Here is a 57,671-nt window from a genome sequence, read left to right as displayed (position 1 = left end):
TCAAAATGAAAACGAAGGCGAAGATGGTACTCAGGACGGTGAAGTAACTAATCCTGAGGATACTACTGATACACCGCCTGCTACCGATGCTAGTACACCTCCCCAAGATAATAATGGGAGAATAAATGAAGAAGATGGAGAAGAAGAATAGTATGATTTCTCTTCTCTAAGCATGAAAAAGAGATTACTCGTAAGCAGTAATCTCTTTTTTTTGTTTCAAGCGCTGGATCGCCAATGTTTTATAGAAATTTTTTTCAAGTTCAGCAAACAATTGTTGTAGCTGGATAAAAGAATGGTATCCAGTGGGCTTATTGAGTATAAACAATAACCGTTCTTCACAATTTACCGGTTTTAGTTTTAATTCTGAAACCATCATCTCTTTTACATTTAAACTTTTTATCGGGGTATTATTTGCCCAAAAAAGAGCTAGTAAAAATAATGAGATAGATTGAATTGATACGGATTCAACCTCCAGATTAGGCTTTCTCTTTGCATAACTTATTTGTAAATCCGGTTCTAGCATCTTCCATTGCTGGATAACAGCCTTAACTGTGATTTCTGAGTTCTCCCAAGGAGGATCTTTGCTTAATTGATTGCTTACTAAATGCAGCATATCAAAATAGAAGAGTTCTTTACTTAAGATATCATCAAAATCCACCATATCTAGCTTTTTAAACGTTGTTCTCTTGGTAGAAAAAGGAGCAACTAGAAATGATTCTGGAATTTTATATTCAGTATCATGATTATCTAGCATTTGTAACTTTATCCTTTTTCATCCGCTTTTGCCCTTCACGACATAAATGTAAAAGTGGACAAACATCACATTTAGGTGATTGGGCTTTACAATGGTAACGACCAAAAAAGATCAATCTATGATGAGTATCTGACCATTCTTCTTTGGGAATTTTTCGCATTAATGTTTTTTCAACCTCTAAAACAGAATCCTTCCACCGACAAATTCCTAATCGCTTACTAACCCTTTCAACATGTGTATCTACAGCGATAGCTGGAACACCGAATGCAACAGACACGACAACATTTGCCGTTTTACGCCCTACTCCTGCAAGCTTTATTAATTCTTCATGCTCACGAGGAACCTCTCCATTGTATTGTTCAAGAAGTGTTTCACACAAGCTTCTGATATTTTTAGCCTTATTACGGTATAAGCCAATAGATTTAATATCGGATTGTAATTCCTCTAATGGAACTGCAAGATAGTCCTCTGGTGTTTTATATTTTTGAAACAAGTTTTTTGTAACTTTATTTACGAGTGCATCTGTACATTGTGCTGATAATGCCACAGCAATAACAAGTTCAAATGGATTATCATGAATTAATTCACAATGTGCTTCTGGAAACATGTTATGAAATGTATCTAAACATTCCCGAATTTGAACCTTTGTTAGCATGAATTCACCTTCTTTATTTTTATATGAAGGAAATATGGACGGAAATTTTCTTCATTATTATTACAGTATTGATTTTGTTTCAAAGAAAAAGAGAGCTAGATGCTAGCTCTCAAGCCAATTATAAAAAGGAACTTTACGTTGATACTCCTCTTGATTCACTTGCTGCTTACTAGAAGAGTTTCCTTGATGTTGACGAAATTTTTTAGCATGATTTCGTGCTTGATCAATTGTTCGAATCCCATTCTTTTTCCATTCAAATAAAATTCGATCAATATAGCGAAAGTTCAACTTACCTGACATGACAGCTTCTCTTAGAGCAGCTTTTATGATAACTGGATCATAATCATCTTGATCAATCCATATTGCTAATGATTCACACTCGAACGGAGATAGTGGGCGGCCAAATTCATTTTCAAAAATGGTATACAAGCTTAGATCCTCTTGCTTGCTTTGCTCCTGCTCTAATTTGTTGTTTTCCTGCATTAAATAGGAATATAACTTATCCCATAAAGGTTTTAAAGAATAGTTTTCAAAAAGTATCGTATTTTCTTCACATTCCTCTATTGTTAAAAAACCTCTTTGAATTAAACTTCTTAAAATTGAAGTACATGTTGATGTAGAAAATGACATGTGTTCGGATAACTCCGTTGGGGTTGGAAACTGATTCCCATTTTGTTTAAATTTTTTAACTTGGAGAATCATCATAAATTCCTCTTCGTTGAGACCTAATTTTGAATAATTATTAAATAAAATAACGGGTATTGATACATTTCCCGTCTCCTGTAAATATATGAATTGTTCTTTATTCATCCAACACACCTCACTTTCAAGTATAACATGACTACATTAAACATTGTATAAAATCACCCTCGGTTGTTTTTGCCAATATCCATCTTGACGCTAAATGTGATTATCCTGCTGATTCACATTTAATTCTCATATTTATCATAAAAAAACGACTCTTAAAAGCAGACGAATACAAGCTTTTAAGAGTCAGTATCTTTATTTTATGGATAAAGTCTATTTAATAAACGTGGGAATGGAATTGTCTCACGTACATGCTCTACACCGCTAATCCAGGCAACTGTTCGTTCAAGTCCTAGTCCAAAGCCTGAGTGTGGAACAGAACCATATTCTCTAAGCTCTAAGTACCATTTATATGCATCACTATCTAGCTCATGTTGATCTAAGCGTTGTTTAAGTAATTCCATATCATGTATACGTTCAGAACCACCAATAATCTCACCATAGCCCTCAGGTGCAATTAAGTCTGCACATAGTACTACCTCCTCACGATCTGCGTCAGGCTGCATATAAAATGGCTTTAAGCTTGTTGGATAATGAGTAATAAATACTGGTTTATCATAGCTTTCGGCTATTGCAGTTTCATGTGGAGCACCAAAATCATCACCCCATTTGATTTCTGTAAAGCCTTTTTCATGAAGGAACGTAATCGCATCATCATAAGTAATTCTTGGGAATGGCGCTTTAATTTGCTCTAATTTAGAAATATCTCTTCCTAAAGTATTTAATTCCAATGCACAGTTCTTAAGCACACTCTGTACAATATAAGATACATATGCTTCTTGAACATTCAAATTGTCCTCAAATTCATAAAAGGCCATCTCTGGTTCAATCATCCAAAATTCAATTAAATGACGGCGTGTTTTTGATTTCTCTGCTCTAAAGGTTGGCCCAAAGGAAAATACTTTCCCTAATGCCATTGCTGCGGCTTCCATATATAACTGACCGCTTTGTGAAAGATAAGCATCTTCATCGAAATATTTCGTATGAAAAAGTTCTGATGTACCTTCAGGAGCACTTCCAGTTAAAATTGGAGGGTCTACCTTTACAAAGCCTTCTTTATTAAAAAATTCATATGTTGCACGAATAATCTCATTTCTAATCTTCATTACGGCGTGTTGACGTTTAGAACGAAGCCATAAGTGACGATGATCCATTAAAAACTCAGTACCATGTTCTTTTGGTGTTATCGGATAATCAACTGATTCAGCAATTACTTTGATTCCAGTTACTCCAAGTTCAAATCCAAACGGTGATCGTTCATCCTCACGTACGATCCCAGAGACATAAATGGAAGTTTCTTGTGTGATTGATTTGGCTTTTTGAAAAATTGCCTCATCAACCTCTGCTTTTACAACAACACCTTGAATAAATCCTGTTCCATCTCTTAATTGTAAAAAAGCAATTTTTCCACTTGAACGTTTATTTGCAACCCAAGCTCCAATTGTCACTTCTTGTCCGACAAATTTTCCTACTTCTACTATCGTTGTTTTCACTTAATAATTCCCTCCAAAAAGCTCCGATGTCAAATCAATTATGTACTAACCACAGAATATTATACTTTATTTTAAGTATGTGTAGCAATCATCTCTATTTTAAGATTGCTTTTCTTCTTTAATAGCCATATGTTTAATGATCTCACCATTATAAAAATTGACAAAATCAAAAGTGTAACGCTCTGATTTATCACGATATTTTACTTCCCAGATTGGGATTCCTTCATCCATTCCTAACTTTACATCTACAATATTCTCTGGATTATATGCTTGATTTACCTTTGCTATTGCCTGTTCCTCAGTAATCCCAGAAGACTGTTTTTTTACGATTACTGTCTCTTTCTTCTTAGTTTGAGGAACCCAAACATAAACCTTTTCATTACTACTATTTTCCCCAGACATGACATGATACTTTATCTGCCCGTTATATGTTTCAATCGTATCGATTATAGATAACTTTCCTTTTTCTAATGCAAGCTTTTTCGATTCTTCATGGCCATCCATGTATTGTTCCCTTGCAGCACTATATGTACTTGCAAATACCCAAGCAGCAATAATCAGGATGGCGATTGTTATAATTAGTGTAATTAATGTTTTTTTACCCATTCTATAACGACATCCTTATGTTCGATAAATTGTAAATACACACTTCTTTTGGTCTTCTTGATCTAATGCTAGACCAAACATTAAATCATCTCTTTTTAATGTTCGATTTAGTAAATCAACAATTTTATATAGATCTTCTGAATGGTCGACAGTAACTGTTGATACGATTTCAATTTTGCTTTCCATGACATAATCCTCCTACACGAAACAAATTTTGTAACTTATATGTCTGTTTAGTCTGGACACAATAACATTACAACAAACTCTTACTTGTTGTATCAGGATCCATTATAACAGTGTAAATACTTTAGTATGATAATAATTTTCTCCTAACTCACACCATACTTGGCTGATTTAGTTGCTTTGCAGCAATTGACTCGGCCTCTTTTTTACTCAATCCAGTCTTCAATGGAATGTGTAAGTAAATGCATCGGTTTTTTTTCAATTTCGAGATCTGGAATAGATTCAAGAAAATCTTTACCATATCTTGTAGAAACAATTCGGTTATCTAAAACAAATAATATCCCTCGATCTGCTTCATTTCGAATAAGTCTACCAAAGCCTTGTTTAAAACGTAAAATCGCTTCTGGAAGTGAATAATGATAAAATGCGTTCTTACCACTTCTCTCCAACATTTGACATCTAGCTGCTACGATAGGCTCATCAGGAGATGCAAAAGGTAAGCGGACAATCATCAATGCAGTTAACTCATCCCCTGGAAAGTCAACACCTTCCCAAAAACTACTTGTCCCTAACAAAATCGCTTTGCCAAATTGTCTAAAGTTCTTTGTTAATCTTGATCGACTTCCACTACCTGTTCCCTGCCCCATAATGATAAAATCATCAAGTGTTTCATCTTCTTTTAACAATTGATATGTTTTTCTTAGCATCTCGTACGATGTAAACAATACAAGGATCTTTCCATCAGTTATTTGGGCAACACTACCTACATTAGCAGCTATCGCTTCAGAATACTCATCAAGTGTGACTTCATTCACTAAAGGCATATCACTTGGAACAAATAGCTTTACCTGCTCCTTATATCGAAAAGGAGATTTAAGCTGTAGCTGTTTTGGATAAAAATCTGATAATCCGACTGCCTCAATAATATAAGAAAAAGATTTCTTTACTGTTAATGTTGCAGAAGTTAAAATAACACTCTGTTTCTTTGCAAAGAATTGATCAGCTAAAAAGTCAGCTATTTCAAGTGGCTGGGCATAGATGGAAACAGCGTTTTTTGCGCCTTTCGTTTCAATTTCAATCCATGTAACAATTGATTCATCATTTTTGAAAAATAAATAATCAATTTTATCTTTATATTCCTTAACAACGGAGAGAACTTGTTTATATTCTTGATAAATAATTTTATTTTTTATAGATAGTTCAGCATCATCCACTTTGCCCAATACCTGTAATGATTTTTCCATCAAGATGATCAGATCGTACATGATAAACTTTATTCTATTAGCAAGTTCTAAAATAGAATCCCATGTTCGATTATTTTCTTTTTCAGTATTATATTTATAAGAAGTTCGATTTAAGTGGGAATCCTTCCTACGTTTTAAGACATAAGAATGAATTCCTGAAAATAATTGATGGCATTCCTCTTGCAGCTGTAGTAGATGAGCATCCATTTCTTGCAAGAAATGATGGTTTTTTTGACCAATTTCTTCACTTACACGGGCAAACTTATTAATAAGTCCATTTGTATGAAATGTTCCTAAACGATTTAGCATACTATGTACATCAAGATAAGAAAATCTACTTCCTAGCTGTTCACTAGCTACTCTATGAAAATGATGTGCCTCATCAATAATTACCTCTTGATGCAGAGGTAAAATTTGATGGTCACGTTCTAGATCAGACAATAACATCGCATGATTTGTAATAATAATATTTGCCCTCATTGCCAACTCTTTTGCACGCTGATAAAAGCAATATCCCGAAAAGGGATTTCTCTTTAAAGAAGATCCATCAACATGAAGTTGATTCCATAAAACCTTTCCACCAGAGGGAATATTTAGTTCATCTATATCCCCAGTCTCGGTCTCTGTTAACCAGAGAAGGAGCTGTGCCTTTGTTAGGATGAAATCATAGTTATCTTCAGGTTCTCTAAGTGACTGCTCAAACTTCTGTAAACACAAATAATGACGTTGGCCTTTTAAAATTGTAGTTGTGAAAAGAAAGGGTAGTATTTTTTCAAGAAAAGGAATATCTCGCTCAATCATTTGTGATTGTAAGTTCGTTGTATATGTACTAACAATAATTGGCCTTTGTTCTTTTTTTGAATAGAATATCGCTGGCACCAAATAAGCGATCGTTTTACCACTACCTGTTGAAGCTTCAAATAACCCGTGTTGATGCGTATAAAATGCATCAAAGATTTCTTTCATCATGTACATTTGGTCTGTCCGCACGTTATAAGTAGGAAGGATATCAGTTAACTTGCCATTTTTATTTTGAAAAAGCTCGATAAAATCTTCAATAGAAAGAATTTCTTCTGCCGAGTCATTTGCATTTTCAGGTAAGTTTAATTGAACCTTTTTAATAGCCAATGACCTAATCAAATCCAAATCTGCTCTGTCTTGCTGTTGCTCAATTTTTACTAATTTATCTGAGATTACACCCTCTATTATTTCTTCAATATCACTTATAAAGGACCTTGAAAGCTTTGATAACTGCTGCAGTGTAATAACAGGTAAAGCCTTTAATTTATCAAATATCCGTAATAATAACAGGGCCGTTACTTCTGCATCACTATCAGCACGATGTGGGTGTTCATGAATTATATTAAATCCATCACTTAAATCAGATAATTTAAAGCTTTTTTCGGTAGGAAAAGCAATTCTTGCTAATTCAACTGTATCTAGTATTGGTCCTGAAAATTGAAAGCCACAGTTCTTTAGTTCTTCCTGTAAAAAGGATAAATCAAAATAGACATTATGAGCTACAAAGTAAGAATCAGACAGCAACGAAATTAAATCCTCTGCTATTTCTTCAAACGTTGGTGCTTCCTCTACCATGTCATTAGTAATCCCTGTTAATTGTTCAATAAATAAAGGAATTTTTTGCATAGGTTTAACAAAGCTCATATATCTATCGACAATTTGCCCCTGTTCTATGACTACAGCAGCAATTTGAATAATCCTATCTCCTTTTTTTGGGGCATTTCCTGTTGTTTCTAAATCAATAACAACATATCGTTGCTCATTCATCTGTTGACACCTCTATTATTAAGAAACGCAGGGCGCGTTTTTCTTGGGAAGTAGGAAATTTTATTGGTCAGGCACACTCATTAGACTACGCTAAAGAGAAAATTTAAGTTGTTAATCCAATGGGTCCCATAAAGCTAACTAATAGTTGTTAACATGTATACTCATAAGGAAATCTGACCTACTACATATGATTCGAAAATCTTAACTTAACTATATCATATTTTTAATCAAAAAAAGGACTGACTCATTTTAAAAGACTAAAAATCCCTGTTATTTAGTAACAGTAATCCTAGAGTCTTTTGAGAGCCAGACCTCGAAATTGACAGGTTAACTATTCAATTTACAAAATTGTTGCTGCTGGTTCATGTCCTAAAATATCAACAATCCTATTATTTTCATCCATAATTGCAACTTTTGGTTTGTGTGATGGAACATGTTGTTCCGCAACAAGCGTGTAGGTTAGAATAATCACAACATCGCCTTCTTGTACTAATCGTGCAGCTGCACCATTTAAACATACAACTCCACTACCTCTTTCACCTGCAATAATATAAGTCTCAAATCTGGCACCATTATTATTATTAACTATTTGAACTTTTTCGTTCGCAATCATACCTACTGCATCAATAATATCTTCATCTATTGTAATACTGCCTATATAATTCAAGTTTGCTTCCGTTACACGAGCACGATGAATTTTAGCATTTAACATTGTACGGAACATGATGACTTCTCCCCCGATTCTTCTTTTAATCTATATTTGAAATCTTGCATTTTCTACTATAAAGATCTGTTTTATTTAACTTCAATCGTTATATTATCAATTAGCCTTGCGTTTGTAAACTTGACAGCGATGGCAATAATCACTTTTCCCCTAATTACCTCTATTTCCTCCAAATTTGGATAGGAAAGGATCTCTATATAATCAATTTCCCCATCTGTTTCCTGTGAAATGGTGGTAGTAATTAGAGCTTTCAGTTTTTCTTTATCACGTTCACCTTTTGCAATTTCATTTTTTGCATTAGACAAGCTCTTATAAATAACTGGTGCTTCATTGCGGTCTTTTTCGTTTAATTTTACATTTCTCGAACTTTTAGCGAGTCCATCAGCTTCTCTAATTGTTTGGACTGATACTAACTCAATTGGAAAATAAAATTCTGTTATTAACCCATCTATGACTGCTACTTGTTGTGCGTCCTTCATTCCAAAATATGCTCGGTCAGGTTTGATGAGGTTAAATAGTTTAGTTAATATTGTTGCTACTCCATCAAAGTGTCCTTTTCTTGATCTCCCACATAAAACATTCACACGAGATTGGACTTTAACTGTATATGAAGGCTCAGTTGGATATATTTCTGGTACAGAAGGGCTAAATAATAGATCAACCCCTGATAATTTCGCAAGTTCTTCATCTCTTTGTTGATTTCTCGGATATGAATCATAATCCTCATTAACACCAAACTGTAGTGGATTTACGAAAATACTTAAGACGACAATATCATTATCCTTTCTTGCCTCTTCAAGCAATTTCATATGACCCTCATGTAAATATCCCATTGTCGGCACAAAGCCTATTGTTTGATTCCTTTCTTTATATCTATTGATTTTCGTTATTAATTCCAGCTTAGTCGTTACAACATTCATTTCTTAACCCCTCCATATAAGCCATTAAGCTCCTCTTCCTTCATATTAAAAGAATGCTTTTCTTCGGGGAAAGATCTTTTCTTTACCTCAGAAATATAATGACTAATTGCTGTCTCAATTGTTACAGCTACCTGAGCGTATTGTTTTACGAATTTTGGTACATTGCCTGAGCCGTAACCTATTAAATCGTGATAAACCAAAACTTGACCATCAGTTTGGCAACCAGCACCAATTCCTATTGTCGGAATCGTTAACTGCTTCGTTATCTCTTCTCCTATTTGACGGGGAACACACTCTAACACAAGAGCAATAGCACCAGCAGCTTGACATTTCTTAGCATCTTCAATTAGTTTTCTCGCAGCCTCAGCATTTTTCCCTTGGACTTTATAACCCCCTAGTACATTTACTGCTTGTGGAGTAAGTCCGAGGTGAGCAACAACTGGAATACCACCATACGTAAGTGCTGCAATTATATCTGTAACACCATCAGCACCTTCAACCTTTACAGCATCAGCTCCACCCTCTTGCATAAGTCTTGCTGCGTTTTTCAATGATTCATCTTTTGAAAGATGATAAGACATAAATGGCATATCTGTTACAACAAATGTATTTTTCGCTCCACGTTTAACAGCTTTTGTGTGATGAATCATATCATATATTGTGACGGGTATTGTAGAGTCATATCCAAGTACAACCATTCCTAATGAATCTCCTACAAGAATCATATCTACTCCAGCATACTCAGCTTGTTTTGCACTTGGATAATCGTAGGCAGTTAGCATTGTAATTGGTTCTCTATTTTGTTTCATATTCATAAAATCAATTCTAGTTTTCATGTATACCCCTCCTATTTAGTAGAAAAAATGGGCTTTATCCCCAAGGTCTAGTGGCATTTTTCTTATCCAAAAGTTATGAATTTTTTGGTCGTTTTTATAAAATTCCTTAATTGAATCAAATTTACATAACGACTTCCATACTTTCTTGTACCACGGTCAATTCATTTTTAGGAACGGGGGAGAAAATATCAATTTAAACGTTTTTTCAACGAAAAAATCCTTCTTTCGACAAAGAAAGAAGGATTTGTAGGCATACTAAAATCGGTTTTCATCCCTCTGTCCTAGTCCTTTTTGGATCAAGGCAGAATTTCATTTCAATAAGTTGTGTTTAAACACTCTACTATTACTATTAACTAAAGTAGAATACTTCATGAATTAATTATTCCCACTTCAATGAGGTGTAGTTCTAATAGATACTACCCAAGTGAAAGTATAGCAGAAAGTAATCCATATTACCATCAGGAACAAAAGCGCAAGCGCCTTGATCCGCCCCGACAACAACAAGCATAAGATGATTTAGAAGGCGTTCTTTGCCTTCAATTCTAATTAGCTAGACCCTAGTGGGGCTAGGCGCTGGAGCTGGATGTCGTGCGCTAATACACAGTTTAAGAATTTTAAAATTTCCTAAGCGGTGAAAAATGAATTTCTGTTATTTCAATTCGATATCTGCAGAGTAAATCTTTTCAATCTTTTTTTCACACGTTTCAATTAACAAAGCACCATCATCATCGATACCAATAGCTATTCCTTCAACAGTGCCTTTGAGAGTTCTGGCAATCAATACTTTATTTAAACTTATTGCATAGCTTTCCCAAAGGAGTTTAATTGGTTTAAATCCTTTTGATAAAAATAAGGAATATAGACTTTCAAACCTTAATAAAATCGTTTGAATAAGTTGTGCTCTTTCCCAAGATGTTCCTGTTTCAATAAGAATGGATGTAGCAATATTTTGTAAGTCTTCGGGAAAATCCTCAATTTTCTGATTAACATTAATACCTGTGCCAATTATGACCGAATGGACTTGATCTGCCTCTGCCTGTAATTCTGTTAATATCCCTACAACTTTTTTTCCGTTAATCATAATATCATTTGGCCATTTTATATCAGGCTTGAGTGGTGTAAGCTCCTCTATAGCTTGTACAATAGCAACTGCAGTGAGAAGTGTGAGCTGTGGTGTTGTGTTAACAGGAATATTAGGTCGAATAATCATACTCATCCAAATTCCTGTACCACTTGGTGAATACCAAGCTCTAGACATTCTCCCTCTTCCATTAGTTTGTTGGTCTGCCACGACAATTGTTCCTTCTTGTACACCATCATTTGCTAAACTTTGTGCTATTTTCTGTGTAGAGGTAACCGTCTCTTCAAAATGAATGGTACGACCCATCATCTGTGTTTTTAGTCCTAAGTGAATCTCATTGCTGCTAATTTTATCGGGTTTTTTCTTTATGCGATACCCTAATCTTCTAACAGCTTCTAGTTCATAGCCTTCCTTTCTTAGCTCTTCTATATGTTTCCATACGGCTGTTCTTGAGCAACCAATCGTTTCACTAATTTTTTGACCTGATAAAAATTCCCCATCTGCTGTAGAGAAGGCTTTTAATAGTTTTGTTCGAAGTCCAGTTTGCATCTTATTAGCCACTCCTTTATAGCAGACTTATTATTTTCTATTTTTTTCGAAATAATTGCTTTCTCAACCTCTTTAATTGCTTTTGAAACCCAAGGACCTGGTTGTTTATTTATATATTGAATAACATCATGTCCTGTAATTACGAGCTGTTCTCTGTGTTGAATAGGTAATTCAAGGATTAAATTCTTTATCCTCTTTACGTTTGCATCAAAGTTCAATGGGTCTGTCATTATCGAACGAATTCGTTCTACTGTAACAGCTCTTTCAATCCCAGCTTCATATAATAAAAAGTCAGACCAAGATTGCTCGTTTACGACTGTTAAATATTCTATATTTTTTTCCACTACCTTAATGAGCTTTACTGGTAATTTCCACTTTCTTAAGAATGTTTGGACAGACCGCGGGGCTATACAATATGTAAATATCGTCCAAAGTTCTTCACTTGTTTTCAGATTTTCTAAGTTATATGTTCTAAGCTTCTTCAATTCATCTTGTTTCATTTCTAGACCAGGTAAATAATCATTCATTCCTGTTTCTAATATGATTTCAAGTGCGCTTTTATGGTTTATCCCCTTAAGAAGCTTCTCAATCTCAATGGTTTTTCGTTCTACTGAAATGACTTCTAAAAGATGTACATGATCTTTAATAGATAATCTAGTCTCAGGACATAGCGTAAAATCCAATTGACTAACAAATCGAACAGCACGGAGCATTCTTAAAGCATCTTCGGTGAATCTTTCAGATGAAGAACCAACAGTTTGAATAAGCTTTTCACTTAAATGAGCTTTTCCATTAAAATAGTCTAGAATAATACAATCTATATCCATTGCCATTGCATTTATTGTAAAGTCCCTTCTCCTTAAGTCCTCTTTTAAGGATGTAATATATGAAACCTCTTTAGGGCGACGGAAATCTACATATTCTGATTCAGTACGATAGGTTGTCACTTCATATGGCGTTTTATTGTGCAGCACAATGATTGTTCCATGCTCTGCTCCAACATCAATAGTATGTTCAAACAAATTTTGTACATCTTTTGGCTTTGCTGAAGTAGCAATATCGACATCTCCTATTCTTCGATTCAAGAGGTGATCACGAACTGCTCCACCAACATAATAGGCTTCAAAGCCAGCAATATGTAATTTTTCTAAAATAGGTTTTGCATTATCAAATGGGGTTTCCATTTTTCTACTCCTTGTCATACTCAAGTCGAAATTGACGAATTAAGCTTGATAAACTAATATCAAGCTTAATTTGTTTTTACCACCATATTATTTCCTTCATTTTGAAGGGTATGTAATTACATCATTCAAGTTTTAATCAGGTCATAGTAGATTGATTCATATTGGGAGACGATTTTGTCAGAATGAAAAGAATTTCTTGCGTTAAATATAGCATGATCTGACATTTTTTTATGTAATTCATCATCTGATAATATATGGGCAGCACGGAATGCGACTGTTTCAATATCGCCAATATCACATATATATCCTGTTTCACCTTCAGTAATAACTTCAGGAATTCCCCCTGTATCAGTTCCTATACACGGGACTCCACACGCCATTGCCTCTAATAAAACTAAACCAAAGCTCTCTTTCTCTGAGAGTAATAACATAAGATCACTTAATGAATATAATTCCTCTAAATTATCCTGTTTACCTAGAAAAAGAACTTTGTCGGTAAGACCTAATTCACGAACAAGTTTGCTTACAAATGTCATTTCTGGTCCATCACCAACTAGTAATAGTTTAGCATTAATCTTGCGTTGGATTAAATGAAAAGAATAAATGACATCCTGCACACGTTTTACTTTTCGGAAATTAGATACATGTATAATGACTTTTTCATCATCACCAATTCCGTATTCTCTTTTAAGATGTGATGCATTTTTTTTCTGATACACTCGATCATCAATAAAATTATAAATGGTCTCGATTGTTTTTTTAGGTTGGATTAACTCATTGGTTTGACTAACTAAAGCATTTGATACAGCGGTTACTTTATCTGATGCTTCAATTCCAAAGCGGATTAAATCTGAAAGTGATTGATCATAACCTAGAACTGTAATATCCGTACCATGTAGTGTAGTAACAATTTTAAGATCATCATCAACCATTTGCTTAGCTAAATAAGCACAGATTGCATGTGGGATTGCGTAGTGAACGTGTAATAAGTCCAATTTCTCCCTTTTAGCAACTTCAGCCATTTTACTTGCTAATGCTAAATCATATGGTGGATATTTAAAGACTGAATATTGATTCACTTCAACTTCATGAAATGTTATATTACAATATACTTTATTTAAGCGAAAAGGTAGACTTGAGGTAATAAAGTGGATTTCATGTCCACGTTCTGCAAGTAGCTTTCCAAGCTCAGTTGCAACAACTCCAGATCCTCCTACAGAAGGATAGCAGGTTATGCCAATTTTTAATTTTTTTCTCATTGTCTTTCACCTAAAAGATCTTCTGAAAGTAGAATTGGATTTTTCGTTTTAAATCCTTCAGCGTACATGACACCAACCTCTTTCCCATACAGCCTTTCTCTGCTCTCAACAGATTCAATGTACCCGTTTGTTAGTGGGGTTTCCATTGAACCCAATGACTTTTCAAACTGACTTTCATATGCTCTTAAGCTTGTTAATTTTTTATCGATCGTATTTGAAATATCGATAACAAAATCAGGCTTATGGAACCCATTAATCATATAATAATAAATGGATTGTACACGATGTGAAGGTAGGTCCAATGTATCCTTATATTTACGAATTCCTGCGGAGAATACAGCTTCCTCTACTAGTCTCGCACAATGTCCATGATCTGGATGGCGATCTTCAAAATAGGGTACAAAAATAATTTTCGGCTGATTTTCTCTAATAATTGTTACAATCGATTGAATTGCTGAATCTGTTAGATACAGTCCACGATCTGGCAATGTTAATTGAATTCTCTTAGTCACACCTAAAATTTCCCCTGCCCGCTTTGCTTCTTCTTGACGGACAGAAACCGTACCATTTGAGGAAAGTTCTGCTTTTGTTAAATCACAAATTCCAATTTTAAAGCCTTTATTTGCATATTTTACAATCGATCCACCCATCCCAATTTCTACATCATCAGGATGAGCACCAATTGCAAGCATATCTAGTAATTTACTCATTTTCCTCTCCTTAGCTAAAGAAGGATACTCTAAAAAGCTACGCTAACCATTTAATTAACCATTCTGTAACTTTGGTTTTAATAAATGGTTAGCATACTCCTTCCTCTCCATTATCTTTGTATGGGAATTGTACAATATTCTATTTTCACCAAAATGTAGTTGCTCAAAAAACATCAATTGTTTTTAGAATGAATAACCTCTCTCCACTCTAAATCACCACGTTCTAGTCCACGGATCAAGATCTCGGCTGTCCCCATATTTGTTGCTAGTGGAATTGAATAAACATCACATAAACGAATAAGTGCTGTAATGTCAGGCTCATGTGGTTGTGCGGTTAATGGATCTCTAAAGAAAATAACAATATCCATTTGATTTTTTGCAATAAGTGCACCAATTTCTTGATCTCCTCCAAGTGGTCCTGATTGAAAACGGTGGATCGATAAACCACTAGCTTCTTGAATTCTTAACCCTGTTGTCCCTGTAGCGAATAGTTCATGATCTTTGAAGATCGGTTTGTATGCCAATACAAACTGAACAAGATCCGTTTTCTTTTTATCATGAGCAATTAATGCTATTTTCATTTTAATTTTCCCCTTTATTCAATAATGTTTTCTAATCCATACACTAATAAATCTACTTTCATCACATTTTCCACAGCAAGTTTAACTCCTGACATAAACGATGCGCGATTATATGAATCATGACGAATTTTTAATGTTTGTCCATCCCCACCAAACATAACTTCTTGATGTGCAATTAAACCAGGTAAGCGTACACTATGTAGACGAATCCCCTTATAATTTGCACCTCGTGCTCCAGTAAGAATTTCTTTTTCATCTGGGTGACCTTGTTGCTTCTCTTCTCTAACTGCTGCGATCATTTCTGCCGTTTTTAACCCTGTACCAGAAGGAGCATCTAATTTTTGATCATGATGTTGTTCAATTATTTCAACATCTTGAAGATACTTTGCTGCCATCTGAGAGAATTTCATCATTAAGATCGCTCCTATTGCAAAGTTCGGTGCAATAATAGCTCCAATACCTTTCTCAGTTGTTAGTTCTTGAAGCTCTGCTAAATCATCCTCAGAAAACCCTGTTGTACCCACTACAGGTCTAACCCCATTTAACAAGGCTTTTTTTGTATGTATTTTGCCAATCTCTGGTGTAGTCAAATCTATTAATACATCCGGACTCGTTTCAAAAAAGCATTTATCTATATCTGTATAGATAGGCACATCGACATCAAATCCATCAAGATCCTTTAGGCTTTTTCCTTCATGTTTATGATCCACAACTGCAACTAATGAAAAGTGTGTGGTTTCCTCAACAAGCTTAACTGCTTCACTTCCCATTCTACCACGAGCCCCTGCGATGACAATTTTAATCTCTTTCATTTTCCAAACTCCTTTATTATAGTTTCTAGCTTCTGCGAATTATTTGTCCTATACTAAACAATGTGTATCCGCATTGCTATTCTTTTTTCGTCCAGCGATCTTTGTCCCTTGTTTTAAATTTATTCATAACAAGATCGTGTGCTTTTTCCAAATCTATATTCAATGAATTAGCAAGACATATTAGAACAAATAGAACATCCCCCAGTTCTTCTTCTATTTCCTTTTCCTTTTCAGAAGCCTTTTTGGGCTTTTCACCATAATAGTGATTGATTTCTCTAGCTAACTCGCCAACTTCTTCGGAAATTCGAGCCATCATTGCTAACGGTGAGAAATATCCTTCCTTAAACCCGCTTATGTATTGGTCAACATCATTTTGAAGGTCTTTCATCGTTTTATGCTCCATTTGTTTCACCTCATTTACTTATCAATATAATGTTAGCTAATACAATTAAGTTTTACAATTATTTCGTCATCATTTTTTCAAAATTTGCACCTTGACTTTCTATCAACTATAATATTTTTGCCATGGTTGCATTTTGGGAGGTGTCTAATGTTTGGTGATATTCGTATAAAAAACATACTTTTTATTTTAATTGGGTCAGCCATATTTGGTTTTGGGCTTGTACATTTTAATATGCAAAATAATTTGGCAGAGGGTGGGTTCACTGGTATTACCCTCATGTTGTACTTCCTGTTCAAGTTTGATCCATCAATATCCAATTTATTATTAAATATACCATTGTTTTTTATCGGTTGGCGGGTTCTAGGAAGAACTTCATTTTTATACACAATGATTGGTACGATTAGTTTATCGGTGTACTTATGGATCTTTCAACGTTATCAAATTAATATGCCATTAAATGATGATTTAACGCTTGCAGCTCTTTTCGCTGGAGTTTCACTTGGTATCGGGTTAGGTATTATTTTTCGTTATGGTGGAACAACTGGAGGAGTAGATATTATCGCTAGATTATCTCATCGTTATTTAGGCTGGAGTATGGGAAAAACAATGTTTCTATTTGACCTATGTGTCATTACATTGTCGTTAATTACTTACCTCTCCTACAAAGAAGCAATGTATACACTTGTAGCTGTTTTTGTGGGAGCTCGCGTAATCGACTTTATGCAAGAGGGAGCCTATGCAGCAAAAGGTGCTACTATTATTTCAAGTCAATCTGAGGAAATTTCAAAAAGAATTATGAAAGAAATGGATCGAGGAGTAACTGTATTAAAAGGACAAGGGTCATTTACAAAGCAGAATCGAGATGTTTTGTATTGTGTAGTAGGAAAAAATGAAATTGTTAGATTGAAAAGTGTTATTACTTCTGTTGATCCACATGCATTTGTAGCTGTTAGTGATGTCCACGATGTTTTAGGTGAGGGATTTACGTTAGATGAAAATAAAAAACCTATTCAAAGGTAGATCGTGGATAATTACTAGTAATACAGCAGCTAAGAGAGGTTAGAATTTCAACCTCTCTTTTCTATTGATTATTATTTTCCCTTTTTGCTTGCTTTTCCTTTTCTCCTCGGTACTTTCTCCAACCTGAGTATGATAGTGATAATAAAATCACACCCCCCGTTGAAATTATTACCCATAGTAATGATGGATCTGCCTCATCCTCTTTCACTCTCTCAAAAAGTGCTTTTAATTCCTCTTCCATGATAGCTAATTGCTTTACACGACTTGTTTCAGGAATCTCTTGGAATAAGCGATCCTCTACAACAGAAATATGGGCATCCATCTTTTTAACACGTTGACTATCAAAATCCACTTGTATACTGGGATAAATCACCTCATATAGAGCTAAGAATTGATTCCAATCATGTTGGAAAGATTGATTGTCCCCTTCTTCAACATCACTTTTCATTTGAGAGAATGTTTCCATAATTGAAGATTCCATCGAACCCCACAATGGTTGATGTTCAGATACCATCGCATCTACAACTAAGCGGAATTTTGTTAAGGAACGAACTTTTTCATCTGTACTTATCTTTTCATCCTGTATGATATCTTTTGCATTTTTGTGAGTACTAGTAATGGTTCGAAAATGGTCTAGTGATATATACTCTCTATCAATTGGTATTTCTTCAAATTTAACAGCAAAATATTCAAGTAATTGGGCAGACTCGCTAAAGCGTTCTTGCTTCGCTAGTTGTAATGCTGAATCAGAAATCTGATTTAACGATTCCCAGTCATAAGTTTCTTCTGCAAGTGCTGGTTTTATGTGAATCAGCACCATTCCAATTATGAGTGCGACTATCCATTTCTTCATCCTTGTCCCCCCTAGAACTTCTACTAAGAATCGTATGTAGAAATGGACAAGGTTAGACCAAATTATTCAAGCTAAAAAAGTTTTTATTTTGGAAGAGATAATTTGTAAGACCGTTTATTCAGTACTAAACCATAACCAATTAAAAGTGAAATAATACTTAGCCAAAATGTAAAGTAACCAATATGATTACTATAATCCATTAACATGCTATAATGCGGCATCATCCCAAAAACATAGTCAATTACATCATTATGTAAAGTCCAAACAGCAGCAACTAATAAATGCCAAGCTTTAAAGCGATAATAGGGTGCATAAAGTAAGCCTTGAATAGCCATTCCAAAATGGGATGCAATTAACATGTACCCCTCCCAAGGTAAACTTCCATCAATCAACAATACTAAGATGTTCATTATGACTGCCCAAATCCCATACTTGAATAGCGTAACAATCGCTAAAGCTTCTATTAGAGGAAAGTTTTTACGAATTAAAAACCCGAGTAAAACAATCAAAAAAAATAAACTTGCAGTGGGACTATCAGGAACAAATAAATAAAAGTGTGCTGGAGTTTCAGACAATTGATATCTGTACCAATAGTAACCGTAAAAGGTTCCGAAAAAGTTAATTAAAAACATGACTATTAAAATAGGCTTCTGACCTAAAACATATTGAAATATTTTCATTTTCCCACTCACCAGACTCTTTGTTTTTTATTAGAAATGCTAGATGACGGATCTGACATTAAACTTAGTACAAATAATTTATACTTTCTAATATTGCTTTGATTTTCTTCATATTCCTGATAGTGAATGTCTTTTTTTCTTAATTCTGATCGTGCAAAAAAAGCTGACAATAGTCAGCTTTTATTTTGCCGTAACACCAGAGATAAATTCTGATAGTACTTTTAATTGTTCATCTGTGCCTTTGAATACGCCAGCAGGCATAGCACCTTGACCATTTTTAGCAATATCCGCAATTTTATCAGGTTCTAATCCATTATCAACTAGAGCCTTACCTGCAGCTCCACCTTCAAGATTGTCACCATGACAAGAAATACAGCCTTGCTCCTGATAGATTGCATAACCTTCAGATTCTTTATCAATATCTGCTTCTGCTTTAATCTTACCTTGTTCAGCTGCAGCTTCCCAGTCATGAGTTGCAACAGATTCCCAAGTTAAGTAAAACGTACCCGCTACACCTAGAATCATCATTCCTACTGCAATAGGACGCTTTGCGGGACGACGATGTGGGCCACGGTCTAAAAATGGAGCTAACATTAAAGCACCGAAAGCAAGACCTGGAATAACAATTGCACCTATAACTGTATAAGGTCCAGATGCATAAGAATATTTCAACAATTGGTATAAGAATAAGAAGTACCAGTCTGGTAATGGAATGTAACCAGCATCAGTAGGGTCAGCCACACGCTCAAGCGGCGATGGATGTGCTACTGTTAAACATAAAAAACCAATTAAGAAAACAGCACCTACTAGCCACTCCTTTAAAAGGAAGTTTGGCCAGAATGCTTCTGTTTTTCCAGGATATTCCGAATAGTCTTTCGGAATATTCGGCTTTCTCTCTGCAGGAATACGAGAGTCACCTACAAATTTCATACCTTTTCCGCGATGCATGATTTCCCCTCCTTACTAAGGTGGTTTCCGATAGAAAGTTAATTATATCGGTTTTGAATTTCTATTTAATCAATTAGATCCTATAGTGGACCAGAAATACCTTGCTTACGTATCATGATAAAGTGAGCTGCCATTAAACCGAAAAGAGCAGCTGGTAAGAAGAATACATGGATAGCAAAGAAACGTGTAAGTGTTTGTGCACCAACGATTTCTGGATGCCCAGATAATAATGTTTTAACTGTTGGTCCAATTAGTGGCACTGATTCAGCAATTTGCAATGTAACCTTTGTTGCAAATAACGCTTTCATATCCCATGGTAATAAATAACCCGTTAAACCAAGACCTAGCATAATAAAGAAAATAAGTACGCCAACAACCCAGTTTAATTCACGAGGTTTTTTATATGAACCTTGGAAAAATACACGTAATGTATGTAGGAACATCATAACTATTACAAGACTAGCTCCCCAGTGGTGCATACCACGGACAATTTGACCAAAAGCTACTTCGTTTTGCAAATAGAATACTGATTCCCAAGCATTTTTAATGTCTGGTACATAATACATTGTTAAGAACATACCAGAAAGAATTTGAATAACTGTTACAAAGAATGTCAATCCGCCAAAGCAATAAACAAAGGCAGAAAAATGGTGTGCAGGGTTAACGTGTTCAGGAACTTCATGGTCAGCAATATCGCGCCACATCGGCGTAATATCTAACCGTTCGTCAACCCAATCATAAATTTTGTTTAACAATAGATTACGCCTCCCCACGTGGTTTTGCTGCACCTAAAAATAAATAGCCATCCTTAACTGCTTGCTTATAAATATCAAGCGGAGCAATTGGTGGTGTTCCCGGAACATTTGTACCATTCTTTTCATATCGGCCATAGTGACACGGACAGAAAAATTGGTTCGGGTTTGCTGGATCATTATTCCAACCGACAGTACAGCCTAAATGCTTACAAACTGGTGATAAAGCCGTAATTTTGTCACCTTCTTTAAAAACCCAAGCTGATCTTGTTTCTTCTGATTCATACCAAGCATCTACTTGCTTGATTTTAAAGTCAAAGCGTTGAGGTTCTTCCGTAATTTCGTCAACCTTTACAACTTGTACTAACTCTGTTTCTTCTGCTGGTCGGAGCACAGGGTCAAGTGCGAAGCGAACCATAGGCATAAGCATACCTGCAGCCATGAAACCGCCTACACCGGTAAGCGTGTAGTTTAAGAATTGACGTCTAGAAACTCGATGTTTTTTCTCGCTCATCATTTTCCCCCCTCTATCTTAAGCTAAGTCCGTTTAGGACATACGGAAATGATATATAAAACTAGGACATACTCATGATATATCAATCTTTCCATGAGGTCAATAAAATCCTGATTTGTAATCTTGGAAATAAAAAGGTTTTTTTCAATTATTCCAAGATTGTAATAAAATGTTCAAAATTTGTTCGACTTGGTCCTGTAAAAGCTTTCTCTTCAAACCCTCATCCATATGCTCAAACGGTACTGATGGTAACCAAATAAGATGGGCCTTTAACTGTTCGCATTTACTGTTTTTTAAAGTTTCATCACTTGTAAGAAAAAGAACATGCTTAAATTCCTGTTGTATTTCATTTTTCCATTCTATTACATTTTCAATCACTTTCTCAGAATTCTTTAAATATGAAAATGAAGGAAATAAGAAAACTCTTCCTTTTAATTGTCTCTCAAGTTCATCTGAAACATACGTAATAAACTCACCTTTTGACACAGTACCTTTAAAATCTGACTTTAAAGAAACAGGTATTAACGGAATTATCGCAGTATCTACGTACTCTTTTGATTGGTTAATAACATCTACATCACTTGCAACCCACTTCAATTTATTCCACTCCTTTCCGATATTTTTACGACTAGATCTATTATAAAGCTTGTCTTACAAATTGTTAAATTTGAAGCATATAAAGAGACTATGATAGTCTTTAGAAACTGGAAAAGTCCTTAAAAAGAAAAAGAAGCCACACCTAGTGAATAGGTTGTTAGCTTCTTTAACAGTCTCCAGTTTAATGAAATTTTTCAGGTACTTTAAAAGTGTTACTTTATTTAGCAACCAGATATGTAGGCCGCTCTCACTTATTTAGCTTTGATGAATTTTCAAGTTTATCAATTGCTGAGTAAGTCTTTGAAAACCTTCCTTGTCTTGACGATCAAGAGCTTCATCAATTAATTGTAACAATTTTTCCTTTTGAAAAGTTTGAAGGGAATGATCTAGAACTTTTTCAGCAACTTCACGATCCTTCTCATTTCCATGTAAGTGTTCGGGCATAAATGGATTTGATTCTAATACAGCGGCGTACTGTGGCGATTGATAAACAGATCTAAAATTTAGTTGAATAAAAAGTTCTTCATCTTTATTTAAACGTATATCATGGAATGATTTTTCTGCATCTGTTGTCATTACGTTTTCTTTATAAAAGCGAAAAGGAACTTCTTCAACACAATGCGTTGACATGATTATACCCCTAGGACAATACTGAGCTTGCTCAACAAAATGAACTTTTTCCATTAAGGTATCATGACTCATTAAATAATTTAAAATCCACACACATTCTCTTCTTTTCAGCTGATAATGGTTTAAAAACCACCTGACAAAATCTTTCTTTTCGTGGACAGATACAGGGGCCACCATACAATTCCCTCCTCTGCAGTTCAATTAATTCATACTATGGTTAATTCCACAAAAACAAAATAAAATCCTCCTTATTTCCCTTAAAACTCATCTTCTAATTGTAGCAATATCTCACCAATTTCGACATTTGAAGGATCTTGCATTAATATTTTTTCAAATATTTCCTTAGCTTCTTGCTTACGACCTTCTTCTAATAAAAAGTACCCATATTCATGAAGAAATTCTCGTTGATCCTTGAAAGAATTATATGCAAGTTGATAATGGTTTAATGCCTCTGAATACTCTTCTTTTTGATGATAAGCTCGTGCTAAGTTCCATTCAAACTGAGGATCCTCTTCTCCATATCTTTTACTTTCAGATATTAAATCAATTACATCATCATATCGCTCTTCTTGAAGGAAAATATGAGTTAAAGTAATAGCAGCCTCTATATGACCTGGATCTATGGCAAGCGTTTCACGCAATAAATTTTCAGCATCATGAATATGGCCAGATTTAATGGCAATCTTACCGCCATATAAGTATAGTTCTTTATTATATTCATCAACCTTAATTCCCTCTTGAACAGTTTCAAGACTTTCTGGTAAGAGACCTTCATTCTCATACGCCTTCGCCAAATACAAATAAAGGGAAGAAAAATGCGGATCTGCTTCTTTTAGCCTAGTAAATTGTTGAATGGCTGTTTTATAAAATCCACCTTGATAAGCAGTAAATCCGTAACCAAATAACGTATTAAGATCCTCTTGTTCGATTACGGCTTGTTTATAATAATCAAGCGATTCCTCAAACTCCCCTGTTGCGCTTAAACACTCAGCTAACCTTTGTTCAATTGAAACACCTGAAATAGACTTCTGATCTTTTACAATTGCTTTATAAAAAGGTATTGCATGCTTATATTGGCCTTGGTGAAAATAAAATTCTCCTAGTGCAAAGTCTATAACAGGCTCCTCAGGTAGTAACTGCTTTGCTTCTTGCAATTTTTGTTCACTGACCTCAGCTAAACCTTGCATTTGATATAAATCAGCTAAAAGTAGCAACGCTTGTGGATATGCCTCATGGTCAGATGTAATTGTATTTAATAAATTGATCGCTTCTTCCTCTTTCTCCAAATCTAAGAAAAGTTCGGCTAAAAATAAAGTTACTTGTGTTTCTTCAGGATACAGAAAATGAAGTTCTTCAACTATTTCATGTGCTTGATCAATGATACCCCATTGATAATATTGATCTGCTAAATGGAGTTTCTCTTCATCATGAAGTGTTGGAAGTATATTTGCTAATAAATTTAATCCTTCTTCAGTTTCACCCTTATTTACAAGATTTATTGCTTCGTTTAGCACTTGATTAAACATAGTAATTCCTTTCTTTATAAACAATTGTTTGAATTATTAAAACGACATATCAAATGTTTATTTAAAACTTGATGTTTGATGACTTTGAGGTTTGCCCTATTTCGTTTTGTTATTTACATATCTTTATCATACATTAAAATGATGCTGATTGTGGTATGAAACGACTTGAAATTGTGATAAAACATTCTTCGCCAATTCCTGGATAAAATGAGACTTCTCCGTTTACATTAATTAATCTTCCTTGGTGTGCTGTAATGTTCGGGAAGTGTTCATCATAATTGATAATAGGCTTTTTTTAGTATGTATACCTTATTTCGTTTAGTTTGTACAAATTATAATTTACTTGTCCACCAACTCGAATATCTCCTTTTTCAGGATAAATACCTAATCTCATTAATACTTCTTTTGTTAATGGTACTCCTTCTTTTAATGGAGTTGGAATGGAAGATAATCGATGTTCTTTCATGATTTTCTCCCATACTTGAAGGAGCTTTTGCTTTTTACTAATAACAGTGCTTTCATCTCGTGAAAATGGAATAAGAGTGATTGGATTTGAAAACATTGCGTCCCTTATCCATCCCCAAGATTTTGAGGTGAGTTTATCAGTGTTATCAATTTCCACAAAAACCACAGATATATTTTCTTGTTTACATCTTCTTAAAATTGATGGGCTCAAAGCTTTAAATGGAATCTTAACACTAATATAATAATCAATCGGAGAATTTATCATTAAGTGTCTTTTTTGTTTTACTTTTGCACTTAGTTGTTGTTCATAATCTATATTTACAACCGTAAGAAGTGATGTACATCCTTTTTTTAGATACTTTTCAATGATAGATTGTTTGAATTCTTGGAAATGAAGTGACGTATGTAGAGAAAAATCCAGCATGACATATCCTGGGGTTAATAAATACGAGCTCATATCCATTTTCATAAAACGAATATTTTCCATAGTATGACGCATAAATTCAATTTTATTTTTAACAATTAATAATGATGTTTTCTCTAGACCATCAGACTTTAATAGATTTACTCTGTCAATGATATAACTCATGATACACTCCCCACCTTTCATCCTCTATAAGACAAGCTATGTGGGGATCTGAAAAATTATGCTTATTGTTTTCACACCACAGTACAGGATATTAAAAGTTTCTAGACGACAAAAAAGAGACAGCTTTTATCATTAATTGAATCAAAACCAAGCTTGGTTTTGATTGACTAATCAATAATAGATAGCTAATCTCAATAGTTTTTAAGTAAAATATTATTTTGATAATACTGATAAATGATCAAAAAAGTTTGGATAGGAAACATCAATTGCTGTAGCATCTTGTAAGTTGATTGGCTGTTCGGTAATACATGAAGCTATAGCAAGCATCATCCCAATTCGATGATCTCCATGACTAGATACAGTTGCATTTCCTAGCAAGTTCGATTTACCTGTAATAACCATGCCATCATCAGTCGCCTTAATGTTAGCTCCAATTTTTGTTAGTTCACCGACTACCGTATCGATTCGATTTGTTTCCTTCACTTTAAGCTCACTTGCATCTTTAATGATTGTGTCACCTTCAGCTTGAGTTGCCAATAACGCTATAACTGGAATTTCATCTATTAGTTTAGGAATTAAGTCACCACTAATGGTTGTTCCTTTTAAAGATGACGTTTTAATTAAAATATCAGCAATTGGTTCAAAAGTCTGGTTTTCTTGCGGGATTATTTCAATTGAGGCACCCATCATTTTTAACACATCGAGAATTCCTGTTCTTGTTGGGTTAATTCCGACATTTCTTAAGAGTATTTCACTATTAGGGACAATAGCTCCTGCAACAAGGAAAAAGGCTGCAGATGAGATGTCACCTGGTACAAAGATATTTGTTGCTTTAAGGCTTTGGCCACCTATAACTGAAGCTGACCTCTCATCCTCTTTAACTTTAACACCAAACGCTCTTAACATACGTTCAGTATGATCTCGCGATTTATGTGGTTCAGTTACGATTGTTTCTTCTTGATTCGTCCGTAACCCCGCTAAAAGTATTGCTGATTTAACCTGTGCACTAGCAACTGGTGATTCGTAGTTTATCCCGTTTAGGTTGTTACCACGAATTGCTAAAGGAGTATATTGTCCGTTTTCTCGTCCATCAATTGTTGCACCCATCAGCTTTAATGGATTAGTTACACGAGACATAGGCCTTTTTGCAATTGACTCATCACCAATGATACAAGAGTGGAAATCGGTACCAGCTAATATTCCCATCATTAATCTGGTTGTGGTACCTGAATTACCTACATCTAGGATCTCTGAAGGCTCTTCTAAACCATCTAAGCCCTTTCCTTCAACAGTAACAAGACCTTCCTGAATATCGATTGCTACACCCATTTTTCGAAAACAGGAAACCGTACTTAAGCAATCAGCACCCATTAAAAAATTTGAAATTTCTGTTTTACCATCTGCTATAGCCCCAAACATAACAGCTCGATGTGAGATTGATTTATCACCTGGTACTTCAACAGAACCGGCTAAACTGCTTACCTTTGATAACTTTTTTAAATCTGCCATTAAATCCACCTCTATTAAATACATAAGAATTCTTTTTTGTTGTTGTTCACTTGTTATATGATAAATGTATCATAATTTGAATATTTGCCAATACAATCTATTGCTAATTCACGATCACGTTCAGTTTGGAAGCTTAATCTTAATACCCCATAAATCTCTTCTCGCGTTTCAATAATCCGTATATTAGTTAAACTTATTTCTTCTTTCGCTAAATAACCAGTTATCTCAGAGATTATACCTGGGTAATCAGGAACATCCACAAATAAGTCATAGAATGATGGGATTGCCCCTTTTTGTTTTTCAGGCAAACCATCTCGATATTGTTTCGCATGCTCAAAATACGTATATAATTGATCAGCTTGTTCATTTTCTACAAAGCTTTTTACTCGTTCCATCTCAGAAATCCATTCTTCAAACAGATTTAACAATGGACCTTTGTTGTGTAGTAAAATATCTCTCCACATTGCAGGGTTGCTAGAGGCAATTCGCGTTATATCTCGAAAGCCGCCAGCTGCGAGTCTTTTAACAAGAGGAAATTGTTCTTCATAGCTTTCTGCTTGATACACTAGGCTTGCAGCAACTATATGAGGAAAATGACTTATTACCCCTGTCACCTTATCATGCTCTTCGGGAGACATCTCTATGAAATTAGCTTTCGTTCCATCCAAGACCTCTGTTAGAACAGAAAGATCATGAGGGGTTACATATTCTGAAGGGGTTAATATGTAAAAAGCATTCTCAAATAAATGAGGCTTTGCGGCTAAAATTCCCGACTTATGTGAGCCAGCCATCGGATGACCTCCGATGAATTTAATTCTACCATTTAGATATTTTGTTGCACATTCTACTATTTTCACTTTTGTGCTGCCAACGTCTGTAATAATTACACCCTGTTTCAACTCCACAGCTTGAAGCTGTTCGATAATGTTTATTGTTTGCTGAACAGGTGTAGAAATAAAAATAATATCAACAAAGGCTAGATTCGGAAAAAGAGTTGGAGAGATTTCATCTATAGCACCGATCTTTTTTGCTAGCATCACTTGATCTTCATTAATATCAAACCCAATGATATGTATTGAAGGATCTTTTTGTTTAATTGATAAAGCAATAGAGCCCCCTATTAAGCCGAGTCCTATTAAATAAATGTTTTTCACCATCAAAATCACCTTTTTTGCCTATCATTCTAAAGAGGCTATTCATAGATAAAGTAAGGGTTATACTATAAGAGAAACTATAAAAAAAGAACATTATTTAATTATATATATCAATAAGTTTAATAGTTGTTGCATTAAAGAATAGCTTTCTAAAACTTAGTCCTCTCTTCTATTTGAAAAGAGGACTAAAACTTTATTCAAGAACAAATTCTTTTAATATCTCAATAATTTCTGCATTTTGTTCTTCCGTCCCAACAGTAATACGCAAATGAGTTGGAAAACCTAATGCATTTCCGGAACGAACGATATACCCTTTTTTTAGTAAAGCATTAAAAACTTCATCTGAATCTCGCTTAAAATCGATTAAGATAAAATTTCCTTCTGATGGGTAAAATTCTAATTTTAGATCTTCACAGAATTGGTAAAATTGTTGCAAACCTTGTTTATTTTTATCACTGCATTCAGAAACAAATGCTGGGTCCTCTAAGGCAGCAATTGCCGCAGCCTGTGCAACACGACTCGTATTGAATGGTTCCCTTGCTGGCTCGATTTTTCGGATTAAGTCAGCATTTGCAATCCCATAGCCAACACGCAACGCTGCAAGTCCGTATGCTTTTGAAAAAGTTCGAAGGATCATTAAATTCGGATAATCTTTTAAAAGTGGGACAGTTTGAGGATAATCCTCTGCCACAACATATTCATAATAGGCTTCATCAACTACAACAAGAACATGTTTAGGTACTTTACTTAAGAAATCTAATAATTCTTGTTTTTTTACATATGTACCAGTAGGATTATTTGGTGTACAAACCCATAGCACTGTAGTGTTTTCATCAATCTTAGTGAGCATTTCATCAAGGTTATGGTCTCCATCAACAAGCGGAACTTCCCGAATTTCTGCTCCTTCAATCACAGCATTATGTTTGTATTGAGGAAATGTTGGAGTAGCCATCACCGTATTTTTTTGTGGGCTTAAAAGTGCACGGCAAATAATTTGCACGACTTCGTCAGACCCATTTCCGAACAATAATTCATCTTCATTTACACCTACATGCTTAGCTACTTGTGTACGAAGAAGAGCACTATAGCCGTCCGGATAAATAGCTAGCTGATCAAGTTCATCTAGTATCGCTTGTTTTGCTTTTTTTGAGCAACCATATGGGTTTTCATTTGATGCAAGTTTGACTACTTTTGTTAAGTTAAACTCTTTTTTTACTTCTTCAATTGGTTTTCCTGGTTGATATGGTTTTAAACTTAGTAACTGCTCTTTAATTTGCAAAGCATAACACCTCTCCTACTATAAGTGAAACTTAATCAGAGGGAACTTCCCTCTGATAATGTTGTATACTATCTTAATGTGTTCATTAAAATTAAGCAATTAAATAATGAATTGCATGTGCTTATACATACTCTTTACTTTCATTTTCAGAGCCAAAGGTTTTAGCGAATTCTCTGAATTCGTCAATTGCCTTGTTGCGAGTTGTTTTGTTTAATAAAGATGTTTGTAGTCGTTCAATTTCTCGAACTAATGCACTACCTACTACAACACCATCGCAAATGCTTGATAACTCTTCTACCTGCTCCTTAGAAGATACGCCAAAACCAACGACGACAGGTACATTACTATATTGTTTTACTTCATCTAGGAAAGAGGTTATTGAGTTGTCAAAATTCTTTCTGACACCAGTTACTCCTAAGGAAGAAACACAATATACAAATCCTTCTGCATTTTCCGCAATCATTTTAATTCGACTTGATGATGTTGGTGCAACAAGAGATATAAATGAGATTGAATGCTCCTGACATTTTTGACGAAGTTCCGCGCTTTCTTCAAAAGGGATATCAGGAATAAGCAAACCATCAATCGTATTTTCTCGCAGTAAAGCGAAAAAGGATTCCTGTTCTAATTGTAACACAGGATTATAATACGTGAATAGAATAATCGGAATATTTACTCCTTTTTTCCTCATTTCAGGAACTAGCTTCATTGCTTTTACTATATTCATACCGTTCTTTAATGCTCGGCTGGATGCTTTCTGAATAACGGGTCCATCCGCTACTGGATCAGAATACGGTATCCCTAGTTCGATTGCTGACGCACCAGCCTCTTGCAATGCAACTGCTAAATCTATTGTTGCTTTACCATCTGGATCACCCGCAGTAATAAATGGTATAAAAAGTTTATTTTGTAGTGGCTGCTTGAATAGTGTCTTCATGTTTTGCTTCCTCCTTGAAATGAGACATTAAGGTGTGTACATCCTTATCTCCTCTACCTGATAAGCAAATAAGAATACTTTCATGACTAGCCATTTGTTTTGCATGTTCAAAAGCAGAAGAAAGTGCGTGTGCAGATTCAATTGCTGCTAAGATTCCTTCTTCCTTTGCCAATAATTCTAGCGCATCTAAAGCTTCTTGGTCTGTTACACTTTCATACTTCACTCGTCCTGTGCTTGCTAAATGGGCATGTTCAGGTCCTATACCAGGGTAATCAAGCCCCGCAGAAATTGAATATGGTTCAGTAATTTGACCAAATTCATCCTGTAATAAATAGGTTAATGATCCATGAAGAACACCTTTTGTTCCTTTTGTAATTGTAGCCGCATGCATGTCTGTATCAACACCCATTCCAGCTGCTTCTACTGCAACTAGATCAACTTTTTCTTTTAAAAATGCAGCAAACATACCAATGGCATTACTTCCACCACCAACACAAGCCATTACTTTAGTAGGCAGAGTGCCCTCAATTTTTTGAAACTGCTCTTTAGCTTCGTCACCAATAACACGTTGAAACTCTCTAACGATATAAGGGTATGGATGTGGACCAACAACCGACCCAATTATATAAAAATGATCCTCACAATGCTGAACCCAATAACGCATTGCCTCATTTGTTGCATCTTTCAATGTTTTATTTCCACTTGTTACAGGAATAACCTCTGCACCAAGTAACTGCATACGAAACACATTTAACTGTTGACGTCTTACATCCTCTTCACCCATGAACACTTTGCATTCCATACCAAACTTTGCAGCGACAGTCGCTGTTGCAACACCATGCTGCCCTGCACCCGTTTCAGCAATAATCTTTGTTTTACCCATTCTTTTAGCAAGTAAAGCTTGTCCGATGGCGTTATTAATTTTATGAGCACCTGTATGGTTTAAATCTTCTCTTTTTAGGTAGATTTTAGCACCGCCAAGTTTTTCTGTTACATTTCCTGCAAGCGTAACAGTAGTCGGTCTGCCAGAGTATTCATTCAATAAATGATGATATTCTTCTAAAAATGCTGGGTCTTGCATTGCTTCTTTGTGTGCTTGTTCTATTTCTGCTAATGGACTCATTAATGTTTCAGGTACGAAGCGACCACCAAACTCTCCATATCTGCCATTCTTATCTGGATATATTGACATTCTGTAACACCCTTTCTTCTATTCGTTCGATCTTATCCTTACTTTTCTTGTTATCTACTTCTATACCACTAGATAAATCGATTCCTTGAGGGTGATATGTTAATAATTTTCCAATATTGCTTTCATTAACACCACCAGCAATAAAACATAGCTTGCTTGTATCGCGAGAGAACTTTATATAATGAGGGACTGCAGACCAATCAAAGCTAACACCTGTCCCACCCCATTGACCTTTCATCCTTGAATCGATAACAAATCCATCTACAATATTTTTAAAAGAATGCATCTCTTCAATAGTTTTAGAATGATGATGAAGGGCTTTCCACACAGTGCCCACAAAAGTCTCTTTTACTTTTTTTATATCCTCATAGGATTCATTTCCATGAAATTGTATAACATCGATAGGAAGATTTGTTAAAACATCAGCGAGTTCATTTGCGGTAGGATTAACAAAAACTGCAACAAGTTTTTTTGCAGTAATATCTACTTCTTTTAGCCATGTTTTTACGATTTTTGGATCTACTCTCCGTTTACTTTCTGCGAAAATAAGACCGATGTATTCAGCTTGAGAGCTAGAAACAATTTTCAAATCATCAAGAGAACGAATTCCACAAAATTTCAATAACGGTTTAGGCATTGATACTTTCTCCAAACAGTTCTTTAATTGCCACTGCTTGATCGTCTTTTCTCATAAGCGATTCTCCTACTAATACAGCCTTAGCTCCATATTGCTGAACAAGATTTAAATCATCTCTTGTATATAGGCCACTTTCGCTAACGAGTAACGTATCCCTTGGGATAGAAGATGCCATTTCTTCTAGCTGTCCAATATTTGTTTCAAAGGTTTTTAAGTTTCGATTATTAACCCCTAGAATTTTTGGTGTTATAACCTTTAATACCTTTTCTAGTGTATCTTGATCATGTACCTCTACTAGTATATCTAAATTTAACTGTAACGCATATTGATAAAGTTCCTTTAATAGCGAAGACTCAAGTGCTTCTCCAATTAATAAAATGGCATCTGCACCAATACGATTTGCCTCATCAATCTGAATGTGGTCGATAATGAAATCCTTTCTTAATATTGGAAGGTTTACAGCCTTCTTTACATCAGTTAAATACTCTCGTTTCCCTTGAAAGTATGGTGTATCTGTTAGTACTGACAAACAATCTGCTCCACCCTTTTCATATGCTAGGGCAATTTCAACAGGGTGAAAATCCGCTTTTATTAATCCCTTAGATGGGGATGCCTTTTTGACTTCTGCAATAAGTCCTAGTTCACGATGTGGAGCTTTTAATGCATCATAGAAGGAGAGACGTGGTAGCCTCTCATCATCAGGTAAGATTAGTTTTTTTATTTCTTCTTTCTTTGTTTCTATTATTTTATCAAGCATAGTTTTCCTCCCGCTGATGACGTAACACCGTTAATTGCTGTAAAGCTAAACCGTTCCTAATCGCTTCTTTAGCAAACATAACACCGTCTGCAAATGTTTGGACATAGTTTGCTACATATAGTGCAGCTGCAGCATTAATTGCCACAATGTCCTCAGCACTTTTTGGTGCTCTTCCTCGAAAAATACTTTCGATTAGTTCCGCACTTTCTTGCGCATTTGATACTTTTATATCTTCAATATCACCTTCTAATAGCCCAAAGTCATTTGGATGGAGAACATATCTAGTGATCACACCGTTTTTAAGCTCAACGACATCTGTCTCAGCTGAAATAGAGATTTCGTCCAACCCATCACGTCCTGTAACAAGCAATACATGCTCTGCACCTAAACGATTTAACGCTTTTGCCATTTTTTCAGCATATTCAGTTGAAAATACACCAATTACTTGCCTTTTGGCATTAGCCGGATTTGATAATGGTCCTAGTAGATTAAAAACAGTTCGAAAGCCGATTTCTTTTCGAGGATTAACAGCATGCTTCATTGATGAATGGAACATCGGCGCAAATAAAAAGCTCATGTTTTTGTCATCAAGGCTTTTCACAGCTTCATCTTGTGTTGTTTGAATATTTATTCCTAGAGTTTCAAGGACATCTGCACTTCCACTTTTAGAGGAAAATGCACGGTTTCCATGTTTTGCAACTTTCACCTTTAATGATGAAACAACTATTGCAGCAGCTGTTGATATATTAAAGGTTGAGGCTCCATCACCACCAGTGCCACACGTATCGACAACATCGCTTTCATAGTGTATCGATGTCATATGATTCTTCATCGATTTTGTAAAACCAACGATTTCATCAACTGTTTCGCCTCTAAGTCGCATAATCGAAACAAGGCTAGCAATTTGACTTGGTGTTACCTCACCTTCCATAATCGAATCCATTACTTGTTCTGCCTGTTTCTCAGTTAATGTATTTCCTTCAATACATTGTGCTAGTAGCTCTTTCATCACCATTTACCTCCTCATTAAAAACCTTTTCTGCTAATTGGATTGCTTTTAACATGGCACTCGCTTTATTACACGTTTCCTTCCATTCAAGCTCAGGAACACTATCAACAACAATTCCAGCTCCAGCTTGCACATATGCAGTATTATTTTTAACAGTTATCGTTCGTATTGTTATACATGAATCAATATTTCCATCAAAGCCTACATATGCGACACAACCAGCATAGCTGCCTCTTGCTGTAGGTTCTAATTCTTGAATGATTTGCATTGCCCGAATTTTTGGAGCACCAGATACAGTTCCTGCTGGAAATGATGAAAGTAGTGCATCAATTGGATGAATATCACTTTTAATTCTTGCTGTAACCTTTGAGATTAGGTGCATAACATGTGAAAATCGCCCAACCTCCATTAACGTCGGTGTTGTTACTGAACCATATTCCGCTACTCGGCCGAGGTCATTACGCGCCAAATCTACTAACATATAATGTTCTGCTTTTTCTTTTTCATCATTTTTTAATTCTTCTTCAAAATAAAGATCTTCCTCAATTGTTTTACCACGTCTTCTTGTTCCAGCAATAGGATGAATTTCAAGATGTTTATTTTGAATATAAATTAATCTTTCAGGAGAGCTACCTACAAGCTCAGTATCATTAAAACGAATATAAAACAAATACGGGGATGGATTAACAATTCGTAAAATACGATATAATGAAAAACCATCAGTTGAGATCGGTATTTCAAATCTTTGTGACAAAACCCCTTGGAAGATATCTCCTGCACGAATGTATTCCTTTACTTTCTCAACATCCTCAAGAAACTTACTCTTTTCATAATTTGATTTTATTTCATCAAAATTAACGTCAAATTCAGCTGAAACTGGTAATGGTAAATGTTCTGGCTGTTCTTTTTGCTTCAGCTTACTTATATATTTGTTCATTTTTGCTTCAGCAAGCTGGTAAGTTGCTTTAAGGTGTACTTCATCTTCAACTTCTTCTCCGTTTACTCGTTCAAAATGAATAAAATAGAGTTGTTTCTCTTGATGATCAAAAGCAATAACTGTTTCACATACAAAAAACATACAATTTTGCTGCTTAAGATCGTCAGTTACATGTTTTTCTACCTTTTCTAAGATCGATACTGTGTCATAGCCAATATAACCTACCGCTCCTCCTACAAAAGGTATATCCAATTCAGGAAGTTTAATGGCCAAATGCTCTTGCAGATTCTCAAATATTTCCGTTAAAGAATGAGACTTAGAAAGTGTTTTTCTTTGTTCATTTAAGATCGAAAATTCTCCATGGTTTTCTTCTATAAATAAAAATGGATTTAGACCTATAAATGAGTAACGAGACCAACTAGATTCAGAATCCTTGCTCTCTAATAAGTAAACAGCTTCATCCTGAAAAAGCTGAAATAATTGAATGGGTGTAAATGTATCAACGATATATTTTTTAACAATGGGGATTGTTCGATAATGCTTACTATCTTCACAAAATGTAGTAAAAGAAGAAAAATTCAAATTGACTCACTCCTCCAATAAATTTGGAGAACGAGGATTTAGGAGGTTGTAACTATTTGAAGATTGTATAAGCACATTTTCTCTGTTACATACAAGGACAGGTCTTTTGAAAAAGTATGTCCTTTTAGTATGTTTAAAGTATACAAATACTTAAAAGAAAAAATAAAAACCCAAAAACACAGTGGTTTTTGGGTAGACTTGTGCCGTTAAAAATAAAACCTCAGCTAAACTAACTCATTCTCTGCTACCCTATACTATACTAATCTATTCTACTCAACTAATTAACTAATCAATCTTCTTCATCATGTTATTACATTACATCAATTATTGTCAAGGTTAATGTAAGATTGTTCTGAATTTTCACGCTGTAAAATTATTACTTCGATTAGCTTCTACTATTAACAAACGCTCAGATAATAGACAAATCTGGTCTTAGCTTAACTGCTTCTTCCAAATAAACATGATGGATATTTTCTTGCTTTTCATTTGTCTCTACAGTCATCATAATTCTTATACATTTCCCAAGACTGTTAGGTACTGGTATTTCCTTCATGCACATAACAGGAACATATGTCCAGCCTCTTAGTGTTCTTAAAGCTTTTGCAGGAAATGTTGCTGTTAGATCCTCTGTAACAGTCATAATCACTTGTGCAACATTTTCAGGTCGTATATCATTTTTACGAATCATTTCATGTATTAACTCTTCAGTAGCTTTTAAAATAACATCTTCTTTGTTTTCAATAACAGTTGTTGCTCCTCGAATTCCCCTAATCAACCTTTTCACCTCGTTCTTCAGCTCTCCACTCATCAAGTAAAGAATATAATTCATCTTCAGAAAAAAGCACTGATGTTGTAACACCGATTTCTTCTAATAAAATCATTGTCAATTGATTCGACTTAGTTTTTTTATCTTTTTTCATTTTATTAATCAATTGATCCGTTGTTTGTGAATAAGGCACCTCTGTTGGAAAACCAATCGCTTTAAACCATGATTTCAATTCGTAGTATGGAAGCGTAACATTAAGTGTTTTATTACTTAACCATGTAGCAAATAGCATACCAATCGCTATACTATCACCATGTGAAAGCTTTCCATAGCCTGCTTCTGCTTCTACTGCATGTCCAAGTGTATGTCCAAAGTTTAAGATTGCTCGAAGTCCTAATTCCTTTTCATCCTTTGATACAACATCTGCTTTTATTTGGATTCCTTCAAGAATCATGCGTTGTAATTTATCTGTTGTTATGTCTTCTAAATGGCGAATTTCTGAATATAAGAACTGATACAGACTTTCACTTCGAATAAGAGAATGCTTAATAACCTCTGCAAAACCTGATCTCAGTTCATTAGTTGGCAGGCTTTGTAAAAAGTTACTATCATAAACAACTACTTTTGGTTGATAAAAAGCACCGATCATATTTTTTCCTTCAGGATGGTTTATCGCTACTTTACCACCAACTGCACTATCATGTGCTAATAATGTTGTTGGCACTTGTATGAAAGGTACTCCTCTCATATATGTAGCGGCAACAAAACCCGTTAAATCACCAACTACTCCACCTCCGAAGGCGATGATAACTGATTTACGATCTAGTTCTTGTTTTAAGGCATAAGAGTGGAGTTCGTAAAACATATCAAATGATTTAGCTGCCTCACCACTTTTAATTACATACTTATAGGTCATCCATTCCTTGTCAACTTTATCGACCAACATATTACCATATAATTGGTCAACATTTGTGTCTGTTACAATAAGAACCTTTGATGGAGAAAGGCTTCTTAAAAGGGAAGGCAATTCATTTATCGCTTCATTACCAACAATTACCGGGTAGCTCTCCTCAGTCGTATTGATTAAAATCGACTTCATTAAAAATCCCTCGTATATTCGCGCATTTTCTTAATATTTTCTTTTATAAGATCCATACGATCAGCACCAAACTGCTCGACAATTGCATTTGCAATTTCCCATGCTACAACTGACTCTGCTACAACACTTGCTGCAGGGACTGCACAACTATCAGAACGTTCAATACTTGCAGTAAATGGTTCTTTTGTTTCAATATCCACACTTTTTAATGGTTTATACAGTGTTGGAATTGGTTTCATAACCCCTCTTACAACAATTGGCATACCTGTTGTCATGCCACCTTCGAATCCACCTAGACGATTTGTTTTACGAGTATATCCAGCTTCTTCAGTCCATTCAATCTCATCATGAACTTGACTACCAAATTTTCTAGCCGCTTCAAAGCCGATACCAAATTCCACACCTTTAAAGGCATTAATGCTGACAATAGCACCTGCAATCTTACTATCTAACTTGCGATCATAATGTACATAGCTGCCAATTCCCGCTGGTAGTCCTTCAACGACAACTTCAACAATTCCTCCGATTGAATCGCCATTTTCCTTCGCTTGATCAATTGCTTCCATCATTTTAGTTTCAGCCTGACGATCATAGCATCTTACTTGTGATTCTTCTGTTACTGCTAAAAGATCATCAATATCACGGTATTCAGTATTTTCAGCCCTTACACCGCCAATTTCTAAAACATGTCCAACAACTTTTATATCTAACTCTGCTAAAATTTGCTTTGCTAAAGCACCAACAGCTACACGAACTGTTGTCTCACGTGCTGAAGAACGTTCTAATACATTTCTCATATCTCGATGACCATACTTCATCGCACCAACTAAGTCAGCATGACCAGGACGTGGACGTGTAATTTGACGTTTTACTTCTTGTTCTTCCTCAGGAGTAATTGGCTCTGCACCCATTATTTTTGTCCAATGCTTCCAGTCTCTGTTTTCTACAACTAAAGAGATTGGAGACCCTAAGGCTTTACCATGTCTTACCCCACCCAATAATTGAACTTGATCCTTTTCAATTTGCATTCTACGGCCACGACCATAGCCCTTTTGTCTTCTAGCTAAATCTCTATTTATATCTTCTGCAGTTAAATTTAAACCGGACGGAACACCTTCAACAATTGCAGTTAATTGAGGTCCGTGAGATTCTCCAGCAGTTAAATATCTCATAATTCTCTCTCCCTTCAACGCACTAACGCTTTTAAGTACAAATATACCATAACTAGTATAAAAAAAATAGCTGATTTTAGCTCTTTTGATAAAAAAACGTATCAACAGAAGTGAGTTGATAACGCTCTGCATTAAAAATTTGTTCAGTACTTCCAACAAAGAATATCCCTTGTTTTTTTAATGCACCACTGAATTTTTTGTACAGAATCTCTTTCGCTTCTTCCGTAAAATAAATAAGGACATTTCGACACACTATTAAATCAAATTGAGATTCAAATGGATCTGCTAGCAAATTCTGTTTCTTGAATTGAACTGCATTAATAATTTGATCACTAACCTGATAATTCGTCCCCACTTGTTTAAAATATTTCTTTTTCATATCATTAGGAACTTCATTTAGTGACCGTTCAGGATAATTCCCTAGCTTGGCTCTAGCAATAACATTTTCATCGATATCTGTTGCAATAATTTTTACTTTTGAGAGATCTACAAGTTTCGAAAGGATCATGGCAATTGTATATGGCTCTTCACCTGTCGAACATGCAGCACTCCATATCTTTAACTGATTATTATTTTCTAGGAGGCTAGGAAGAATTTTTTCTTCTAGCACTTGCCATCTTTTATAATTACGGTAAAATTCAGAAACATTTATCGTAATCCGATCTAATAATTCATAATATAAGTCATTATCTTTACTAAGACCGTTGTAAAAATCACTAAAGCTAGAAAAGCCTCTCTTCTCATATAAAGATATTAACCTTCTCTTCATTTGAGCTTCTTTGTAAAGGGATAAATCAATACCAGTTTTGTGCTTTACTTTTGTGATAAATTGCTCATAATCCTTATCAACCATCATTTACTCTCCTAATACTTAACCAAAGCGATTAAAAAATTCTCTTCATCTTTTTATGAATAATTTATAGTATATCTTAAATTTGTGAGAATTTGCGCAATTTTTTTAAAAAACATGGCTTAACGCCCTACAATGGGGAAAATCTCAGTTATATTACCTTCTCTGAATATAAATTTTGATTGTATAAACAATAACTAAAGGTCTTATACAATTTTTATCTAAAAAACAAGAAGCTAGCAAATGCTAGCTCCTAGTAAATCCAACTATTAATTAATTTATCATATTCAACAAGCTCATTTTCGTTAAAAAACAGCGCAACTTCACGGTTTGCACTTTCAGGTGAATCTGATCCGTGAATAATATTTTTACTAACAAACATGCTGTAATCACCTCTGATTGTTCCTGGCTCAGCATCTTTTGGATTTGTTTTTCCCATCATCTTACGAGTGAGCTCAACTACATTTTCTCCTTGCCATACCATAGCAAATACTGGGCCTGATGTAATAAAGCTGACCAGATCATCATAAAAAGGTTTACCTTTATGCTCTCCATAATGTTGCTCAGCGAGAGAAACAGGAATCGTCATAAGTTTAGCTCCAATTAGTTGTAAGCCCTTTCTTTCGAATCTACCAACTATTTCCCCAATAAGCTGTCGTTGCACGCCATCAGGTTTTACCATTAAGAATGTTTTTTCCATATTATATTCTCCACCCCATTGAAGTTTATGTATAGGCTTTCATGACCCCAAGAAAATAATACCATGCATAAGGAGCAATATGCAATAATGGGATGGAGAAAAAGTCTAATAATTAAAATTTTCTTTTTCCAATATACTTTGCGATACTAATCAAGGAAGTTCTCGAGCGATTTTTTGGTAAAGTCTCTACTATTTCAAATGCTTTTTGAAGGTATTGATCACTTACTTTCGCAGATCTTTCGATTACATCAGATTCTAAAATCTTTTTTAATAGTGGTTGAATTTCATTTGGTGATGTTTCATTTGTTATTTTTTCTACTTCTGCTCTTATCATCGGATTTTCCAATGCAAACAAAACTGGGAGTGTTATATTCCCTTGCAGAAGATCACTTCCAACTGGCTTTCCGAGTTCTTCTTCAGTTGAAGTAAAATCGAGAATATCATCGGTAATTTGAAATGACATTCCAACATAATAACCAAACCAATAAAGCTTTTTATGTATTTCTTCTGAAGCCCCTGTTGAAATGGCTCCTAATTGACAACTTACAGCTATTAATAAAGCAGTCTTTCTTTTAATTCGCTTTAAATATGTACGAATAGATTGATCAAGACGATATTTGTCTTTAATTTGCTCAATTTCACCTAAGCAAACCTCTACAATCGTCTTGGATAAGATTTGATGTGCCAGAGAATCATCAATATTTGTCATGACCTCTAATGATCTTGCTAATAAATAGTCTCCCGTATACATTGCAATGCGATTATCCCACTTCGATTTCACTGTAGGTTTTCCTCTACGCAACTCAGCGTCATCAATAACATCATCATGAACTAGTGATGCCATATGAATGGTTTCAAGTGCAACTGCAACATATTTCACTCTATTTATATCATAGTTTCCAAACATGGCTGATAGTAAAACAAAAACAGGCCGAATTCGTTTGCCTCCTGCTTGCAAAAGCTCTAAGTTCGCTTCTCTTAACAAAGGGTGCTCTGAAATAGCTGTCTTTTCTAATTCTTGTTCAATTATTGAGAGGTCAGTATTCAAAAAGGAATACAATGCTTTAAATTTCATACTATTCACCTTAATACATCTTATTGTCGAACATATTATTACTATTTCTAACTTTGCGATCTGTATCTTAATTAACTTTATCGAGGAAGGAATAAACATTCAGAATTAATGGAGTTTGCTTTTATGTAAGCACTCAAACCATGCAGTGGTAATCTATATAATTGATTATTTCGTATTAGGTTTTATTCCTAAATGCATTGCTGCCACTCCACCAGTAAATGGTTTTACTTGAATTCTTTCAAACCCTGCCTCTTTAAACATATCAGCAAGTTCCTTCATTCCAGGAAAATCACGAGCCGATTCTTGTAACCATGAATATTCTTGATAACTTTTTGCAAACAACTTACCAAATAAAGGCATAATAAAGCGAAAATATAAATAATATCCTTGTTTAAATAGAGGTGCTGTTGGTTGTGAGGTTTCCAAACATACAGCCTTGCCGCCTGGTTTCAAAACTCGATTCATTTCTTTTAATACCTGCATGTAGTCTGGTACATTTCTTAATCCGAAACCAATTGTCACGAAGTCAAAGGATTGATCTTCAAAAGGTAGTTTCATTGCATTTCCATGAATAAGTTCTACATTTGATAAGCCAAGCTGCGTAACCTTTTGCTGTCCGATTTGAAGCATATTTTGACTGAAATCTAGCCCTATCACCTGTCCGTTAGGACCAACCTCATTTGCAAGTGCAATACTCCAATCAGCTGTACCACAACAAACATCTAATGCCTTTTGACCTGGTTTAACTTGCATTCGCTTCATGGTTTCTTTTCTCCATGCAATATGACGCTGAAAGCTTATAACTGAATTCATTTGATCATAGTTTTTGTATATTTTTTCAAATACTCCATGGACTCTTTCTTCTTTAGATTGATCCATTTTTACAAACCTTCTTCCACAGTCTTTTTATAATGTAATGTTTCATAGAAACGAATGGATTGCAATCGTTTATGCAGTAGATTTTTTATAGCAGGAGTCTTAAGAAAACCTGATTCTAAAAGAGAGGACGTCTCTTCAAAATACATATTACATACTCTCATTAAATAGTTACCTGAGAACATGCCTTCATATTTTTGATTTTCGGGAATATTTGATTCGTTCTCAATTTGAAATTTTTCATGAGATAGTCTTTTATAAATTAAAAACTTTGTAGATATCAATTTCCATCGATCGAGATTAAAATGCTCGGCTACACGTTGAAATAAAGCTGTTTCGACAATAAGTAAACTATCCATTATAGATTGAATATTGACTTCATCATCATGGTAGAGTCTAATTTTATGTTCATTAATTTGCTTAATCGCGACGGCCAATGTTCTTACCATTTTGAAATCCTTTACCTCTGAAAGCATAAAATAATATAATCCACTAAAGTAATCGCCAGCCAATACGGTTAATTGTCTTTGCACAAATTCAGTTGAATTAATATTATTATGAGTTGTTACATCGTCATGAGTATCAAGGGCAATTTGAACAAGCATAGCCGTCAAAATATAACTTTCTTTTAATTCCTCTGAAAGATCTATCTCATCAAAAATTGCACAAAAGAGCAATAGCTTATCCTCATCTATTTTTGGTAAAGGTAAATACTTTCCCAAAAATGGATGTGTGAGTTTCTCCTCTAACGCTATTTTCATTTTCGCTAACTTTACATAGATGTCCTGCAAATATATCACCCTTGTCCCCAATTTAACATTCTCTCTCTATTGAATGTTACAATAGCTATTCATGTAAAAATCTATACAGAATCCACTCAAGTGGAAGCTAAGCGGTTAACGTGGAAAAGGGGACGGTTATCCACTTTTAAGTGTTCGTCAATACCTATAATCCACATATTTTATGTAGTAAATCATGCAATATAAATTAGTATCATGGTTAATATTGTAACGTTAATTAATATTCTTCCATTCAAAAATTAAATTACAATCAATTATAACACAATGAATCATATTTGTTCTTTTTAATCTACTTTATGCAGTCTACACTGTTTTTAAACGCAAATAAAAGCAGGGAACCCTGCTTATTTTCGTGAATCACTTTCTAATTCTCCAATGCCTGTTTGAATATGCGCTTTACCTCTTATTTTAATTGCAGAAGTATGTTCTGTGAACTGAGCAATCATCACTTCACCTTTATCTAGCTTTTCAGAGTGATGAAATCGAGTATCTGAACCTCTAGTAAGTCCGATCACGTTCACGCCATCCTCAATGGCTTTTATCATAACGAAGTCATTTTTTTGATTCATTCCTACACCTGCCTATTTACAGATTGTCTTTTTAAACTATTAAGATTATTTTAATGATATATGCATTTCAGACTTGCCAATAAATCATGAAATCAACCATAACATATCTCTATCATACCACTTAATAAATGATGAAGACTATCTTTATGTTTTAAATTCATATGATTTTCCACCCAGGATAATGAAAAAGCTCATCCTTTAATTAATGATAATACTTCTGCTCTAGAAGCTTCATCTTTTCTAAATATCCCTCTTACAGCAGATGTAACTGTTTGCGAACCTGGCTTTTTAACACCTCTCATTGTCATACACATGTGTTCTGCCTCTACAACAACCATAACCCCATGAGGTTCAAGAGATCTATTTATACTATCTGCTATAGTAGATGTGATTCTCTCTTGTAATTGGGGTCTTTTAGCAACTGCCTCAACTGCACGTGCAAGCTTGCTAAGACCTGTCACCTTGCCACCTTTAGGAATATAAGCTACATGTGCTTTACCATAAAAAGGAACTAAATGATGCTCACACATTGAATAAAAAGGAATATCTTTAACTAATACTAGTTCTTCATGATCCTCACCGAAAATTGTTTTAAAATGTTCTGATGGGTCTTCATCTAACCCGCTGAAAACTTCACCATACATTTTAGCAACACGTTTGGGGGTATCTAGTAAGCCCTCTCGCGTTGGGTCTTCACCGATCGCTTCAAGTATTAACTTTACCGCTTGTTCGATTTTCCCAAAATCCACTTGTCCCATTTCTGTCCTCCTATTCGATTACATTTGATTTTAGATTCTAGCATAAATAATAAGATAAAAGCAAAATTAAAAGTGTAAAGAGGTATACTGCAGGCTATCATTAAAGGGCAAAGTAGAAGGTGTTTTTTCTCTTCAAGTATGGATTTCCCACTGCCGATTGACACACTTGAAGTGGATAATGAAACCATTCCGACAGACAAATGAAAAGCCCCTTAGAAAGGGGCTTCTGTGAAGAATGGCTGTATGTAATAGATATTACATGACAAACTATAACTTATTTTCCTGCTACAGCGTCTTTAAGTGCTTTACCTGGTTTGAAAGCAGGCACCTTGCTAGCAGCAATTTCAATTTCCTCACCAGTTTGTGGGTTACGACCTTTACGAGCCGCACGCTCACGAACTTCGAAGTTACCAAAACCGATAAGTTGTACTTTATCACCATCTTTTAGTGCATCTAAAATTGTATCGAAAACAGCATCTACTGCTTTAGTTGCGTCTTTTTTAGATAATTCACTAGCTTCTGCTACCGCATTGATTAGTTCAGTTTTATTCATGCCTTTCACCTCCTCCCAAAGGGATGGAATTACTATTAGTCTTCATTTCTTCACAGATTCGATAAATTCTATACATGATAGAACGTGAAAATACTATCAACACGCTTATCTTATATGATTTTTCTACATAATTCAATGATTTTCATCATGAATATTGGTGTTTTAGGAAGAATCGACCAATAGAGAAAATAATTTCTGTAAAAAGAGTAACATAATAAAACAAGTGAATCAAGTTTTATCCTAATAAAAAACCAATCATATCAAGGGTTAATTACTAAAACAGGAATGAATGTTCTTATTCTAAGTTAAATTTCGCCACTTACATTACATTTTTGTAAATATTATCTTAATATATGTCATAATTGAGCATTTAGTATGAAATTTTATATCTATTTAACTTTATTAATTTACCAGAATAATAAAGGCGATGAGAAAATTAATTTCCTTATAATTAAAAAAGACCTCTTAAATAGAGGTCCAAAAGTTATAATATAATCGCTATTAAACCACCGGAGCCTTCATTAATAATTCTCTCCAATGTTTCTTTTAGTTTATATCGAGCATTTTCAGGCATTAACGATAATTTTGCTTGAATTCCTTCACGGACAATGGAACTTAAGCTACGTCCAAAAATATCAGAATTCCATATTGATAATGGATTATCCTCAAAGTCTTGCATTAAATAGCGTACTAATTCTTCCGATTGCTTTTCAGTTCCAATGATTGGAGCAAATTCAGACTCTACGTCAACTTTGATCATATGAATAGATGGTGCAACAGCCTTAAGACGAACACCAAATCTTGATCCTTGTCTAATGATTTCAGGCTCATCAAGACTCATGTCAGTCAAAGCAGGTGCTGCAATACCATATCCAGTTTGTTTTACCATCTTTAAAGCATCTGCAACTTGATCGTATTCAGCTTTAGCATAAGCAAAGTCCTGCATTAACTGTAGCAAATGATCTTTACCACGAATTTCTACTCCTACAACCTCTTTCAAAATTTGATCATATAAATCATTTGGAGCATATAAATCAATCTCAGCAATCCCTTGCCCCATCTCAATACCAGCTAAGCTTGCTTTGTTAATAAAATCATATTCACTAAATTGTCCGACAACTCGATCTACATCTCTAAGTCTTTTAATATCTTTTACTGTATCTTTTACAGCTTCCTGATAGCTCTCACGTAGCCAGTGATCTTCTCTTAAGACCATTACCCAACTTGGTAAGTTTACATTTACTTCTAACACAGGGAATTCGTATAAAGATTCTCTTAAGACACTCATAACATCTGATTCCCTCATGCTTTCAACACTCATTGCTAGCACTGGAATATCATATTTTTCATTTAATTGCTTGCGAAGGGCTTCCGTTTCAGGATGATGAGGGCGGACCGTATTAATAATCATAATAAACGGTTTCCCCACTTCTTTTAATTCTTCAATTACTCTTGATTCAGCTTCTAAGTAATCCTGGCGTGGTATATCTCCAATCGAACCATCAGTTGTAATCACACAACCAAGTGTAGAGTGCTCTTGAATAACCTTACGTGTTCCAATTTCTGCCGCTTCATGAAATGGTATTGGCTCTTCATACCAAGGAGTATTAATCATGCGAGGACCGTTTTCATCCTCATAACCTTTAGCGCCAGGAACAGTGTAACCTACACAGTCTACTAATCTAATATTGACATCAAGTCCCTCATCCACATGAATAGAAACTGCTTGATTCGGGACAAATTTCGGCTCAGTTGTCATAATTGTCTTACCAGCTGCACTTTGTGGTAATTCATCTTGAGCTCTAGCTTTGTCAGATTCATTGTCAATGTTAGGTAGTACGACTAATTCCATAAATTTCTTTATAAAAGTAGATTTACCTGTTCTTACTGCACCAACCACTCCTAAATATATATCGCCACCAGTTCGTTCAGCGATATCCTTGAAAATATCTACTTTTTCCAAGTGATCCCCTCCCGATCATACAATATTGGGATAAAGCTTATCCGTCTTCTTATAGGACATTATATATGTATGACGTTGTCCTATTTATTTATGCCTTTGCCCGCAATTTTTTTTCCAAATATCGATTTTTTTATTAATAACCCCTCAAAAGTGAAAAAGAAAACCCTTCTTTTAGAGTTTATTCTTTAAAGAAGGGTTCATGACTTTTTTATAAAGTTTTTTAAAAACAAAGTGTTATTCTTTCGCTTCAACAAATACAGGTTCGCCTTTTTCATTTATTGTATAAGGCAAAGAATACGCAGGAACAAAATAGGTATCCTTCACTAACAGATCCCGAATATCATCCCCCGGCTTGTAAGAATGTTCTTTTTCTTGCAATGCTTTAAATAAATCAATACGATAGTCTACATAAACCTTTGCGTTTTTATCGATAACTAAAGGTAAATTCTCCCCCGAAAACGGACTTTCAACGAATGGATCTTCGTCATATCCAAGTTTCTCATAATCTAATGTGTAGATATCATTTGTTATAAGATCTTTAAATGGTGGATAACCATTGGATTGACGATAGACATCTAACCTAACAGTTAGTTCATGTATTGTCTCAGCAATACGTAAATCAATTAATTTCACTGTTGGGTTTTCTTCCACATCTACAAGTGTATATAAATAGATTCCACCACTTTCGTACGCGGTTCCTGGTGGTTCTGCCATATATTTAGGAGATAACGCTGAAAAATCTATTGGATATTTTTGATAAATCGGTGTTGTCATATCCCTCGTCTTTATAGGAAGTAGCCCTCCCGATTCTTCCTGAAATCGATCTACAGAATTTTGGACTGCAGCAATTTGGTCTTCATAGGGTATTGTATTTTTCTGTAGCTTTTCTTCTGGATAGAGACAACCAGATAAAAGGAAACAGCCAAAAAAACAAGCCATAATCTTAATAAATTTCATCCGCAATAACTTCCTTTTACATTTAATTATTCGGTAACAGGTCCGCTGAATACGACAAACAAAATGATAATCCCTGCTAGAATCATAAAAATATAGGCTAATATTGTAAAGATTACTTTTAATAACCCCTTTAATTTAAAGCGACTTAGATAAATAAACAATATTGCAATAAACATAAACCCCATCGATGCAAATGATATCCACATTTTCATAAGGGCTGCACTCATAAACAGACTCCTCCTTTAAAAACAAAACGCAAAATCCTTGGTCATTCTCGGGCAAACAAATTAGATATTCATGAATAAAAGCTGTATTTACATACATTTCGATATAGCTAGACGCTTGCAGATGCAAGCACTTATCCACAGCACTTGAAATTTATCATTACCTAAGCTTTATGAAAAGTGTATCCGCCTTGTTCATTATGTATTAAAATTTTAAGACCTACTATTTATAATAACTAAAAGTTAATTCCATGGTCGATTATAATATACTTTACAGGGCTTGTCCAAAGCTTGTCCTTTTTATGTTAATCCTTGTTTAGATACAATAAAAAACTGAAGTAAAGAGGGGACGAACTTTACTTCAGCAATTTATACGACTAAACAGTACCCATCAATAAGAACAACTCTTATTTGACTTCGTTGCATTCTATGCGGATATAAATGATTTTGCATCCTCTAATGCCTAGATATGCCGTGTAAACTTTACAAGTCAGGTTTTATTGGTCAGGCTACCCAAGAAATCAGATCAAACATGTCATATTAATCCGCATTATTAACATGCAGCTTTCATACCTTATAGGATATATTGTTCCTATTTTTTTTAATTCTTCGTATTATATGCTAGGTATGATGTGTTTGTCACCTATTAACAGAAGGAAATGGGTAAGTAACTAGGCTATTTTATTTGAATGGCTTCCCGATTTAGAAAATAGACTAGTTCTATTAATAATGCAGCTCCATTTGGGCTTGCTGTATTGATTAGTCATTCTAATAGTACATGTAATTCAACTATAGAAAGTGTGACTGAAGTACGATTTGAATTATCGATTTTCCATTATGTTCACAAGATCTTCCATTTCATGTGTTTTTACACGTGCCATTAAAGAATCAACCGCTACTTTTGGCGATTGTCCATTAAATAATACCTCGTATAAAGCCTCAGTTATTGGCATTTTCACATCATATTTATGAGCAAGCTGGTAGGCAGCTTTTGTTGTCCGTACTCCTTCAACTACCATTCCCATATTTTCTAATACTTCTTCTAGCTTTTGACCTTTCCCAAGCAGATTACCTGCTCTCCAGTTCCTAGAATGCACACTTGTACACGTAACAATTAAATCTCCAATTCCAGTTAAACCTGAAAAAGTTAATGGGTTCCCCCCCATCTTGCTACCTAACCGTGCAATTTCAGCAAGTCCACGGGTAATAAGAGCAGCTTTTGCATTATCACCATAACCTAGACCATCTGTAATACCAGCAGCCAAAGCGATAATATTTTTCAATGCTCCACCGATTTCTACACCAATAACATCAGGATTGGTATAGACGCGGAAATGTTGATTAATAAACAAATCTTGTATGTATTCAGCAGCTACCATATTTTTAGATGAAGATGTTACTGTTGTAATATGTCTTTGACTAACCTCTTCTGCATGGCTTGGACCAGATAGGACAACAACATCCTTTAGTAAGTGACTTGGCATCTCATCTTCAATTATTTCTGATATACGTAAGAGTGTATCAGGTTCAATCCCTTTGCTAACATGAACAATTGTAATTGCTTCTTTAATCACCTTCGTAATTTCATTCAAAACACCACGAATTGCTTTTGTAGGCACAGCAAGTACAATAGTTTTTGAACCTACCAAGCTTTCCTCTAAGTTTGAAAACCCCTCAATTTTAGCTGGCAATTCAACTCCTGGAAGGTATTTATCATTTTTTTTCGTTTTATTAATATTATTAATTAATTCTGGACGATGGCCCCATAACTTAACATTGTGTCCGTTATCTGCAAGGACAATCGCTAAAGCCGTACCCCAGCTCCCAGCACCTAACACTGTAATTTGTTCCATTTTGACACGCCCCTTTTCTTTAAGAAATGAGACTAACCCCCATTAATATAGAGTTAGCCTTATTACACAATAGCAAATCATTTAAATTCAGGACTACTTTCTTTCTCGGGTAAAGATTTTTATAGGAGTACCCTCAAATTCAAAAGCTGCTCTTATTCGATTTTCTAAAAATCGTTCATAAGAAAAATGCATGAGTTCTGGATCATTAACAAAAACAACAAATGTAGGTGGCTTGACTGCAACCTGTGACGTATAGAATATTTTTAATCGTTTCCCTTTATGTGTTGGAGTTGGATTCATGGCGACAGCATCCATGACGACATCGTTTAAGACGTTTGTTTGAACTCTTCTAGAGTGATTTTCACTTGCTAAGATTATATTAGGCATTAATGTGTGAATACGTTTCTTTGTCATTGCTGACAAGAAAACGATCGGAGCATAGTCTAAGAATTTAAAATGTTCACGAATATTTTCTTCAAATTCCTTCATTGTTCGTTCGTCTTTTTCAACTGCATCCCATTTATTCACAACTATTACAACAGCTTTCCCAGCATCATGAGCATAACCTGCTATATGCTTGTCCTGTTCAATAATACCTTCTTCACCATCTATCACAACTAAAATAACATCAGAACGATCAATTGCCTTTAATGCACGAAGAACACTGTATTTTTCTGTTGTTTCATATACTTTTCCTTTTTTTCTCATACCAGCTGTGTCAATAATAACAAACTCTTGACCTTCATATTTATATACTGTATCAATTGCATCACGAGTTGTACCCGCAATATCACTTACAATGACACGCTCTTCACCTAATATTGCATTTACAAGTGATGATTTGCCCACATTCGGTCTACCAATTAATGAAAACTTAATTGTTGTGTCATCATAGTCTTCTGCGCCTATATTTTTGAAATGTTTCGCCACTTCATCTAATAAATCACCTAATCCTAATCCATGAGAACCTGAAATCGGATATGGTTCTCCGAATCCTAGAGAATAAAAGTCATAAATATTTGCTCTCATTTCAGGGTTGTCCACCTTGTTAACAGCAAGTACAACAGGTTTATTTGAACGATAGAGAATTTTGGCTACCTCTTCATCTGCAGCAGTTACACCCTCACGTACATTTGTTAAGAAAATGATGACATCTGCTTCTTCAATTGCAATTTCAGCTTGTTGACGAATTTGTGATAAAAACGGTTCATCTCCGATATCTATTCCACCTGTATCGATGATATTAAATTGATTATTAAGCCATTCTCCAGAGTTATAGATTCGATCTCTTGTCACTCCAGGAATATCCTCTACAATCGAAACTCGTTCTCCTACAATTCGGTTAAAAATTGTAGATTTTCCTACATTAGGCCGTCCTACGATTGCAACAACTGGTTTTGCCATGTCTTACACCCTTCCTATTCTACATTCCATTATTATGTTTCCACATTTAATTGTGAATTTCCTAAAGAGAAGAAGTCTCAACTCACCTACATATAAGATGAGAAGCTGTACATTCAACAGTCTATGAAAAGTTAAAAATGTTCTATATCTAATTTCATAACATTAAAAGTATTTTAATACGACTGGGTAAACTTACAAAAGCACCAGCGCACTACATCACACCTAATATGTAAAAACTAATTTCCCTCTACAAAAGAAACCCTTCTATTTAAACAAGAAGGGCTTAACTTTTATATATTAGCAAACAATTCACAAATACTCAACTTAGTGTTTCACAATAATATACAAATCTTCCCCAATTCCATGTGCTATTCCATCTAATATTGCTTCAAGGTTTTTGGCATAAAAATGCATTTCCTCTTGAGTTTTGCAAATGAAAATTGCAGTACCACCAGCTGCTTTCGTTTCATCAGTTGTAATGATAGCCAGTATATATTTTTCAAGTACACTACTCATTTTTTTCCTCCATGTCGGTTTGCCTTCGCTTCAGATGGCATTCTAATAGCATTTTCAAGTGTTGGACAATCTCCAATTACTTGAATTGCTTTTTCAATATCACGTTCTTGAGGAAGTACAAACACACCTAGTCGACCATCATCAAGATCTCTTTTTGCCAACGGAACCAAAGATGGTTCTCCTGAATCACGAACAACCCCTAATGCAGTTGATACATCATGAAGTATCGCTTGACGTTGTCCTAAATTAGCAATTGTTGTTTTTGAGTTGTCATTTTTAGGCGTGAGAACAAAACCTAGACCATACTTTAAAATGGCCTTTTGTTTATCAGGAATCCCTATATTCATTATATAAATATCATCAACATATAATCCTGCTCCTTCAAAATGAAGATCTGCTGTTTTGATATTTACTATATCCTTTATTCTACTTCCAGCCATAAGCTTTCTACAAATAAAAAAACAAATAGCCCCAACAATTAATGCAGTATAAATATTTACTGTTAAATAGGCAAATGTAGTAAGCAATGATGTAAATATAACCAAATAATTTCTACTTTCAAACGCAATTGCAATTCCTTCAATATATGTACTCCCCCGCGGAACAAGTTCAAAACCATCCAAAACGGTTAACGTGTTCCTCTCCATATTACGAACATCACGAAATTGTGATGCTGCCAATGTAAGAAAGGTAATCGCGGTAAAATCCTCTTCCATAATCGATGGAACTGCAACTGTACCTAAACCAGCTGCAATAAACCCTAGCGCAATATGAATTATTTTCCCATGTAAGTAAGTAGGATATTGCCTATAATCTGTTCTAAGCATATGGAGACGAGTTAGAACTCCAACTATCACACCAAAAAGTACTGGCAACGTGTATTCATTCATATCATCCTTGTTTCTCCTTTGCCGGTTTTTGTAACGTTTGTTCAATAAAGACAATAAATTGTTGAGATATTGTGCAAATATAAATAATTAAGCACCCAATGACTATCATATCTAAAAAGGCAGCAGTCCCAATTGTTAAGCCTTTATGAAACTTCCCTAAAATAAACCAATATAAAAATTCGCCTTGACATACTGAAATAATGTAAAGAGCATACTTTTGTACAGTTTGTTTCCCTAGATAGATAGCTAACAAACTGACAGCTACACTTACGATTAATCGATAATCGAACAAAAACCAAACTGGATCATAAATTCGAAATAGTAAAATACCTGCATAAGCAAACATTAATGTTAATGTTGTCATATAAAAGGACACTATTCTTTGTTTTTTATGTTTAACAGCAAGGTAATATCCTAAAAGCAAAAATAATAGAAGCGAAACCCTGACATAAAAATCTCCAATAATCATATAAAATTCACTAATAATGATGTTAAGCATTATGAAAATTGCTAATTTTATTCTCGTTTTTCCTTTTTTCATAAAAAAAGTTGTAACAACCCAAGCTAACCACATAAGCCAATAAAAAAATATTCCTTCCACTCTCACCCCTCCTACTATTCCCATTATGTCTTTTTCCAATTACCTTTAATCGAAAAATTAACAAAAAATAGCACTAATGAATAAAAGAAAACAGACAAAAAATAATAGTACACATGATTGGAGGTTTTAAAATGGGAAAAGATCGTCAAGAAAAAAAGCTTAGAAAAAGCGGAAGAGTAGAATCTGATCGTGATCAATCACTTAACTACCCTGGGGCTACAACATTAGAAGGTCCTGAATCCGCTAGAAACAGAAATAAAAAATAATTAGAAGTTGTTTTGCCTGGCCCTATATTATTGTCCTTTACGAAGAGTTTACAGGTCACTGATAAGAACAAAAGCGCAAGCGCCTTGAACAGCATCGGGCAATTAAGACGCTCATGAATAGAAGGTGTTTTTAACCTTCAATTCTTGAGTGGCTTAGACCCAAGAGGGGCTAGGCGCTGGAACTGGATGCCAATCTCTTAGCCACAGTAATTGAATTTTATAATTTCCTGAATATTAAAAATGACTAGTTGGTTTAATAACCAACTAGCCATTTTTTCATCGAATTTTTCTGTTGCTATATTCCTTTGTATCGATACTTCTTTCAGTTAACCAATGATGGGTTTTTCCACTGATAATTAATGGAGCATATTGAAGTTCCTGTATTGTTCTAGAACCAAGTGCAGACATAACGATCGTTAATTCCTCTATCATTTGGTTAATTTCTTGCTCTAAATGCTCATAGCCCTTATCTATGAATACTTTCAGTAAATAACCAGCTACTCCTACTGATGATGCTCCTAACGCTATTGCCTTCGCAATGTCAAGTGCATCTTGAATACCACCTGAACCAATTACAGGGATACGTTTTAAACTGCTTACCTCTGCAATTGAGGCTGTAGTTGATATTCCCCATTGATCAAAAAACTTGAGCATTTTTCGCCTTCTCATATTTTCGATTTTTGAAAAATTTGTTCCACCAAATCCTCCAACATCAACAGCAGTTACTCCTACCTCTTTTAACTTAGCGGCTACTTCTCGATTCATACCGAAGCCAACTTCTTTTACAATTACAGGTACGTCAACACCTTTGACAATTTGCTCAATTCTTGATAAGGCTCCACTAAAGTCACGGTCACCTTCTGGCATTACTAGTTCTTGTACTACATTTAAATGGATTTGTAATGCATTCGCTTGAATCATATCAACTGCTATTTTTGCTTGTTCAACTGTTGCCTCACTGCCTAAATTCCCAAAGATAATTCCTTCTTTATTAACCTTTCTAATAATTTCATAGGAAGGACGCTCACTCTTATCTTTAATCGCAGACATTTGTGAACCAACTGCAACTGCTATATTTGCATTTTTTGCAGCTTTTGATAATGCTTCATTAATAATTACCGTATCCTCACCGCCACCACCGGTCATAGCATTTATAAAAAGAGGCGAACTTAAAGTAAGTTCGCCAACTTTTGTTGATAAATCTATTTCTGCTATAGACAAGTTTGGTAGACTCTGGTGAACAAAGGTAATATCATCGAATCCATTTGTGCGTTGTTGCCCCGTTGCTAATGCATGTTGGATATGTTCGATTTTTCTTTGTGCTCTTTTGCTCACCTATATCACCATTATTTAAGTTTTTTTAATTGATCCCCAATCATTTCACCTAATTGGAAGCCAGACGATGATTCTTCCTTTGCTTGGTAATTACGGAAATCTTCTTCAGTTGCTTTTGGAGATTCTTCTAATTCACGAATGCTTAACGAAATGCGTTGTTCAGATTCATTAACATCTAATACCTTTACTTTAACCGATTGATTTTCATCTAATACTTCTTGTGGAGTACCAATATGTTTATTAGAAATTTGCGAAATGTGGACAAGGCCTTCAACTCCAGGTAAAATCTCTACAAATGCACCAAAGGATACTAGTCTTCTTACTTCACCTTCAAGAACATCTCCAACCTTTACTTTATCTGCAATATTTGCCCATGGTCCAGGGAGCGTTTCTTTAATAGATAAAGAAATTCTTTCATTATCACGATCAACTGCTAGAACTTTAACCGTTACATTCTGACCTTCTTCAACAACATCAGATGGTTTGTCAATATGTGTATGGGAAAGCTGAGAAATATGAACTAACCCATCTATTCCACCAATATCAACAAAAGCACCAAAATCTGTAAGACGCTGAACTGTACCTTCGATTGTAGACCCTACCTTAATAGATTCTAATACAACTGATTTCTTTTCAGTTTGTTCTTTTTCTATTACAGCACGATGTGAAAGAATCACTCTGTTTTTCTCGCGGTCTAGCTCGACAACAATTAATGAAAGAGTTCTCCCCATGTATTCTGAAAAATCCTCTACAAAATGCGCTTCAACCAATGATGCAGGTATAAAGCCTCTTACTCCTAAATCAACAACAAGGCCACCTTTTACAACATCTTTAACTTCAGCTTGAAAGATTTCTTTTGATTCGAATTTTTGTTCTAATGAGTCCCATGCTTTTTCTGCATCTACTGCTCTTTTTGAAAGAACTAATGCTTCATCTTCAACCTTTGTTACTTTTAATTCTAATTCGTCATTTTCTTTTGTCACATCAGAAGCTTTTTCTACATGAAGGCTAGAAAGTTCACTAATTGGAATAATACCAGTATGCTTACAGTTTTCAATTTCGACAATAACCTGTTTTTCTTCTACCTTTGTCACGATACCCTTTACGATATCTCCAACTTCAGGCGTTTCAACTTGTACGTTATTCAACTCTTCTACCATTTCAATTACCCTCCTTGGTCAAAACCTGCGCGACTTTTGATTAAATATATGTAAGATTTCATTTTATTTAAAAGGAATTTTTATTCTTTAAAAATAAAATAAAAAAAACCTCTTTTAATAAACTTCTAATAAATGCTACTTTTTGTCAAGTAGTAAGTACTCATCTTGGTTACTTTTTGAGAAGTTTTCCTATTTCTTCCATAATAATCCCGGACATTTCCTCAGTAGTAATTTTTTTCTCACGATATTCGTCCATATTAATTGGCTTACCGTAAACAACCCGTAATGTTTTAAAAGGTTTATATGGCCCAATAATTGCACAAGGTACTACTGCAGCATTAGAACGGAGTGCAAAAAATCCCGCTCCAGGAAGTCCTTTACCTAATTCTCCATCTTTGCTTCTTGTTCCTTCTGGAAAAAATCCTAATACATTACCTTCTTTTAAAATTTTAAGACCTGTTCGCAGTGCTTCACGATCACTACCACCTCTGTTTACTGGAAAAGTCCCAAAGTTCATCAGTAAGTCCTTTAATATGGGCACTTTGAATAACTCTGCTTTCGCCATAAAAAATACTTTTCTTGGTGCAGTAATTCCAACGACTGGCGGGTCATAATTGCTAATATGATTGGTACAGAGAAACACCCCTCCATCTCTTGGGAAATTCTCTAAACCTTCGACTTTAATTCGATAAGTTGGCTTTAAAATACCAGCTACAACTGATCTTGCAAAAGGATATAATGACACGTTATCAAAGCCTTTCTTCTATATAATCTTCTATTTTTTTTACGACATCGTGTATAGACAAAGCTGTAGTGTCAATTTCGATTGCATCCTCCGCTTTTCTTAAAGGTGCAACTTCTCTCTCAGAGTCTAGTTTGTCTCGATTGGCAATTTCAAGTTTAAGTTGTTCAAAATCAGATATATAACCTTTTTTTTGATTTTCTTCATGACGTCTTTTTGCTCTTTCCTCAACAGTTGCTCGTAAAAAAATTTTCAACTCAGCGTCAGGTAATACATGAGTTCCGATATCACGTCCATCCATTACTACGCCACCTGTTTTTGCCAATAACCGCTGACGTTTTAGCATCTCGTCTCTTACCTTAGGGTGCATAGCCACAATTGACACATTATTTGTCACTTCATTTGACCGAATGATTTCCGTAACATTATCTTCATTGACCAAAACGATTTGACCATCTTCTGATGGCTGTAGTTCAATAATAATGGTAGAAAGAACGTCTGCTACCTTTCCTTCATCTTTTAGATCAATGTTTTCTTGCAATGCTTTGTATGTCAAAGCACGATACATTGCACCAGTATCTATATAAATGTATGAATAATGCTCAGCAATTATTTTTGCTACCGTACTTTTACCAGCAGCAGCTGGTCCATCAATTGCGATTGAAATTTTCTGTTCCATATTTCCTCCAAATAGGTTTTTAGTCTAGTAGTTTTGATGTCATTAAGTTGCCAAAGGAGAACGCATTTGGTTGATGCATTAATAATGCCATAGATACAGCATGCCAAATAAATGAAGCAGGTCAAATCCCCACCTGCATCATTTTCTATTGACTAAATGTTTCCAGCCATTCTGTAATCGTAATTTTATTTACCCCTTCATATTGAACAACACGAGAAAGGTATGGTTGAATGGTCGATTGTTGGATCAATAGTTGCGCACATACTAATGCTACAAATTGAATGACAATTAATTTGATTAAAATACGTTCAAACCGTTTCATTGCTTCAACTCCGGTATTTTTTAAAAATGCATCTAGCGCACGCGTAACAGTTTAACATCCAGCTCCAGCACTAAAGTAGAAATGAACTTTACACTTCTTATACATTAAGCCAACATCGAATCACTATCACTCTTCGTGTTTCTTTGCCACACTTAACGAGCAGTAAATGATACCTGCCCTTAAAAGTCCGATAAGTCTCGCTTTATCTCATTCGAGTGCTACAGTTCATATGTCGCTAAACTGGCGCTTGCACTTTTAATTATAGTATGCATAAAAATACCAATATTTATTCTGTAATAAGTCCTTTTCTACGCAGTTGAATTTGTTGCTGAAAGCAAAAACGAATCAATGTTTGTTGAGTGGCATCATCGATTTCTAAAAACTG

63 protein-coding genes (2 of these 63 running past the window's edge) are annotated in these 57,671 nt (G+C 34.9%); 3 read left to right on the top strand and 60 right to left on the bottom strand.

Translation table 11 applies throughout. The annotated features are described in order from the left end of the window. Window positions 1–151 carry the 3' portion of a PBP1A family penicillin-binding protein gene (locus WCV66_RS13590; protein ID WP_338789339.1) on the top strand. 2,558 nt of this gene lie to the left of the window's left edge, so the window shows 151 of its 2,709 coding nt (coding positions 2,559–2,709); its start codon lies beyond the left edge, outside the window; the stop codon is at window positions 149–151. Between the two features lie 33 nt (window positions 152–184). On the opposite strand, the gene WCV66_RS13585 is transcribed toward WCV66_RS13590, so the two are convergent. From WCV66_RS13585 to WCV66_RS13505, 17 genes are all read right to left on the bottom strand, one after another. Further along, complete coding sequence (locus tag WCV66_RS13585) at window positions 185–754, bottom strand: YpoC family protein (protein WP_338789338.1); 570 nt, start codon at window positions 752–754, stop codon at window positions 185–187. Further along, entirely contained in the window at window positions 744–1,409 is a 666-nt protein-coding gene (gene nth / locus WCV66_RS13580; protein ID WP_066331803.1) for an endonuclease III, read from the bottom strand. Before nth ends, WCV66_RS13585 begins: the two co-directional genes overlap by 11 nt. A gap of 102 nt (window positions 1,410–1,511) precedes the next feature. Further along, a complete protein-coding gene (locus WCV66_RS13575) occupies window positions 1,512–2,219 on the bottom strand; it encodes a DnaD domain-containing protein (RefSeq protein WP_066331808.1) in 708 nt (235 codons plus the stop codon). A gap of 197 nt (window positions 2,220–2,416) precedes the next feature. Continuing rightward, window positions 2,417–3,709 (bottom strand): asparagine--tRNA ligase, encoded by a 1,293-nt coding sequence (gene asnS, locus WCV66_RS13570; protein WP_338789337.1) that lies wholly within the window; start codon window positions 3,707–3,709, stop codon window positions 2,417–2,419. Window positions 3,710–3,808: 99 nt separating this feature from the next. Continuing rightward, window positions 3,809–4,315 (bottom strand): DUF5590 domain-containing protein, encoded by a 507-nt coding sequence (locus tag WCV66_RS13565; RefSeq protein WP_338789336.1) that lies wholly within the window; start codon window positions 4,313–4,315, stop codon window positions 3,809–3,811. Window positions 4,316–4,330: 15 nt separating this feature from the next. Further along, a complete protein-coding gene (locus WCV66_RS13560; protein ID WP_338789335.1) occupies window positions 4,331–4,501 on the bottom strand; it encodes a YpmA family protein in 171 nt (56 codons plus the stop codon). Between the two features lie 203 nt (window positions 4,502–4,704). After that, complete coding sequence (gene dinG, locus WCV66_RS13555; RefSeq protein WP_338789333.1) at window positions 4,705–7,530, bottom strand: ATP-dependent DNA helicase DinG; 2,826 nt, start codon at window positions 7,528–7,530, stop codon at window positions 4,705–4,707. Between the two features lie 340 nt (window positions 7,531–7,870). Then, window positions 7,871–8,254: an aspartate 1-decarboxylase gene (gene panD / locus WCV66_RS13550; RefSeq protein WP_066331824.1), complete on the bottom strand. Its 384-nt coding sequence runs from the start codon at window positions 8,252–8,254 to the stop codon at window positions 7,871–7,873. 71 nt (window positions 8,255–8,325) lie between these two features. Then, complete coding sequence (panC, locus tag WCV66_RS13545; RefSeq protein WP_338789332.1) at window positions 8,326–9,174, bottom strand: pantoate--beta-alanine ligase; 849 nt, start codon at window positions 9,172–9,174, stop codon at window positions 8,326–8,328. Beyond that, window positions 9,171–10,010, bottom strand: coding sequence for a 3-methyl-2-oxobutanoate hydroxymethyltransferase (gene panB, locus WCV66_RS13540; protein WP_338789331.1), 840 nt, complete (start codon window positions 10,008–10,010; stop codon window positions 9,171–9,173). Before panB ends, panC begins: the two co-directional genes overlap by 4 nt. A 649-nt stretch (window positions 10,011–10,659) precedes the next feature. Next, entirely contained in the window at window positions 10,660–11,640 is a 981-nt protein-coding gene (locus tag WCV66_RS13535) for a biotin--[acetyl-CoA-carboxylase] ligase (RefSeq protein ID WP_066331845.1), read from the bottom strand. Continuing rightward, window positions 11,610–12,824, bottom strand: a complete 1,215-nt coding sequence (locus WCV66_RS13530) for a CCA tRNA nucleotidyltransferase (protein WP_338789329.1) — start codon at window positions 12,822–12,824, stop codon at window positions 11,610–11,612. The genes WCV66_RS13535 and WCV66_RS13530 overlap by 31 nt, the downstream gene beginning before the upstream one ends. Window positions 12,825–12,949: 125 nt before the next feature. Further along, on the bottom strand, window positions 12,950–14,083 hold the full coding sequence (bshA, locus tag WCV66_RS13525) for an N-acetyl-alpha-D-glucosaminyl L-malate synthase BshA (RefSeq protein ID WP_338789327.1): 1,134 nt from the start codon (window positions 14,081–14,083) through the stop codon (window positions 12,950–12,952). Then, a complete protein-coding gene (gene bshB1 / locus WCV66_RS13520) occupies window positions 14,080–14,793 on the bottom strand; it encodes a bacillithiol biosynthesis deacetylase BshB1 (protein ID WP_338789326.1) in 714 nt (237 codons plus the stop codon). Before bshB1 ends, bshA begins: the two co-directional genes overlap by 4 nt. A 173-nt stretch (window positions 14,794–14,966) precedes the next feature. Beyond that, window positions 14,967–15,374, bottom strand: a complete 408-nt coding sequence (gene mgsA, locus WCV66_RS13515) for a methylglyoxal synthase (RefSeq protein WP_066331868.1) — start codon at window positions 15,372–15,374, stop codon at window positions 14,967–14,969. A 14-nt stretch (window positions 15,375–15,388) separates the two neighbouring features. After that, entirely contained in the window at window positions 15,389–16,186 is a 798-nt protein-coding gene (dapB, locus tag WCV66_RS13510; protein ID WP_066331873.1) for a 4-hydroxy-tetrahydrodipicolinate reductase, read from the bottom strand. Window positions 16,187–16,262: 76 nt separating this feature from the next. Further along, a complete protein-coding gene (locus tag WCV66_RS13505; protein ID WP_066331877.1) occupies window positions 16,263–16,589 on the bottom strand; it encodes a nucleotide pyrophosphohydrolase in 327 nt (108 codons plus the stop codon). Between the two features lie 147 nt (window positions 16,590–16,736). On the opposite strand from WCV66_RS13505, the gene WCV66_RS13500 reads away from it, so the two are divergent. Further along, the gene (locus WCV66_RS13500) at window positions 16,737–17,609 is read left to right on the top strand and encodes a YitT family protein (protein ID WP_338789325.1); all 873 of its coding nucleotides are present in this window, start codon (window positions 16,737–16,739) and stop codon (window positions 17,607–17,609) included. A gap of 61 nt (window positions 17,610–17,670) precedes the next feature. On the opposite strand, the gene ypjB is transcribed toward WCV66_RS13500, so the two are convergent. The 37 genes from ypjB to WCV66_RS13315 all read right to left on the bottom strand — a co-directional run bounded on the left by ypjB (window position 17,671) and on the right by WCV66_RS13315 (window position 52,782). Then, the gene (ypjB, locus tag WCV66_RS13495; RefSeq protein WP_338789323.1) at window positions 17,671–18,462 is read right to left on the bottom strand and encodes a sporulation protein YpjB; all 792 of its coding nucleotides are present in this window, start codon (window positions 18,460–18,462) and stop codon (window positions 17,671–17,673) included. 83 nt (window positions 18,463–18,545) lie between these two features. Beyond that, a complete protein-coding gene (locus WCV66_RS13490) occupies window positions 18,546–19,142 on the bottom strand; it encodes a DUF1405 domain-containing protein (protein WP_066331887.1) in 597 nt (198 codons plus the stop codon). A gap of 180 nt (window positions 19,143–19,322) precedes the next feature. Further along, window positions 19,323–20,090: a menaquinol-cytochrome c reductase cytochrome b/c subunit gene (locus tag WCV66_RS13485; protein WP_066331899.1), complete on the bottom strand. Its 768-nt coding sequence runs from the start codon at window positions 20,088–20,090 to the stop codon at window positions 19,323–19,325. An 80-nt stretch (window positions 20,091–20,170) separates the two neighbouring features. After that, entirely contained in the window at window positions 20,171–20,845 is a 675-nt protein-coding gene (gene qcrB, locus WCV66_RS13480; RefSeq protein WP_066331901.1) for a menaquinol-cytochrome c reductase cytochrome b subunit, read from the bottom strand. 4 nt (window positions 20,846–20,849) lie between these two features. Further along, complete coding sequence (locus WCV66_RS13475) at window positions 20,850–21,356, bottom strand: ubiquinol-cytochrome c reductase iron-sulfur subunit (RefSeq protein WP_338789322.1); 507 nt, start codon at window positions 21,354–21,356, stop codon at window positions 20,850–20,852. Window positions 21,357–21,500: 144 nt separating this feature from the next. Further along, window positions 21,501–21,953 carry a YpiF family protein gene (locus WCV66_RS13470; protein WP_066331907.1) on the bottom strand — a complete coding sequence of 151 codons (453 nt, stop codon included), beginning with the start codon at window positions 21,951–21,953 and terminating at the stop codon, window positions 21,501–21,503. A 255-nt stretch (window positions 21,954–22,208) separates the two neighbouring features. Further along, on the bottom strand, window positions 22,209–22,760 hold the full coding sequence (locus WCV66_RS13465; RefSeq protein ID WP_338789321.1) for a ReoY family proteolytic degradation factor: 552 nt from the start codon (window positions 22,758–22,760) through the stop codon (window positions 22,209–22,211). 80 nt (window positions 22,761–22,840) lie between these two features. Further along, complete coding sequence (locus tag WCV66_RS13460; protein WP_066331918.1) at window positions 22,841–24,109, bottom strand: tetratricopeptide repeat protein; 1,269 nt, start codon at window positions 24,107–24,109, stop codon at window positions 22,841–22,843. A gap of 295 nt (window positions 24,110–24,404) precedes the next feature. Beyond that, window positions 24,405–25,163 carry a hypothetical protein gene (locus WCV66_RS13455; protein WP_338789320.1) on the bottom strand — a complete coding sequence of 253 codons (759 nt, stop codon included), beginning with the start codon at window positions 25,161–25,163 and terminating at the stop codon, window positions 24,405–24,407. 213 nt (window positions 25,164–25,376) lie between these two features. Further along, window positions 25,377–26,672, bottom strand: coding sequence for a 3-phosphoshikimate 1-carboxyvinyltransferase (aroA, locus tag WCV66_RS13450; protein WP_338789319.1), 1,296 nt, complete (start codon window positions 26,670–26,672; stop codon window positions 25,377–25,379). A gap of 53 nt (window positions 26,673–26,725) precedes the next feature. Next, window positions 26,726–27,829: a prephenate dehydrogenase gene (locus WCV66_RS13445; RefSeq protein WP_338789318.1), complete on the bottom strand. Its 1,104-nt coding sequence runs from the start codon at window positions 27,827–27,829 to the stop codon at window positions 26,726–26,728. Between the two features lie 190 nt (window positions 27,830–28,019). Continuing rightward, on the bottom strand, window positions 28,020–29,105 hold the full coding sequence (hisC, locus tag WCV66_RS13440) for a histidinol-phosphate transaminase (protein WP_185653520.1): 1,086 nt from the start codon (window positions 29,103–29,105) through the stop codon (window positions 28,020–28,022). A gap of 121 nt (window positions 29,106–29,226) precedes the next feature. Beyond that, complete coding sequence (gene trpA, locus WCV66_RS13435) at window positions 29,227–30,042, bottom strand: tryptophan synthase subunit alpha (RefSeq protein ID WP_338789316.1); 816 nt, start codon at window positions 30,040–30,042, stop codon at window positions 29,227–29,229. Continuing rightward, window positions 30,008–31,234: a tryptophan synthase subunit beta gene (gene trpB / locus WCV66_RS13430; RefSeq protein WP_338789315.1), complete on the bottom strand. Its 1,227-nt coding sequence runs from the start codon at window positions 31,232–31,234 to the stop codon at window positions 30,008–30,010. Before trpB ends, trpA begins: the two co-directional genes overlap by 35 nt. After that, a complete protein-coding gene (locus WCV66_RS13425) occupies window positions 31,215–31,871 on the bottom strand; it encodes a phosphoribosylanthranilate isomerase (protein WP_338789314.1) in 657 nt (218 codons plus the stop codon). Before WCV66_RS13425 ends, trpB begins: the two co-directional genes overlap by 20 nt. Further along, a complete protein-coding gene (gene trpC, locus WCV66_RS13420; RefSeq protein WP_066331940.1) occupies window positions 31,864–32,628 on the bottom strand; it encodes an indole-3-glycerol phosphate synthase TrpC in 765 nt (254 codons plus the stop codon). The genes WCV66_RS13425 and trpC overlap by 8 nt, the downstream gene beginning before the upstream one ends. After that, a complete protein-coding gene (gene trpD, locus WCV66_RS13415) occupies window positions 32,621–33,640 on the bottom strand; it encodes an anthranilate phosphoribosyltransferase (protein WP_066331942.1) in 1,020 nt (339 codons plus the stop codon). Before trpD ends, trpC begins: the two co-directional genes overlap by 8 nt. Further along, on the bottom strand, window positions 33,609–35,156 hold the full coding sequence (trpE, locus tag WCV66_RS13410) for an anthranilate synthase component I (protein WP_338789313.1): 1,548 nt from the start codon (window positions 35,154–35,156) through the stop codon (window positions 33,609–33,611). Before trpE ends, trpD begins: the two co-directional genes overlap by 32 nt. A gap of 409 nt (window positions 35,157–35,565) precedes the next feature. After that, complete coding sequence (gene aroH, locus WCV66_RS13405; RefSeq protein WP_066331954.1) at window positions 35,566–35,931, bottom strand: chorismate mutase; 366 nt, start codon at window positions 35,929–35,931, stop codon at window positions 35,566–35,568. Then, a complete protein-coding gene (aroB, locus tag WCV66_RS13400; protein ID WP_338789312.1) occupies window positions 35,924–37,021 on the bottom strand; it encodes a 3-dehydroquinate synthase in 1,098 nt (365 codons plus the stop codon). Before aroB ends, aroH begins: the two co-directional genes overlap by 8 nt. Beyond that, entirely contained in the window at window positions 37,021–38,193 is a 1,173-nt protein-coding gene (gene aroC / locus WCV66_RS13395) for a chorismate synthase (RefSeq protein WP_066331960.1), read from the bottom strand. The genes aroB and aroC overlap by 1 nt, the downstream gene beginning before the upstream one ends. 76 nt (window positions 38,194–38,269) lie before the next feature. Further along, window positions 38,270–39,046: a protein-glutamate O-methyltransferase CheR gene (locus WCV66_RS13390; protein WP_338789311.1), complete on the bottom strand. Its 777-nt coding sequence runs from the start codon at window positions 39,044–39,046 to the stop codon at window positions 38,270–38,272. Between the two features lie 250 nt (window positions 39,047–39,296). Next, entirely contained in the window at window positions 39,297–39,743 is a 447-nt protein-coding gene (ndk, locus tag WCV66_RS13385) for a nucleoside-diphosphate kinase (RefSeq protein ID WP_338789310.1), read from the bottom strand. A 112-nt stretch (window positions 39,744–39,855) separates the two neighbouring features. Then, on the bottom strand, window positions 39,856–40,818 hold the full coding sequence (gene hepT / locus WCV66_RS13380) for a heptaprenyl diphosphate synthase component II (RefSeq protein ID WP_338789309.1): 963 nt from the start codon (window positions 40,816–40,818) through the stop codon (window positions 39,856–39,858). A 165-nt stretch (window positions 40,819–40,983) separates the two neighbouring features. Continuing rightward, window positions 40,984–41,697: a demethylmenaquinone methyltransferase gene (locus WCV66_RS13375; protein ID WP_066331976.1), complete on the bottom strand. Its 714-nt coding sequence runs from the start codon at window positions 41,695–41,697 to the stop codon at window positions 40,984–40,986. Between the two features lie 2 nt (window positions 41,698–41,699). Further along, window positions 41,700–42,485, bottom strand: a complete 786-nt coding sequence (locus WCV66_RS13370) for a heptaprenyl diphosphate synthase component 1 (RefSeq protein WP_338789308.1) — start codon at window positions 42,483–42,485, stop codon at window positions 41,700–41,702. 353 nt (window positions 42,486–42,838) lie between these two features. Continuing rightward, the gene (gene mtrB / locus WCV66_RS13365) at window positions 42,839–43,063 is read right to left on the bottom strand and encodes a trp RNA-binding attenuation protein MtrB (protein ID WP_066331986.1); all 225 of its coding nucleotides are present in this window, start codon (window positions 43,061–43,063) and stop codon (window positions 42,839–42,841) included. Between the two features lie 191 nt (window positions 43,064–43,254). Continuing rightward, window positions 43,255–43,821, bottom strand: a complete 567-nt coding sequence (gene folE, locus WCV66_RS13360) for a GTP cyclohydrolase I FolE (protein WP_066331987.1) — start codon at window positions 43,819–43,821, stop codon at window positions 43,255–43,257. 274 nt (window positions 43,822–44,095) lie between these two features. After that, window positions 44,096–44,374 (bottom strand): non-specific DNA-binding protein Hbs, encoded by a 279-nt coding sequence (gene hbs / locus WCV66_RS13355; RefSeq protein ID WP_034332307.1) that lies wholly within the window; start codon window positions 44,372–44,374, stop codon window positions 44,096–44,098. 484 nt (window positions 44,375–44,858) lie between these two features. Further along, window positions 44,859–46,337 carry a stage IV sporulation protein A gene (gene spoIVA / locus WCV66_RS13350; RefSeq protein WP_066331988.1) on the bottom strand — a complete coding sequence of 493 codons (1,479 nt, stop codon included), beginning with the start codon at window positions 46,335–46,337 and terminating at the stop codon, window positions 44,859–44,861. Window positions 46,338–46,571: 234 nt separating this feature from the next. Beyond that, window positions 46,572–47,294: a hypothetical protein gene (locus WCV66_RS13345; RefSeq protein WP_338789307.1), complete on the bottom strand. Its 723-nt coding sequence runs from the start codon at window positions 47,292–47,294 to the stop codon at window positions 46,572–46,574. 26 nt (window positions 47,295–47,320) lie between these two features. After that, complete coding sequence (locus WCV66_RS13340) at window positions 47,321–47,521, bottom strand: DUF2768 domain-containing protein (protein ID WP_066331999.1); 201 nt, start codon at window positions 47,519–47,521, stop codon at window positions 47,321–47,323. An 818-nt stretch (window positions 47,522–48,339) separates the two neighbouring features. Then, the gene (locus WCV66_RS13335) at window positions 48,340–49,371 is read right to left on the bottom strand and encodes an NAD(P)H-dependent glycerol-3-phosphate dehydrogenase (protein WP_338789306.1); all 1,032 of its coding nucleotides are present in this window, start codon (window positions 49,369–49,371) and stop codon (window positions 48,340–48,342) included. Window positions 49,372–49,464: 93 nt separating this feature from the next. Continuing rightward, window positions 49,465–50,775, bottom strand: a complete 1,311-nt coding sequence (gene der, locus WCV66_RS13330; protein ID WP_066332010.1) for a ribosome biogenesis GTPase Der — start codon at window positions 50,773–50,775, stop codon at window positions 49,465–49,467. Window positions 50,776–51,099: 324 nt separating this feature from the next. Then, window positions 51,100–51,291: a capping complex subunit for YIEGIA gene (locus WCV66_RS13325; protein ID WP_066332019.1), complete on the bottom strand. Its 192-nt coding sequence runs from the start codon at window positions 51,289–51,291 to the stop codon at window positions 51,100–51,102. Further along, a complete protein-coding gene (locus tag WCV66_RS13320; protein ID WP_066332021.1) occupies window positions 51,288–52,181 on the bottom strand; it encodes a YIEGIA family protein in 894 nt (297 codons plus the stop codon). Before WCV66_RS13320 ends, WCV66_RS13325 begins: the two co-directional genes overlap by 4 nt. Window position 52,182: 1 nt before the next feature. After that, on the bottom strand, window positions 52,183–52,782 hold the full coding sequence (locus tag WCV66_RS13315) for a hypothetical protein (protein WP_066332029.1): 600 nt from the start codon (window positions 52,780–52,782) through the stop codon (window positions 52,183–52,185). 131 nt (window positions 52,783–52,913) lie between these two features. Between WCV66_RS13315 and WCV66_RS13310 the strand changes: the two genes are divergently transcribed. Continuing rightward, a complete protein-coding gene (locus tag WCV66_RS13310) occupies window positions 52,914–53,048 on the top strand; it encodes a YpzI family protein (protein ID WP_066332037.1) in 135 nt (44 codons plus the stop codon). A gap of 276 nt (window positions 53,049–53,324) precedes the next feature. Here the strand turns inward: WCV66_RS13310 and fni are convergent, their stop codons facing one another. The 6 genes from fni to WCV66_RS13280 all read right to left on the bottom strand — a co-directional run. Then, a complete protein-coding gene (fni, locus tag WCV66_RS13305) occupies window positions 53,325–54,383 on the bottom strand; it encodes a type 2 isopentenyl-diphosphate Delta-isomerase (RefSeq protein WP_066332039.1) in 1,059 nt (352 codons plus the stop codon). Window positions 54,384–54,394: 11 nt separating this feature from the next. Then, window positions 54,395–55,543 (bottom strand): 30S ribosomal protein S1, encoded by a 1,149-nt coding sequence (rpsA, locus tag WCV66_RS13300; RefSeq protein ID WP_338789305.1) that lies wholly within the window; start codon window positions 55,541–55,543, stop codon window positions 54,395–54,397. A gap of 169 nt (window positions 55,544–55,712) precedes the next feature. Then, window positions 55,713–56,288, bottom strand: a complete 576-nt coding sequence (locus WCV66_RS13295; protein ID WP_338789304.1) for a lysophospholipid acyltransferase family protein — start codon at window positions 56,286–56,288, stop codon at window positions 55,713–55,715. 4 nt (window positions 56,289–56,292) lie between these two features. Then, entirely contained in the window at window positions 56,293–56,964 is a 672-nt protein-coding gene (cmk, locus tag WCV66_RS13290; RefSeq protein WP_338789303.1) for a (d)CMP kinase, read from the bottom strand. 145 nt (window positions 56,965–57,109) lie between these two features. Further along, complete coding sequence (locus tag WCV66_RS13285) at window positions 57,110–57,286, bottom strand: YpfB family protein (protein WP_185653532.1); 177 nt, start codon at window positions 57,284–57,286, stop codon at window positions 57,110–57,112. Window positions 57,287–57,572: 286 nt separating this feature from the next. Further along, window positions 57,573–57,671, bottom strand: partial view of a flagellar brake protein gene (locus WCV66_RS13280; RefSeq protein WP_338789302.1) — the 3' portion only. It continues 561 nt past the right edge of the window; only the last 99 of its 660 coding nucleotides appear in the window; its start codon lies beyond the right edge, outside the window — the gene reads right to left on this strand; it ends in the stop codon at window positions 57,573–57,575.

This window comes from Metabacillus rhizosphaerae, assembly GCF_037201795.1.
GTDB classification, from domain to species: domain Bacteria; phylum Bacillota; class Bacilli; order Bacillales; family Bacillaceae; genus Metabacillus; species Metabacillus rhizosphaerae.
Note: the sequence above shows the minus strand (reverse complement) of the source record. Positions and strands in the feature narration are given on the sequence as shown.

What these genes read in the sequence shown, in the direction of transcription:
- WCV66_RS13585 (WP_338789338.1), bottom strand. Translation starts at nt 754, where the DNA reads ATGCTAGATAATCATGATACTGAATATAAAATTCCAGAATCATTTCTA.
- nth (WP_066331803.1), bottom strand. Translation starts at nt 1,409, where the DNA reads ATGCTAACAAAGGTTCAAATTCGGGAATGTTTAGATACATTTCATAAC.
- WCV66_RS13575 (WP_066331808.1), bottom strand. Translation starts at nt 2,219, where the DNA reads ATGAATAAAGAACAATTCATATATTTACAGGAGACGGGAAATGTATCA.
- WCV66_RS13565 (WP_338789336.1), bottom strand. Translation starts at nt 4,315, where the DNA reads ATGGGTAAAAAAACATTAATTACACTAATTATAACAATCGCCATCCTG.
- WCV66_RS13560 (WP_338789335.1), bottom strand. Translation starts at nt 4,501, where the DNA reads ATGGAAAGCAAAATTGAAATCGTATCAACAGTTACTGTCGACCATTCA.
- dinG (WP_338789333.1), bottom strand. Translation starts at nt 7,530, where the DNA reads ATGAATGAGCAACGATATGTTGTTATTGATTTAGAAACAACAGGAAAT.
- panD (WP_066331824.1), bottom strand. Translation starts at nt 8,254, where the DNA reads ATGTTCCGTACAATGTTAAATGCTAAAATTCATCGTGCTCGTGTAACG.
- panC (WP_338789332.1), bottom strand. Translation starts at nt 9,174, where the DNA reads ATGAATGTTGTAACGACTAAGCTGGAATTAATAACGAAAATCAATAGA.
- panB (WP_338789331.1), bottom strand. Translation starts at nt 10,010, where the DNA reads ATGAAAACTAGAATTGATTTTATGAATATGAAACAAAATAGAGAACCA.
- WCV66_RS13535 (WP_066331845.1), bottom strand. Translation starts at nt 11,640, where the DNA reads ATGCAAACTGGACTTCGAACAAAACTATTAAAAGCCTTCTCTACAGCA.
- WCV66_RS13530 (WP_338789329.1), bottom strand. Translation starts at nt 12,824, where the DNA reads ATGGAAACCCCATTTGATAATGCAAAACCTATTTTAGAAAAATTACAT.
- bshA (WP_338789327.1), bottom strand. Translation starts at nt 14,083, where the DNA reads ATGAGAAAAAAATTAAAAATTGGCATAACCTGCTATCCTTCTGTAGGA.
- bshB1 (WP_338789326.1), bottom strand. Translation starts at nt 14,793, where the DNA reads ATGAGTAAATTACTAGATATGCTTGCAATTGGTGCTCATCCTGATGAT.
- mgsA (WP_066331868.1), bottom strand. Translation starts at nt 15,374, where the DNA reads ATGAAAATAGCATTAATTGCTCATGATAAAAAGAAAACGGATCTTGTT.
- dapB (WP_066331873.1), bottom strand. Translation starts at nt 16,186, where the DNA reads ATGAAAGAGATTAAAATTGTCATCGCAGGGGCTCGTGGTAGAATGGGA.
- WCV66_RS13505 (WP_066331877.1), bottom strand. Translation starts at nt 16,589, where the DNA reads ATGGAGCATAAAACGATGAAAGACCTTCAAAATGATGTTGACCAATAC.
- WCV66_RS13500 (WP_338789325.1), top strand. Translation starts at nt 16,737, where the DNA reads ATGTTTGGTGATATTCGTATAAAAAACATACTTTTTATTTTAATTGGG.
- ypjB (WP_338789323.1), bottom strand. Translation starts at nt 18,462, where the DNA reads ATGAAGAAATGGATAGTCGCACTCATAATTGGAATGGTGCTGATTCAC.
- WCV66_RS13490 (WP_066331887.1), bottom strand. Translation starts at nt 19,142, where the DNA reads ATGAAAATATTTCAATATGTTTTAGGTCAGAAGCCTATTTTAATAGTC.
- WCV66_RS13485 (WP_066331899.1), bottom strand. Translation starts at nt 20,090, where the DNA reads ATGCATCGCGGAAAAGGTATGAAATTTGTAGGTGACTCTCGTATTCCT.
- WCV66_RS13475 (WP_338789322.1), bottom strand. Translation starts at nt 21,356, where the DNA reads ATGAGCGAGAAAAAACATCGAGTTTCTAGACGTCAATTCTTAAACTAC.
- WCV66_RS13465 (WP_338789321.1), bottom strand. Translation starts at nt 22,760, where the DNA reads ATGGTGGCCCCTGTATCTGTCCACGAAAAGAAAGATTTTGTCAGGTGG.
- WCV66_RS13460 (WP_066331918.1), bottom strand. Translation starts at nt 24,109, where the DNA reads ATGTTTAATCAAGTGCTAAACGAAGCAATAAATCTTGTAAATAAGGGT.
- WCV66_RS13455 (WP_338789320.1), bottom strand. Translation starts at nt 25,163, where the DNA reads ATGAGTTATATCATTGACAGAGTAAATCTATTAAAGTCTGATGGTCTA.
- aroA (WP_338789319.1), bottom strand. Translation starts at nt 26,672, where the DNA reads ATGGCAGATTTAAAAAAGTTATCAAAGGTAAGCAGTTTAGCCGGTTCT.
- WCV66_RS13445 (WP_338789318.1), bottom strand. Translation starts at nt 27,829, where the DNA reads ATGGTGAAAAACATTTATTTAATAGGACTCGGCTTAATAGGGGGCTCT.
- trpA (WP_338789316.1), bottom strand. Translation starts at nt 30,042, where the DNA reads ATGAAGACACTATTCAAGCAGCCACTACAAAATAAACTTTTTATACCA.
- trpB (WP_338789315.1), bottom strand. Translation starts at nt 31,234, where the DNA reads ATGTCAATATATCCAGATAAGAATGGCAGATATGGAGAGTTTGGTGGT.
- WCV66_RS13425 (WP_338789314.1), bottom strand. Translation starts at nt 31,871, where the DNA reads ATGCCTAAACCGTTATTGAAATTTTGTGGAATTCGTTCTCTTGATGAT.
- trpC (WP_066331940.1), bottom strand. Translation starts at nt 32,628, where the DNA reads ATGCTTGATAAAATAATAGAAACAAAGAAAGAAGAAATAAAAAAACTA.
- aroB (WP_338789312.1), bottom strand. Translation starts at nt 37,021, where the DNA reads ATGAAGTCGATTTTAATCAATACGACTGAGGAGAGCTACCCGGTAATT.
- aroC (WP_066331960.1), bottom strand. Translation starts at nt 38,193, where the DNA reads ATGAGATATTTAACTGCTGGAGAATCTCACGGACCTCAATTAACTGCA.
- WCV66_RS13390 (WP_338789311.1), bottom strand. Translation starts at nt 39,046, where the DNA reads ATGGTTGATAAGGATTATGAGCAATTTATCACAAAAGTAAAGCACAAA.
- ndk (WP_338789310.1), bottom strand. Translation starts at nt 39,743, where the DNA reads ATGGAAAAAACATTCTTAATGGTAAAACCTGATGGCGTGCAACGACAG.
- hepT (WP_338789309.1), bottom strand. Translation starts at nt 40,818, where the DNA reads ATGAAATTTAAAGCATTGTATTCCTTTTTGAATACTGACCTCTCAATA.
- WCV66_RS13375 (WP_066331976.1), bottom strand. Translation starts at nt 41,697, where the DNA reads ATGGATCAATCTAAAGAAGAAAGAGTCCATGGAGTATTTGAAAAAATA.
- mtrB (WP_066331986.1), bottom strand. Translation starts at nt 43,063, where the DNA reads ATGAATCAAAAAAATGACTTCGTTATGATAAAAGCCATTGAGGATGGC.
- folE (WP_066331987.1), bottom strand. Translation starts at nt 43,821, where the DNA reads ATGGGACAAGTGGATTTTGGGAAAATCGAACAAGCGGTAAAGTTAATA.
- hbs (WP_034332307.1), bottom strand. Translation starts at nt 44,374, where the DNA reads ATGAATAAAACTGAACTAATCAATGCGGTAGCAGAAGCTAGTGAATTA.
- WCV66_RS13345 (WP_338789307.1), bottom strand. Translation starts at nt 47,294, where the DNA reads ATGAAATTTATTAAGATTATGGCTTGTTTTTTTGGCTGTTTCCTTTTA.
- WCV66_RS13340 (WP_066331999.1), bottom strand. Translation starts at nt 47,521, where the DNA reads ATGAGTGCAGCCCTTATGAAAATGTGGATATCATTTGCATCGATGGGG.
- WCV66_RS13335 (WP_338789306.1), bottom strand. Translation starts at nt 49,371, where the DNA reads ATGGAACAAATTACAGTGTTAGGTGCTGGGAGCTGGGGTACGGCTTTA.
- der (WP_066332010.1), bottom strand. Translation starts at nt 50,775, where the DNA reads ATGGCAAAACCAGTTGTTGCAATCGTAGGACGGCCTAATGTAGGAAAA.
- WCV66_RS13325 (WP_066332019.1), bottom strand. Translation starts at nt 51,291, where the DNA reads ATGAGTAGTGTACTTGAAAAATATATACTGGCTATCATTACAACTGAT.
- WCV66_RS13320 (WP_066332021.1), bottom strand. Translation starts at nt 52,181, where the DNA reads ATGAATGAATACACGTTGCCAGTACTTTTTGGTGTGATAGTTGGAGTT.
- WCV66_RS13310 (WP_066332037.1), top strand. Translation starts at nt 52,914, where the DNA reads ATGGGAAAAGATCGTCAAGAAAAAAAGCTTAGAAAAAGCGGAAGAGTA.
- rpsA (WP_338789305.1), bottom strand. Translation starts at nt 55,543, where the DNA reads ATGGTAGAAGAGTTGAATAACGTACAAGTTGAAACGCCTGAAGTTGGA.
- cmk (WP_338789303.1), bottom strand. Translation starts at nt 56,964, where the DNA reads ATGGAACAGAAAATTTCAATCGCAATTGATGGACCAGCTGCTGCTGGT.
- WCV66_RS13285 (WP_185653532.1), bottom strand. Translation starts at nt 57,286, where the DNA reads ATGAAACGGTTTGAACGTATTTTAATCAAATTAATTGTCATTCAATTT.